Genomic DNA, 56,525 nt, shown 5'->3' with positions numbered 1-56,525 from the left:
CATGCCCTCCGACATCGCAGCCGGCGGTATCGCCCGTCAGATCTCGGTGCGCGCGGGCCTGCCGGTGACCGTGCCCGGAAGCACCCTGAACAAGTTCTGCACGTCCGGCCTGGAGGCGATCGCCTTCGCGTCGTACAAGGTGCTCAACGAAGACCTGGACATCGCCGTGGGCGGCGGTGTCGAGTCCATCAGCATGGTCCAGGTCCCGGGCTTCCAGTTCATGACCCCGGAACCGTGGATCGAGAAGAACCGGCCCGACTACTACACCCACATGATCGACACCGCGGAGGTCGTCTACGACCGGTACGGCGTCAGCCGGGAGATCCAGGACGAGCTCTCCCTGCGAAGCCAGGAGCGGACTGCTCGTGCCCAAACCGAGGGCAAGTTCGACGACGAGATCGTGCCGATGGAGACGTCGAAGAAGATCGTCGACAAGGAGACCGGCGAGGTGTCGTACCAGACGGTGACCCTCACGAAGGACGAGGGAAACCGTCCCGAGACCACGCTCGAGGGCCTTCAGGCACTCAAGCCGGTCGCTCGGGAGAACGGCTGCGTCACCGCCGGCAACGCGAGCCAGCTCTCAGACGGGGCTTCGGCCGCTGTCGTCATGAGCGCCGAGGCGGCCGAGCGCAGGGGGCTGGAGCCCCTGGGCTACTTCCGTGGTTACACCAGCGTCGGTCTCGAGCCCGACGAGATGGGCATCGGCCCGATCTTCGCTGTTCCGAGGTTGCTGGAGCGGTTCGGCCTCAAGGTGAGCGACATCGACCTGTGGGAGCTCAACGAGGCCTTCGCCGTGCAGGTTGCGTACTGCCGCGACCAGCTCGGCATCCCCGATGAGCTGCTGAACGTCAACGGTGGCGCGATCTCCATCGGCCACCCGTACGGGATGACCGGAGCCCGCCAGGTGGGACACGCGCTGATCGAGGGCAAGCGGCGCGGCGCGAAGTACGTCGTCACCACGATGTGCGCCGCTACGGGCATGGGCGCCGCTGGGCTGTTCGAGGTCGCCTGACGCCTGGGGGACCGAGGGGCACCAGTGGTCCGCACGCCGGTCCCGGCGTGCGGACCACTGGCTTCTCAGGCCCAGGCTCTCTCGGCTGCTCGACAGCGCGCCGCGGACGAGCAGCTCAGTCGGTCGGAGCAGCCGTGAGCGCCCGGAGGCGCGGATTGATCTGCAGGGCCGACCGCACGGGCGTGGGTGCGCGGCCGAGCAGGGTCTCCAGCTGGTTGGTGACCACGTCGTACCGCCCGCCGGCGACCAGCCTGGTCAGGGTCTTCAGGTGTTCGGCCACATGGGGCCGCTCGGACAGGACCGCGTCGACGTAGGTCTCGTTCCAGGCCTCCACGTTCCTCGGCGATGTAGGTCACCTCACGGCCGAGGACGGCTCCGAAGTCCTCGGCGAACCCGTGCATGTCCTTCAGGTCGGGACCAGTAAGCTCGTAGGACGCTCCCAGGTGCGGCGCGGGGTCGACGAGGATGCTCGCGCACAGCTCCGCCACGTCGCGACCGGCGATCGGCGCGAGCCGCTGGCTGCCGAACGGCAGGCGCAGCTCGCCGCTGCTCAGCGGACGGAGCGCCAACCCGGTGAGGATCGGGTTCTCGGCGAAGATGGTCGCTCTCACGTTGACGACCGGGAGGTCCGACCAGCTGAGCACCTGCTCGGCGATCCAGTGCGCGCGCTGCTGCGGCGACCAGTCGCTGACGAGTCCACCGAGCCACGCTCGCCGCTCCTCGGCCGGTGCAGTCATCCGCTCGAAGGTCATGTACGACCGCTCGTAGTCGGAGATGCTGACGAAGACCTCGAGATCGCTGTGGTCCCGCGCCGCGGCCGCCATCAAGGACACGGCATCGGTGTAGTACGACGACAGACTAATGCTGAAGTAGACGCGACGGCATCCGGTCACTGCCGCGGCAACGTCGAGCAGGTCGCCGACGAACACGTGGGCCCCTGCCTGGCGGAGAGCGTGGGCGCGGTCGTCGTCACGCCGCACGAAGGCCCGCACGGGGTGGCCCTGTGAGCGCAACATCTCGACGATCGTCCTGCTGACACCCCCGACGTCGTCGGTCGCGCCCGTCACCAGGATGGGTCAATTATCCGTCATCGACGCGGCCTCGTGTCTCCAGGAACAGGCCCGTCGACCTCGGCGAGGAAGTCCAGGAGTGCCGCGTTGACCTCGATTGGACGCTCCTGCTGGGTCCAGTGCCCGCAACCCCGCAGCACCACCGGCCCGCGCAGCTGAGGCGCAAGAGCCCTCAGCCGGTCGGTGGGCGCCTCGCCGCTGATGATCTCGGCCATCGAGCTGCCGCCGTCCGCTGGCCGCAACGAGGTGACCATGTCGCGGTCTCCCACGACGTACAGTGCTGGGGCCTCGATCCGACGTCCGCGGAACGGCGCCATCAGCTCGTTGTTGCGTTCGATGTTTCGATACCAGTTGAAGGCTCCGGTGAAGGCCCGCTCACCGCGCGGGGCGAAGTCGTCGACGTACGCCTGTATGTCCTCCTCCGTCAGCCATGCCGGGAGGGCCGGCGGATCCGGCATGACATCGAGGATGCCGCGGCCTTCGGGAATGACCAATGGCCGCGGTTCCGGGACGTGGGGGTTGTCACCAGAGGCGCCGAACAGGACCCGGCGGAAGGAGGTCGGGATGTCCTTGGCGAACTCAGCGTCGGCGACTCCCGGCTGCTGGAAGTACACCTGGTAGAAGCGCTCGCCGTACTGCTCACGGGTGATCGACGGCCGGATCATCCCACCGGGCAGGATCGGCGGAACGCTCAGCCCGACCACGGCTCGGACCTTGTCGGGGCGCAGCATCGCCGCGGTCCAGGCGACGGGAGCACCCCAGTCGTGACCCACCACGACCGCCCGCTCCTCTCCCAGCTCCTCGATCAACGCGATCACGTCGCCGACGAGGTGCAGCAGGCTGTACGACGCGACCTCCGACGGCTGCTCGCTGCGGGCATAACCGCGCTGATCAGGCGCGACGACGCGGTAACCCGCGGAGGCCAGCGCCCCGAACTGGTGCCGCCACGAGTACCAGCTCTCCGGCCAGCCGTGCAACAGCAGGACCAGCGGCCCCGCCCCCTGCTCGGCGATGTGCAGCCTGACTCCGTTCACGTCGATGAAGCGGTGGGCGAGCCCATCATCCACAGGAATCTCCTCGTGCGCCGACCACGCCGGCCTCTTTCATCAGATCTCAGTCGAGGACGGACAGATCGATGGCGCGCTTCAGCACCTTCCCGGTGGGGCCGAGTGGAAGATCGCCGACGATCCGCACGATACGGGGATATTTGTCCGCCGCGACCCGCTCCTTGACGAAGCTGGAGATCTCCTCGGCCGTCGCCTCGACACCCGGCTTCAGCATGACGACCGCCGCGACCTCCTCGCCGACCCTGTCGTCCGGGATGCCGATCACGGCGGAAAGCTGGACCGCCGGGTGGGCGCTGATCACGGTCTCGATGTCCGAGGGGTAGACGTTGTGGCCGTTGCGGATGATGAGGTCCTTCTTCCGGTCCACGATCTGCACGAAGCCGTCCGCGTCGATCGTGGCCATGTCACCGGTTGCGAACCAGCCGTCGGGGTCGATCACGGCCTCCGTGGCATCGGGTCGGTTGAAGTACCCCGGCATCACGGCGTGCCCGCGGACGTGCAGCTCGCCGACGGCGTCCACGCCCAGGAGCGCGCCGTCGTCACCGACGATGCGCTGCTCGATGCCCCACAACGGCTGACCGACCTTGCCCGGCTTGTGGGCGCCGGGTCCGCAGACGTGGGTGATCGGTGAGGTCTCCGACAGGCCGTAGCCCTCGAAGAGCGGCACCTCGAACTCGCTGACGAGCTCCTCCCGGAGTCCGGCTGCCAGACCGCTCCCACCCGAGGCGAGCCATCGGAGCGACGACACGTCCCGCGGGTTCGCCCGCTGCTCTGCCAGCACTGCCGCGTGCATGCTCGGCACTCCCATGAACAGGGTGATCCTGTGCCGCTCGATGAGGTCGAGGGCCCCGGCGGCATCGAACCGAGGCTGGAGCACCAGCTCGACGCCGGAGTTCACGCCCGCGTTCAGGATGCAGGTCTGACCGAAGGAGTGGAAGAAGGGCAGCGTCGCGAGCGCGACGTCGCTGTTCCTCAAGCCCACCTTCTCGCCGAACAGGCGGCTGTTACACATCAGGTTGTCGTGGGTGAGCGCAGCGCCCTTCGGCGAGCCCGTGGTGCCCGAGGTGTAGATGATCACCGCCAGGTCGGAGGCGTCGGTGCAGGCCAGCTTGTCGTCACCTGTCGCAACCGCCGCGCTCTCGAGCAGGTCGGGCAGACCGGTGTCCGGTCCCCCGGCGGGTCCGGCCGAGTACACGAGTCGCACCCCGCAGACCTCAGCGGCCTTCGCGGCGGCCTCGTGGAACCCGCTCCACGCGACGAGAGCGGTCGGTGTGCAATCGCGGAAGATGTACTCGAGCTCTCCCGCAGTCAGCAGCGGGGACAACGGTACGACGGTCGCGCCGGTCCGAAGGGCGCCGTAATAGACGACGGGGAAGTGCGGCGTGTTCGGCATCACCATGGCCACCCGGTGTCCCGGGCCTACGCCCTCACCGGCGAACAGCCTCGCGGCCTGCTTGACGAGGTTGTCGAGGGCCTCGACCGGCATCGCGAGTTCCCCGAACCGCAGGGCGATGCGCTCGCGTGCCGTCGCGCCCGACAGGATCTGTGCAACGTTGAGCATCAGGACACCACCGACAGGAGAGCGATCACGCGGAAGGTGGTGATCGGATGGGTGATCAGGCCACGGACCTTGAGGCTGCCGGAGGCGATCGCCGCCAGGATGCGGAGGCCGCGCTGGGTGAGGAAGCCGACCGGCAGGAGCCCCGACGCCTTCATCTTCAGCTGGGACAGGTCGAGGATCTGCTCGACGGTCGCGGTCACGGTCACGGCCGGCGTACCGACGACGTCGTTGGCGATCGTGACGTCGTGCGAGCTGCAGCTGATGGTGCAGGTGCTCTCGATGTCACGGCCGGTGATCGTCACCGGACGGGTGAGCTTGCGCGCCAGCTGCACTCGAGCCGGGAATGCCTCGAGGTTCTGCTCCAGGAGTGTCGCGACGACGCCGGCGATGCCGTTGGCGTCGGGACCGTCCTTCAGGTTGACCGGGTAGTCGCCGGTCGCCGGGTGGGGCATCGATTCTCCTAGGGATCGCCCATGAGCGGTTGGTGATGGGGCCGTGCTGGTCATCGGTGTATTGCTCCTTCGCGCTCGCGCAGCGGAGCTCCGGTAGCCCCCCTTGCCGCGGCGATGATCTCGGCGGCGATGGACACCGCCGTCTCCTCCGGGGTTCGGGCGCCCAGGTCCAGACCGATGGGTGAGCGGAGGCGTTCGAGCTGCCACTCCGGGACTCCTTCGCTGCGGAGTGCTTCGAGGCGGTCCGCGTGAGCGCGGCGGCTGCCCATCACGCCGACGTAGCGCGCCGGCGTCTCCAGTGCGACCTTGAGGAGGGGGATGTCGAACTTCGGATCATGGGTGAGCACGCACAGCACGGTGTCCTCGTCGACCTTCTCCGAGCTCAGGTAGCGGTGCGGCCAGTCGACGACGAGGCGGTCGACGCCCGGGAACCGGGCGGGGGTCGCGAACACCGGCCGCGCATCGCAGACCGTGACGTGGTAGCCGAGGAACTTCCCGATGTCCGCGACGGCGGCGGCGAAGTCGATTGCGCCGAAGACGATCATGCGCGGGGGCGGCGCGAACGACTGGAGGAACACCGAGGTCGACGTCAGCGGACCGGGCAGCTGCCCCATGTGAACCATCTCCGTGGCGGTCCGGTCCAGCATGGTCGCCATCCGCGGCAACAGGATGTCGACTGCCTCGGGTCCGACGGTCGAGGAGGTGAGCCCGGATTCGTCCATCGTGAGGTGCTGTCCGACGGCGGGTCCGGCGGTGACCGTGGCGACGACCGTCGGGCGACCGGCCTTGATCGCGTCGAGAGTCTGGTCGAGCACGGCGAGCTGCTGGTCGCCGACCGGCTCGACGAAGACCTCGATGATGCCGCCGCAGGTCAGGCCGGTTGCGAACGCGTCCTCGTCGCTCACGCCGAAGCGAGCCAGGGTCGGGCGACCGCTCTCGATGGCCCGTTGTGCCATCTCGTAGGTCTCGCCTTCCACACATCCACCCGAGATGCTGCCGAGCACCTCCCCCGCTGCCGACACCGCCATGGCGGCGCCGGGCGGCCGGGGAGCGGAGCTCCATGTCCTGACCACGGTCGCGAGCGCGAACCGCTCACCACGGCCGCGCCACCCAATCAACCCGTCGACGATGTCGCGCATCGGTCTCCCCTCCACACTCGCTGGCCCCGGGCGGAGGCTCGCCCGTGACTCAGACGTCCCAGTCGGTCGGCAGGTCGCCCCAAGCGCCGATGAGGACGTTGAGGGCCTTCGCGTTCTCGATCGCGTCCTTCATCGTTCCCTTCACCAACCGCACCTTGCCGCCCATGACGAGGTTCGCCGCGGGCGTCCTCCCCTCCGCGGCCTCGCGGAAGTCTGCGGTGGCGCCACGGAAGCTGGCGAAGATCCTGTCGTCGGGATAGAAGTCCGTCGCCGTCCAGTTCACCACCCGACCGGCAACGATCTCGACGTGCGTGACGAGGTCAGGGCGCTCCGTGACGCTGAAGGCGAGAACGCGGTTGAAGTTGGCCGGGTCCTTGAGTGCCTTGGCCTGCCGTCGCGCGAGGTCGCCCTCGTGCGCGGCCGCTGCTGCAGCGCACCACTCCTCGGAGAAGAACTTCAGCTGGTCGGTCATGTGTGTGGCCTCTCGTGGTTGTCGGGCGTGCAGTTCCGGCGATCCAGCGCGCGTCGGATCGCGCGACCGGTCACCACGCCGATGAGATGTCTGCGGTAGTCGACGGGGGCGTAGCCGTCGCCGATGACGTTGATGCCGTCGGCAGCGTGATCGACAGCGCGCTGGATCGTCTCGGCGTCGATCGTGGATCCTTCGAGCGTCTGCTCCGCCGCGGCCGAACGCAGCGGCGTGGTGGCAACGCCGGTGAAGGCGACGCGCGCGGCTCGGCAGGTTCCGCTGGCATCGATGGTGAGGCTCACCCCGGCGGCGGCGACGGCGTAGCCCGAAGCGGGATGGTCGATCTTGACGTACGCCGTCACCGTGCCGGGCAGCGGCTTGGCGAGCTCGACGTGGGTGAGGAGCTCGTCGTCGGCGATGTCGGCCGTGAACAGGTAGGTGAAGAAGTCGTTGGCCGGTATCTCCCGGGCGCCCCTCTGGCTCTGCACGTGGATCACGGCGTCGGCCGCGAGGGCGACCGCCGGCCAGTCGCCGGCGGGATCGGCGTGAGCCAGCGATCCGCCGAAGGTTCCCCGGTTGCGGACGAGCGGGTCGGCCAGCTCTTCGCCGGCGTCCCTAACCAGCGACCACTGCTCGGTGATCGCCTCGTCACCGAGGAGGCGATCATGGGTCACGAGGGCGCCGATCCTGAACGCCGACGGCGTCTCCTCGATCTCGCCCAGAGCCTTCAGCCGAGAGATGTCCACGACGACCGCCGGACTGGCCAGGCGGAGCTTGAGCAGCGGGATCAGGCTCTGCCCGCCGGCCATGACCTTGGTGTCGTCCGGGTGCTCGGCGAGGAGTGACAACGCGTCGCGTAGCGTGGCCGGAGCCGCGTACGCGAAGGAGGACGGGATCATCTCGAGGCCTCCTGGAGAGCCGTCCACACCTTGGCGGGGGTCAGCGGCATGTCGAGGTTGTCGACGCCGAGGTGACGCACCGCATCCATGACCGCGTTCACGACGGCGGGCTGGGAACCGATCGCACCCGACTCACCGACCCCCTTGACGCCCAGCGGGTTGACCGGCGAGGGGGTGACGGTGTGCCCGGTCTCCAGGCGGGGCATGTGGTGCGCGCGCAGAACGGGGTACTGCATGAAGCTGGTCGACATGGGCTGACCCTCCTCGTCCCAGGCGAGCTCCTCGTAGAGCGCCTGGCCGATCCCCTGGGCGACCCCGCCATGGATCTGGCCGGTGACGATCTGGGGGTTGATCTGGTTGCCACAATCGTCGACGGCGACGTAGCGGTCGATCCTGACGGCGCCGGTGTCGGGGTCGATCTCGACGGCCGCGACGTGCACCCCGAACGGACTGGTGAAGTTGGGCGGATCGAAGACCGCGATCTCCTTCAAGGTCGGTTCCATCCCCTCAGGGAGGTCCACGCCGCGCCACGCCTCGACCGCGACCTCCTCGAAGGTCACCTGCCTCCCTTCCGGTTGCGGCCCGCTGCTGAAGACACCGTCACGGTAGACGACGTCGTCGGTCTCGACGTCGAGCATGTGGGCGGCGAGGCGGGTGGCCTTCGCCAGGATCTTGCGGGCGGCCAGCGCCGCCGACGTCCCCGCGCTGGACATGGACCGCGAGTTGAACGTACCGGTCCCGAAGTGGACGACGTCGGTGTCGCCCTGAAGCACCTCCACGTCGTCGATGTCGAGCCCGAGCTCGGTCGCGACGATCTGCGCGATCGAGGTCTCGTGGCCCTGCCCCGCGGCATCGATACCGACCTGGACGATCACCGACCCGGTCCGGGTCACCGTGATGACCGACTGCTCCCAGGTAGCTCGATCGAAGCCGACGAGCTGGAGCTGGAACGAGTCCCCGAACCCGCAGAACTCGGTGTAGACACTCAGGCCCAGGCCCACGATCCTGCCTTCGGCGCGTGCCGCCGCCTGCTCCGCCACCCGGTCGTCCCAACCGATCATCTCGAGTGCCTTGTCCAGTGCCTTCTCGTAGTCACCCGAGTCGTAGGTCATGCCCGTGGCGTTCGAGTAGGGGAACTGGTGCGGCTGGATGAAGTTTCGCCGGCGCAGCTCGACGCGATCGATGCCGGCCTTGGCAGCAAGCTCGTCGACCGCCCGTTCGATCAGGTAGGCGGCCTCGGGCCGCCCAGCGCCGCGATAGGTCTCGGTCGTGCTGGTGTTGGTGTAGACGCCGTGGATGTCGACGTCGGCGACCGGGATGTCGTAGACCCCGGGGTAGACCATCCCCGAGACGACGGGGATGCCGGCGCCCATGCCGGAGACGTACGCGCCGAGATTGGCGTAGGTCGTGACCTTGAGGGCCTGGATCTTGCCCTCCTTGTCGGCGGCCAGCGACACCTGCTCGATGTGGTCGCGCCCTCCGGAGGTTCCGGTGAAGTGCTCGGCCCTCGTCTCCGCCCATCGGATCGGCCGGCGCAGGCGGCGGCTCGCCGCGCTGACGATGACGTCCTCGGGATACAGGCACAGCTTCGAACCGAAGGCGCCGCCCACTGCGGGAGTGACGACCCGGATCCGGTTCTCCGGGATCCCGATCGCGATCGACAGGTTGCGGCGTACGACGTGCACGTTCTGGGTCCCGAGATAGAGCGTGAGGATCCCGGTCCCGACCTGGTAGTCGGCGATGGAGACGCGCGCCTCCAGCGAGCTCGCGTGCACGCGCTGGTTGACCAGGCGGACGTCGACCGTGTGGTCGGCCGCCGCTGCCATCGAGTCCCAGTCGCCGGTGCCGAGGTGCCAGACGTAGGAGGTGTTGCGCTCGTACTGGTCGTGCACGAGTGGAGCGCCGTCTCTCGTCGCCAACTCCGCGTCGACGACTGCGGGGCGCTCGGCGTACTCGACGTCGACGAAGTAGGCGGCATCGTCGGCTTGGACGCGGGTCTCCGCGACGACCACCGCCACCGCCTCGCCGACGTACTTCACGGTCTCGCGCGCGAGCGGGTAGCGAGCCGGAATGCCGTCCATGATGGGCAGCTCCCAATCGGTCGGGATGGTTCCCATCTCGTCGTCGCCGAAGTCAGCAGCGGTGAAGACGGCGACCACCCCCGGCTGGATCCGGGCGGCGTCCGTGGCGATGGAGACGATGTCGGCGTGGGCGAGCGTCGAGCGCACCACCGACGCGTAGAGCATCCCTGAGAGGGTGATGTCCTCGGAGAACGTGCCCGTGCCGGTGAGGAACCGGAAGTCCTCCCGCCGCGGCACGGAGACACCCACGTACTCCGTGGATGTCGCGGGCTCCTGAGCCACCTGGGCTCCGCTTGTCATCGAGTGCCTCCCGACTCCGAGGCGGAGAGCTCGACCAGGGCGTCCACGATGTTCTGGTAGCCGGTGCAACGGCAGATGTTCCCGACGAGCCCGTGCTGGACCTGTTCGGGCGTCAGGGCCTGGTCGGTGTCGAGCAGCTCCAAGGCCGTCATCACCATGCCCGGGGTGCAGAAGCCGCACTGCAGTCCATGCTTGCTCTGCAGAGCCTCCTGGACGGGATGCAAGTCGTCCGGACCCTGTCCGCGCACCGCCTCGATCGTCGTCACCTCGCGGCCGTCGACCTGGACGGCAAGCACGGTGCACGACTTCACCGCACGGCCGTCGAGGTGGACCGCACAAGCCCCGCACTGGCTCGTGTCGCAACCGATGTGCGTTCCGGTGAGGTTGCGCTCCTCCCGGAGGTGGTGGACCAGCAAGGTCCTCGCATCGACCTCGCAGCTCACCGGCTCCCCGTTGAGCGTGTAGGAGATCGCACTCCGCTGGGCAGCAGCAGGCCGCCCTGTCCTGATGGTGTCGTGTGTCATGACCTAGAGCTTTCGTTGAGCCGAGGTGAGGAATGCTCGCGACGCCGAGACCGCTGACGCGATGCCCGTCGCAGGCCGAGGACGAGGAGCAGCACGGAGACGAGTGGCATCGCCACCATCGCCGTACGGCGAGCCGCGACCTGCCCTGCCACTGAGAGAAGATCCAGCGCTTCGTCCGCTCCGTCACCAGGAGCGCTGTTGCGGACCTCCGGATCGGCCCCCGTGGGCGCAATCCTGTCGGCAGCGAGCTGCTGAGCGAGAGCGTCCGCGAACTGGCCGATGATCCGGTCGCCGACGTCGGCCATCACCCCTCGGCCGAACTGGGCCGGTTTGCCGGTGAGCTTGAGATCGGTCGCAAGATCCACGCGTGTCTGCGTGCCGTCGGGGCTCAGGGTGGCGACCACGGTGACCGACGCGCGTCCGTTCGCCCCGTCCCGGCCCTGCCCCTCCAGCACCATCCGGCGAGCCGCGGGGTCGCGCTCGACGAAGGTCGCCTGTCCGCGATAGGTCAGCGCGATCGGTCCCAGTTTGACCTTGCAGGTGCCGGTGATGTCGTCACCGTCGACGGTGTCGACGGCGGCCCCCGGCATGCAGAGGGCCATGCGGCGGACGTCCTGGAGGACGTCCCACGCCACGTCGATGTCCTCATCGACATGGAACGAATGCTCGAGTTTCAAGTGGCTGCGTCCTTGCTCCGCGTAGCTCCGAATCACGACTGCGAGACGGTCGGCGCCTGTGGGCCGTGTCACAGACGATAGAGAACGCTCGCTCTCATGTCAAGGGTACGCGCGACTCGGCATAGGGTTGCCGCCATGGACAGCGACCCGCCGGCCCGCCGGGGAGCCCTGGCTCCTGCTGGCCTCCTCCTTGCGGCCGGCGCAGGTCGACGGATGGGCGGACCCAAGGCGCTGCTCCACGATCGCAGCGGACAGTCCTGGTTGTTGAGGTCCGTCGCCGCCCTTCGCAAGGGGGGTTGCCAGGAGATCACGGTCGTGCTCGGCGCGCAGGCGGTGGCAGCGGCGGCTCTGCTCGACGACACCGAGGTCGACGTGGTCGTGGCCGAGGACTGGGCGGAGGGGATGGGCGCATCCCTCCGCGCGGGGCTGGCCGCGTTGGCCTCCGGCGAGGCAGTGGTGGCAGTGGTGCATCTCGTCGATCTCCCAGATGTGACCGAAGCGGTCGTCGAACGCCTGCTGGAATCCCACGAGCTGTCCCCCTCGCTGCTCGCACGCGCGACCTATCGCGGCGCGCCGGGTCATCCCGTCCTCATCGGTCGAGATCACTGGAAGTCCGTCATCGCCTCTGCCCACGGCGATGAGGGCGCCCGCGGCTACCTGATCCGCCACTCCGTCATTGCTGTCGAGTGCGGCGACCTCGCCCAGGGCGTCGATCGAGACACCGCGGATTAGCGCGGCAGCGCGCGGTCGCCCGGCCGGGCAGGCGCGTCCGTTCCAGTGCGGGGCACGCGCGTCCTAGTGGACTCCGCCGGCGCTCCCTACGTTGGCAGGACCGATACCCGTCGACCGAGGCGCCGCCCCCAGCAGCCGGCGCGTAGATCGCCTCGGAGCAGGAGCCCCAATGAACCGCATGACCTCCGAGACGAGCGACGTCTCCGGGACGCTGTCCTATGAAGTGCTGGTGGTGGACGGTCAGCCCATCCCGGGTCGACCGGCGCCGGATGGCTCTCCCGCCATGTGGTCGCCGACGTCGGCGACCCTCATCTGCGGCGAGAGGCGCGCCGTCCTCATCGACGGATTGACGACCAAGGAGCACGCAGACGCGCTGGTCGACTGGGTCGACCGCCGGGGACTCGAGCTCCAGACGATCTATGTGACCCACGGCCACGGCGACCACTTCTTCGGCCTCAACCCCCTCGTCGCGCGGCACCCGGAGGTGCAGGTGGTGGCTCTGCCGGAGGTCGTCGACCACATGCGTCAGCAGACGTCACCAGAGATCTACGAGAGCCTCTGGCGGCCGCTCTTCGGCGACCAGATCCCCGAAGAGATCGTGACGGCGTCCCCGCTCGAGGGCGACCGGATCGACCTCGAGGGCCACAGCCTCATCGTGCATCGTGCCGGCCACACCGACAGGTCCGACACCACCTTCGTCCACGTTCCCGATCTCGCGCTGGTCGTCGCCGGTGACATCGTCTACAACGGCGTGTTCCCCTTCACCGTCGAGACCGACCGGGCGTCTCGTGACGAGTGGCGCAAGGCGCTGGACGACGTGGCCGCGTGCAAACCGGCGCGCGTGGTGGCGGGCCACAAGTCCCCGACGGCAGACGACGACCCCCGGCACATCGCAGAGACGCGGAAGTTCCTCGACGACTTCGACGCCGCGTTGGACTCGGGTGCGTCCGCGGAGGAGATGTTCGAGAGTCTTGTTGCCACCCACGGTGATCGGATCAACCGGACCGCGCTGGCGGCCGGCGTCTTCGTGCACGCGAAGAAGCGCGACAAGCAAGCCGCCCTCGCCGCCCAGGACTAGCAGGGTCCACCTGAGACGCCCTCGCGATTCGGAGCAGCGAACAGTGAGCCCAGCATGAAAGCGGTTGTCTACACCGAGAACGGCCCGTCCTCGGTCCTGGACGCGGTCGAGCGTGATGTCCCGGAACCGGGCACCGGGGAGGTCCGGGTCCGGGTCGTCCGCGCAGGGGTCAACCCCACCGACTGGAAGTTCCGCGCCCGCGTCCCCGTCGCCCATGACGAGATCGCGCCCGGTCAGGACGGTGCGGGTGTGGTCGACGCGGTCGGCGAGGGCGTCGACGACCTTGCCGTCGGTGATCGGGTCTGGCTCATGCTGGCTCAGCACGGCCGCCCGTACGGCACCGCGGCGGAGTACACCGTGCAGCCCGCCGATCACGTGTTCCGGCTGCCTGACGGAGCCGACTTCGACCTGGGCGCCTCGCTGGGGGTACCAGCCATCACGGCGCACCGCGCGTTGACCTCCGCCCAGGCCGGACCCACGAGACTGGGGCCCGGCGCGCTCGGGGGCAAGGTGGTGCTGGTCGCGGGCGGCGCCGGTGCGGTAGGCAACGCCGCGATCCAGCTCGCCCGCTGGTCGGGAGCGACCGTGATCGCCACCGTGTCCAACACCGAGAAGGCATTCCTGGCTCGGGCGGCCGGCGCAGATCATGTCGTGAACTACCGCGAGGCCGATGCCGCACAGGCGATCCGCGCTTTCGCGCCGGACGGGGTCGACCTCGTGGTCGAGGTCGCCCCTGCGGAGAACAACGAGCTGGATCTGGCGGTCATCAAGAACCACGGGACCATCGCCGTCTACGCCGACAACGGCGGGCCCACCTTCACGGTGGACATCCTCAAGACCTTCTGGCTCAACGTCCGCTACCAGTTCGTGCTGCTCTACCCACTCGACCCCGGTCTGCTCCAGGCGGCGGCCGAGGACGTCAACACCGCTGTCGCCTCCGGGGCGCTACGAGTCGGCTGGCAGGCGGGTCTACGGCTCCACCACTACCTGCTCGAGGATGCGGCAGCCGCGCATGATGCGGTCGAGCACGGCGCGATCGGCAAGGTCCTCATCGACGTTGCCGAGCCACCTCGTCCCTCCCGCGCAGGCGCGTCGTCCCTCAGCGCCACCCCGACGGCGTACGCCGTCTCACCGGACTCGGGCGAGCACTGGGCGGCCGAAGGCGCGTGGCGGGTCGCGACCGGCGTCCACCGCATCCCGTTGCCACTTCCCTCGGACGTGCTCAAGGCGGTCAACGTCTACGTCCTCGAGACCGACGACGGGCTCACGTTGGTCGACGGCGGGTGGGCGATCCAGGAGGCGCGGGACGTGCTGGAACGGAGCCTGCGTCAGCTCGGCGCCGGCTTCGGCGACATCCGCCGCTTCCTGGTGACCCACGTGCACCGCGACCACTACAGCATGGCCGCCGAGCTCGGCAGAGAGTACGGCGCCGACGTCGCGCTCGGGGCCGCCGAGAAGGCGAGCCTCGACCTGCTCAACGACAACGAGCGACCGCGAGCGGAGACTCCGTTCTTCGCGAGCCTCGTCAGCGCGGGTGCGGCGGAGCTGGCTGAGCGGTGGAACCAGGTGGAGAACGCCGTCCCGAAGCAGGCGGTCTGGCTCTACCCCGACACATGGCTCGAGGGTGACCACACCGTCCCCGTCGGTACACGGATGCTGGACGCGGTCCACACCCCGGGCCACACCGCCGGCCACTACGTCTTCGCCGACAGGTCGGCGGGGCTGCTGTTCGCCGGCGACCACGTGCTGCCGACGATCACCCCGTCGATTGGCTTCACGATGCCGCCGGCGCCAGATCCGCTCGGTGACTTCATGGCTTCGTTGGCCAAGGTCCGGGCGCTGCCCGACCTGACGGTCCTGCCGGCGCACGGACCGGTGGCCCCGTCGACCCACGCCCGGGTAGACGAGCTCCTCGCCCACCACGAGCACCGTCTGGAGCGCAGCCTGACCACGCTCGATGGGGGACCGCTCACCGCCCTCGCTGCCGCGACCCGACTGAGCTGGACCCGCCACGAGCGGTCCTTCGACGAGCTCGACCTCTTCAACCAGGGCATCGCCGCGATGGAGACCAAGGCACACCTCGAGCTCCTCGTCGCCCGCGGGCTGGCGACGCGCTCGACGACGCCCGAGGGCGTCGTCCTGTTCGCCCGCACGACCTCTGAGGTGAACCGTTGACGCTGACGACCGTGACCGACCCCGTCACCACCGCGCTGCCGCCGCTCGTCGTCGGCCGCTACCGTTCCGCGGACGGGCGAGCCGAAGTGGCGCTCCGGAGCAGCGTCTGGCTCGACGGCGCATGGTGGTCCTGCTTGGACCGCACCTTCCAGGCAGGTGCCGGCTTCCTCGTCCCGCACCGCCACGCCCACACAGACGAAGTTCACTTCGTCCGCGAAGGGACCGTCCGCTACCTGCAACGCGGCCGCCTGCGTACGGCGTCGGCAGGCGAGGCCATCGTGTTCCCGGCGGGAACGGTCCACGCCGACCCGTGGGCGACCAAGGACGGGCCTGCGACGGTGACCTCGCTCCTGTCGCCGGCCGGCCCCGAGTGGATCGACTTCGGCGTCCGGATTGGCAAGGCCACGCTGAGCGGGCAGCTCACCCGCAAAGGCCAGCCGCCATTGCCGGTGGTCATGCGGATCGTGCACGAGAGCGGCGCCGACGTTCTCGCCCCCCTGCTGCCTGCCGCGCTGCAGCGACGATGGGCGATCCCGGCGTTGGCTTCGGTCGGACGACTGATCTGGAGCGACGAATGACCGAACACCTGACGACGTGTCCCCTCTGCGAGGTCGCCTGTGGCCTCAGGATCGAGGTCGAGGTTGGCGATGTCGTCAAGGTGCGCGGTGATGCGGACCATCCCGTCACCCGCGGGTTCATCTGTCCCAAGGGCACTGCCCTGCAGGGTCTGCACCACGATCCGGACCGCCTGCACAACCCGCTGGTCCGCCGCGACGGACAGCTGGTCGAGACGACCTGGGAAGACGCGTTGGGCGTGCTCAAGGAGCGGCTCGGGCCGATCATCGCCGAGGGGGGTCCCGATGCGGTGGCCTGGCACCTCGGCACCCCGCTGACCCACGACTTCGGGACCTGGATCTACGGGAACATGTCCTTGCGACTGCTCGGAGCGAAGCAGGTCTACACGTCCGCGACAGTCGACCACATGCCGATGATGACCGCCGCCGGACTCATGTTCGGCGCGCGCAACACCGGCTCGTTCTCGCACGCGGCAGCCGACATCGACAACACACAGCTGCTGGTGCTCATCGGCTGCAACGCCTTGGTCTCGAACGCGACCGGGATCACCGCTCCGCGGGGCCGACTCAAGGCGATCCAGGAACGCGGGGGACGGATCATCGTCGTCGACCCCGCGTGCAACGAGACCGCCGAGATGGCCGATCTCCACCTCGCGGTGCGGCCGGGCGGCGACGCCGCGCTCTTCGCCGCCGTGACCAACGTGATCTTCGAAGAAGACCTCACCCGGCTAGACCGGCTCGGGGAGCACCTTGCCGGGACGCAGGAACTGCGCGCGGCTGTGTCGGTGTTCACTCCTGAGGCCGTCAGTAAGCGCTGCGGCATCGAGCCGGAGGCGATCCGCGAGCTGGCGCGTGAGATCGCCACGGCCCCGTCGGCGGCGATCTACGGGCGTGTCGGCGCGATGACGCAGGAGTTCGGGACCCTCACCGTCTGGTTCATGTACGCCATCGCCGCGATCACCGGCAACCTCGACCGGCCCGGCGGGATGCTCTGGCCCCTGCCGGCAGCCGCCGGACACAACACCCGGGGCACGCCGGGCCGTGGAGAGCCCTTCCCGTCGGGGCGCTGGCACACCCAGGGCGGGCTCCCTGAGGTTCTCGGGGAGTTGCCCCTCGGCGCCCTCGCCGACGAGATCCTGACCGACAAGTCACCGGTCCGCGCGCTGATCACGATGGCGAGCAACGGCGCTCGGTCGGCACCCGACAGCGCGCGCTACGAGCAGGCTCTCGGCAAGGTCGAGCTCATCGTGTCGGTCGACCACTACCTCAACGAGACCACGCGGTACGCCGACGTCATCCTGCCGCCACCCTCGCCGCTCGAGCGCGACCACTACGACGTGTTCTACAACCAGCTCACCAGCGGCAACCACACCAGGTGGAACGATGCCGTGCTGCCACAGGAACCCGGCAGCTACTCCGAGCACGGCATCTTGCTGGAGCTCACCGCGGTGCTCGCCGGGTTCGGCGACACCGACCGGGGCGTGATCGACGACATCCTCCTGTCTGCACTGGTCCACGACCTGGTCGAGGAGCCGGGAAGCGTGCTCGCGCACCTGGATCCGCAGGACGTACTTCGCGAGCTCGGGGACGAGCGAGGACCGGAGCGCGGCCTCGACCTGTGGCTGCGTGCCGGCGCTTACGGCGACCATTTCGGTGCCCGACCCGGTGGACTCACGCTCGCGGAGCTCAAGCGCCATCCCCACGGAATCGATCTCGGTCCGCTCCAGCCCCGTCTCCCCGACGTTCTCCGGACGCCCTCGGGCCGCGTGGAGGTCGCTCCAGAACCTCTGGTCGCCGACCTGGCCCGGGTGCGCGACGGGCTCGACGACGACCCCGGCGACCTCGTGATCGTGGGCCGGCGTCAGACGCGCTCGCTCAACAGCTGGCTCCACAACATCCCTGCGCTGATGCGCGGGAAGGACCGCTGCACGCTGCGCATCCACCCCGGTGACGCAGCATCCCGGGGGCTCGCCGACGGGGCCACCTGCACGGTCACATCGGACGCCGGGAGCGTGGAGGCGGTGGTCGAGATCACCGACACGATCCGCCCCGGTGTCGTGAGCCTCCCCCACGGCTGGGGTCACGACGGCCCCGGTCTGCAGCTCAGTGTTGCCGAGCAACATCCGGGCGCCAACCTCAATGCCCTCACCGGGCCGGCCGGGTTCGACGTTCCCTCGGGCACTGCGGTCTTCAGCGGCGTCCAGGTGCAGGTCCAGGCGGTCGCTCGTTAGGAGCCTTGCTAGCCCACTCAGGCAGCTTCGGAGACCGCACCACGGGCCGAAAATCGACGCCGCCGCGAACCCTTCTGCTTGAGGTCCGCGGCGGCTGATCCGTGCCGGTGCTACATACCGGTGTTCTTCGGGTACGGCCCGTTCTCGATGTAGTCGCGGCGCTTCTCGAGCGGCACCTCGATGTAGTCCGCCATGGCGGCCAGCGCGTCGTCCGACTGCATGGCCTCCATCCAGAACAGGCTCTCCATCTGGAAGCCGCTCTGGATGTCGGTGTCGAAGCCCTTGTAGACCGATGCCTTGGCCTTGGCCACGCCCAGCGGCGGGAACTGCGCCACCTCGCGGGCGATCTCGAGCGCGCGCGCCGGTGCGTCGTCGACGAGCTCGGAGGTGATCCCGAGCGCCTGTGCCTCCTCCGGGGTCACGACCATTCCGCGCAGGATCATGTTGACCGCCTTGCCGAGGCCGATTAGACGGGAGAGCCGCTGGCTGCCGCCGGCACCGGGAATGATGCCGAGCCGGACCTCCGGCTGGCCGTACCGGTAGTCACCCTTCTCGCCGATCCGGATGTCGCACGCCAGCGCCAGCTCCTGGCCACCGCCCATCGTGTCGCCGTTCATGGCCGCGATCGTGAGCTTCGGCAGTGCAGCGAACTGGTCCAGCTGCGCCTTGAACTGACGCACGACCTCAGCGGAGTATCGCGAGGTCGCGGGATCCTTGATCAGCTCGTAGATCTCCTCGACGGAGAAGTGGGTCAGGAAGCCCTGCTCCTCGGGCCGCGTCTGGAAGATGACCGCGCGGTACTGCGGCTGCGCCATCACCGGAAGGATCTGTGCGAACTCCCCGAGAGCGGCCATGTTGAGGTAGTTCAGGGGGTCCGAGGAATAGGTCACGATGAGGACGCCGTCGGCATCCTCGAGGGTGAAGAGCTCCGTGGATTCCGGCAGAGGCATATCTGACGCCTTTCGTCGTTGTGGCTGTCCCAGCAGGCTAGGAAGGCCGGAGCGCCGCTTTCTAGGACGACCGCGCCTCGCGGTAGGACCTCCGCGCCCGAGTTCGGCAAGGGCCGTTTTAGGTATGAACGCACGTAGTTCCCCCCTCCCCGGCGTACGGAGCCGACCCGCACGATCAGCTCATGCCCGACGAATCGCTCGCCGCTCGTCGCAAGCGGGAGGGAGACATGCCGAACCATCGGCGCGTCGCGCGCGTCAGGCTCGACTGCTCCCGCAGGCCGACCTGGACCGCGATCTGCGAGAACGACAGATTCGTCGTGGTGATGAGCTTTCGCGCTTGCTCCCTCTGCGCCCGGCCGAGAAGCTCCTTGAACGCGATCCCCTCGTCCGCAAGCAACCGCTGGAGTGACCGCGGATGAAGGCTCAGCAGGCGTGCGACCTTGGCCAGGTTCGGCCGGTCCGGTCCCAGCTGACCCTCGAGGATCGCCGTGACGAGGTCGGAGACCGGTACGTCCTCGTGACCGAAGTGCGTCTCCAGGAAGTCGACGGCGATGTCGCGCAGCAGGTCGTTGCCCCCGATGACGGGGACAGCCAGGAGCTGGCGCGGCATCCGCAGGACGGCGTGAGGGGCGTCGAAGGCGACCTCGGCGCCGAAGTGCTCCCTGTAGGCGGCTTCGGGGGCGAGACGTGGATGCGGGAGCTGCACCGAGCGCAGCCCGTAAGATCCTCCCCCCTGCACGAGGGTCACCGCGCGATGGACCATCCCGAGCCCGTAGTCGATCGACTGCGGGGAGGCCGTCCCGGTGGTGCTGGCGTAGCGGATGGCGAGAACCCCCGGGTTGTCCAGCGGATCCGGGATCACCTCGTGGGACAACGCCGGGCTGACCACGAACAGGAAACGGTTCGCGCACTCCAAAGCCTCGCCGATGGTGCGCGAGTTCTCCATCGCGATCGCGAGCGGGCCGAGGATGTGCAGATCCTGCTGGGCGGCCATCTGCAGACCGAGGTCGGGTACGTCGAAGCGGCGGGCAGCCTCCTCCAGGACGCGCTCGACCAGCCGAAGGCTGACGTACGTGTCGTGCTGCTCGACCACCGGGCCACCGATGCCGTACGCCGCGAGGAACTCCTCACCCGGCCCGCCGAAGCGCGTGATCAGCGTAGGCAGGCCGCGAAGGATCGAGGCGCGAATAGGCACGTCGTTGTCGCGCAAGGACAAATCCTTGTCATGTGGGGACAAGTAACCACCGTCACATCGAAGCAAACTACAACGCAGCGACGAAGTCGAGACGGCCGAGCACTCCCGCCGTCCCGGTCACCACAGAAAGCAGTGAGCACGCCGTGACAATGACCCAGACGATCTCCGAGCCCCTTGCCGATGTCGCCTTCGAGGAGCGCGCCTTCCACTGGCGATCTGCTGTCACTGACCGCCTCACCCACCTGAAGCTGCAGCCCACCGACCGGACGCGAGGCTACGGCTCCCACCAGGCGCGCGACATCGGTGATCTCCTCATGACCGACTGGCGCTGCCCGGAGATGGAGGGCGAGCACGGCAGCGCCATGGCCGCGCAGGAGGCGGAGTGCCTCCTGCTGTTCATGGTGACCACCGGACGACAGATCGTTCAAACGCAGCAGGACACCGTGATGCTCCGACCGGGTGCGATCCTCCTCATGAGCACGCGGGTCACCGGGAAGATCGTCATACCCGGGGAGCTGACGAAACGAACGGTTCGGATCCCGCTGACAGCGCTCGCACCGTACGACACGGGAACGGGTGTCCCGGACTTCCTGTGCCTGGAAACGGCCGCGAACCCCCTCGCGCGCCTGACGCAAGACTACCTGGCCGGGGTCGACGCACAGCTGGGGCAGATGTCCGCGATCGACGTCGAGGGCGCGCGCAACGCGCTCCTCGCCCTCGTTGCCGGAATGCTCCGAGGCCGGCACGGGTCCGACGTCAGCGAGACGGACTTCCTCCCCTTCCTCCGGCGGCAGCTGGAGAACTGGATCGCCGACCACCTCACCGAGGGGGCGATCCGAGTGGGCGACCTCGCGGCCGCGCACAACGTCGCGCCTCGTACCGTGCACCGCGCGTTTGCCGCGACCGGAGACACGATGGGAGCGATCGTGCGTGCTCATCGCCTCGCTGCGGCGCGGAACGATCTCGTGCACACCACGGCCTCGATCGCGGCGATCGCACACCGCTGGGGATTCTGCGACGCGAGCCATCTCGGCCGCGAATTCCGCCGTGAGTTCTCGATGTCTCCCGGCGACTACCGCGCAGCCCACGGCATCGCATGAAGCGCGTGGCGCTCCGATCCCACGGACGGGCGCGATCGTTCTATGAGACCGGCGTCACGCCAACCAGTGTTGGTCATGTCCCAGACCCCGACAGAAGGCGGCCATGACATGACGCGCGAAAACATCGAGTTCCAGGGCGAGGGTGGCATCACGCTTCGCGGCTGGTTCTACCCGGCCCAGAACGCGACCACCCCGGCCCCGGCCGTCGTGATGACCCACGGGATGACCGCCGTCAAGGAGATGCACCTCGACGACTACGCGGAGGTCTTCGCGGAGGCCGGCCTCAACGTGGTCGTCTACGACCACCGCAACTTCGGCGACAGCGACGGGCAGCCCCGCCAGGAGAACGACCCGGTGCTCCAGCACCGCGACATCCGCAATGCGATCACCTACGCGATCAACCGGCCCGAGGTCGACGGGTCGAAGATCGGCGTGTGGGGGACGAGCTTCGCCGGGGGTCACGCCCTCCTCGTCGCCGCTATCGACAAGCGGGTGAAGGCCGTGGTCGCACAGGTGCCGTTCATCTCGGGCTCGCGCCAGCTGGCCGGCGCGGTCCGGCCCGACTTCGTCGGCCATCTCCGTGAGCAGTTCCACGGCGACCGGCTGAACCGGTTCGCCGGCGGCGAGCCGGCCAGGATTCCGGTCATCACCCCTGACCCGACGGAGCCGGCGATGATGTCGGCCACCGACGCCTACGAATGGTTCTCCAAGACCGCGGCCGACCGTGCACCGAACTGGAAGAACGAGGTGACCGCGCGCAGCCTTGAGTGGGCCTCGGAGTACGAGCCCGGCAGCTACATCAGCCGGATCTCACCGACTCCGCTCCTGATGCTCGTCGCCGACGAGGACACCGTCGCGCCGTTCCAGTACGCCTTGGACGCCTACGAGGAGGCTCGCGAGCCGAAGGAGATCAAGGTCCTGCACGGCGGCCACTTCGACGCCTACGGAGGGCCCGGGTTCGAGGAGTGCGCGTCGGCCGCGCGCGACCACTTCCTTAGGCACCTCTCGGCCTGAGCCATCCACGATGACGACCTTCACCGGCCGCCCCGACGCGGCCCCGCTCACCTGGGAGCCGGGCGTCGTGATGCGCCCGGCGTTCACCCCCGCGGAACTCCTCGAGACCGGACTGGGCAAGTACGTCGCATGGCTCGCCGACCGCGGCCGGCGCTTCGACACCTACCTCGACATGTGGGCCTGGTCCGTGGCGGAGCTCGAGGACTTCTGGGCCACGCTCTGGGAGTACTTCGACGTCGCCGGCTCGCCAGGTAACCGCGTCCTGTCCGACCGGACGATGCCAGGCACCAACTGGTTCCCCACCGCCCGCGTGAACTACGCGGAGAACGTCCTGCGATCCGGTGCGGATCCCGAGGAGATCGCCATCACCGGTCGTTCGCAGACCCGTGGGCCGGTCGAGCTGACATTCGGTGAGCTCGCGGAGCAGGTCCGGCGTGCGAGGGCGGCCTTCCAGTCACTCGGCGTACGCAAGGGCGACCGGGTCGTCGGTTACCTCCCGAACATCCCCGAGGCCGTCGTCGCGATGCTCGCGACGTCGTCCCTCGGGGCGACCTGGGCCTGCTGCCCTCCGGAGTTCGGCGCCCGCAGTGTCATCGACAGGCTGTCCCAGCTCGAGCCCAAGCTCCTTCTCGCCGTCTCCGGCTACACGTACGGCACCAAGAAGGTGGACCGGACCTCCGAGCTGGAGACGATCCGCGCCGCCCTGCCGACCGTCCAGAACGTCGTCGGCCTCTCGTACGGCGTCCACGAGGTCGACGACGCTCACGACTGGGGCGACCTTCTCGCGGCGCAGAGCGCGGACGTGCCCCTGGAGTTCGAGCCGGTCTCGTTCGACCACCCGCTGTGGACGTTGTTCTCCTCCGGCACGACCGGACTGCCCAAGGCCGTGGTGCACAGCCACGGCGGCATCACGCTCGAGCACCTGAAGCTCCACGGTCTCCAGCTCGACACGCGGGCCGGGGACCGGGTGATGCTGATGACCACCACGGGTTGGACGGTCTGGAACTGCCTGGTCAGCTCGCTCATGGTGGGCGCCAGCATCGTGGTCACCGACGGCAATCCGCTCCATCCCGACCTCGAGGATCCGTGGCGCACCGTCGCCGAGGAGGGCGTGAGCCTCTTCGGCACCAGCCCCGGCTACCTGATGGCCTGCCGGAAGGAGTCGATGCGTCCGGGCTACGCGCTCGACCTGAGCGCCCTGCGCACCATGGCGGTGACAGGGGCGGTCCTCCCACCCGAGGCCTACGACTGGTTGTACGACGTCCTCCCTGCGGACGTCTACGTGAACTCCATGAGCGGCGGGACCGACATCTGCTCGAACTTCGTGTCGGGGAACCCGTGGCTGCCGGTCTACCGGGGCGAGATCTCGGGCCCCGCCCTCGGCGCCGACGTGACCGCCTTCGACGACGCCGGGGAGGAGGTGACCGACGAGGTCGGCGAGCTGGTCGTCCGGTCGCCGATGCCGTCCATGCCTGTCGCATTCTGGAACGACGAAGGCATGGAGCGCTACCGGGCGTCGTACTTCGACACCTACCCGGGGATCTGGAGGCACGGCGACTGGGTCACCGTGAGCGAGCGACGCAGCTTCTCGATCCAGGGACGCTCCGACGCCACCCTGAACCGCGGCGGCGTCCGGCTCGGAACCGCGGAGTTCTACAACCTCGTCGAGGGGCTTCCCGAGGTCCAGGACAGCCTCGTCGTCCACCTCGAGGACCACGCCGGCGGGCCGGGCGAGTTGATGCTCTTCATCCAGCTGGCGCCCGGTCTCAAGATGACCGCAGACACCGTCAGCGCTCTGAGGGGCGTCATCCGCAACGAGCTCTCGCCACGGCACGTCCCCGATCTCATCGCTGAGGTCCCGGCCGTTCCACGGACGCTGACCGGCAAGAAGCTCGAGACACCGATCAAGAAAATCCTGGCCGGTGCCGAGCCCGAGCGCGTTGTGTCTCGGGGCGCGATCACACACTACGAAGCCATCGAGGCCTACGTCCGCGCGGCTTCGAAGACTGACTGACCCACCACCAACAAGGAGAACCGCAATGCCCTACTGGGAGATCTTCACCCCCGAGAACGCCTTCACCGACAAGGACAAGGAGCGGATCTCGGAGGCCATCACTCAGATGTACGTCGACTGGGTGGACCTGCCGCGCTTCTATGTCGTTGTCCGGTTCCACGACATGCCGCACAACACCATGTACGTCGGAGGGCAGGCCAAGAACAACTTCGTCAGGGTCGTCATCGACCACATCGCGCGGCGGATGGACGACCCCGAGTTCCGCAAGCTCTGCATGGCCGCGATCGAGGAGCTCCTCGCGCCCTTCGTCAAGGACCGTGGCCACGACTGGGAGGTTCACATCGACGAGACGCCCATGGATCTGTGGCGCACGCAGGGAATCACCCCGCCGGCGCCCTTCTCGGAGATGGAGAAGCTCTGGGCCAAGGAGAACCGGGCCGTCCCCTACCACTACGACACCCAGCTCCCGCTCGAGGAGCCCGCACCCGCCGCCCTCTGACTGAGGACCCGGGGCACGGTGTACGAGAACCGTGCCCCGGGACCTCTCCATTCCCTTCCCACCGTCGGTCCCGAAGCACCCGAGACAGAGAGTGAGCCCCATGCCCGAAGCAGTGATCGTCGCCCACGCCCGCACGCCGATCGGCCGAGCGATGAAGGGCTCGCTGAAGGACGTCAGAGCGGAGGACCTCGCGGCCCAGGCGGTCGAGTCCGTCCTGTCCGCCGTGCCGGATCTGGAGCGCGAGGAGATCGGCGACCTCATCCTCGGCTGCGGACTGCCCGGCGGCGAGCAGGGCTGGAACATGGGCCGGCGGGTCGCCGTCCAGCTGGGGATGGACAACGTCCCCGGAGCGACGATCACGCGGTACTGCTCCTCCTCGCTCCAGACGACCCGGATGGCGTTCCACGCGATCAAGGCGGGCGAGGGCACAGCGTACATCTCGGCCGGCGTCGAGTCGGTCTCGAGCTTCGTCCGCGGCAGCTCCGACCACTTCCCGGGCACGGAGCACCCGCTGTTCGACGACGCACGCCAGCGCTCGTCATCCCGCAAGGTGAGCAACGACGCGTGGAGCGATCCCCGCGAGGACGGGCTCGTCCCGGATGTCTACGTCGACATGGGGGAGACCGCTGAGAACGTCGCCTCGCTCACGGGCATCAGCCGCGAGCGACAGGACGAGTGGGCGGTCCGGTCCCAGCACCGGGCCGAGGCGGCCACAAAGCGGGGCCACTTCGAGTCCGAGATCACCCCGGTGACGCTCCCTGACGGGACCGTGGTGTCGGCCGACGACTGCCCCCGGTTCGGTACGACCTACGAAGCGGTCGCCGGGCTCAAACCGGTGTTCCGCGAGTCGGGCACGGTCACCGCAGGCAACTCCTGCCCGCTGAACGACGGTGCGGCCGCCCTCGTGATCATGTCCGACGTCCGGGCGCGCGAGCTGGGACTGACCCCCCTCGCGCGGATCCTGGCCACCGGCGTGACGGGGCTCTCTCCGGAGATCATGGGCCTGGGTCCGATCGAGGCGACCAAGCAGGCGCTCGCCCACGCGCGGATGAGCCTCGGCGACATCGACCTGGCCGAGATCAACGAGGCGTTCGCAGTGCAGGTGCTCGGGTCGGCCGACGCTCTGAAGCTCGACGAGGACAAGCTGAACGTCAACGGCGGCGCGATCGCGCTGGGCCATCCCTTCGGCATGACCGGGGCCCGCATCACCGGCACGCTTATCAACAACCTCCAGGCTCATGACAAGACCATCGGTCTGGAGACCATGTGCGTGGGCGGCGGCCAGGGGATGGCCATGCTGATCGAGCGGCTCGCCTGATCGCCGGCTCACGTGACGACCGCTCCACCGCTGGACCGCTCCGCGGCAGCGGGGCGCCGCTACCGCTTCGGCCGGCCGACTTTTCGGATCGTGCTCCAGGACCTGCGGATCCCGGCGGACCATCCCGGCCCGGGGGACAAGGTCCCCTGGTTCGACCTGCCGACGACAGATGGCGGACGGTTCCGTAGCGCCGACATCGCCGCCCGCGGTCGCCCGCTGGTCCTCGTCTTCGGTTCGCTCACCTGCCCGATCACAGAGGCCGCGGGTCCTGGCCTGGTCGATCTCCACCGGAGGTACGGCGACGCCGTGGACTTCGTCGCGGTGAACGTCCGAGAGGCACATCCCGGGGCCGACGTCCAACAACCGCAGTACGCCGAGTCGAAGATGCGTCACGCCCGCGCGCTCAGGCAGCACCACGGCTTCGAGTTCCAGGTCGCGGTCGACCAGCTCGACGGCATCGTGCACCGCGCCTTCGGCACCCGGCCCAGCTCGGCGTACGTCATCGACGCGACCGGGACCATCGTGTTCCGCGCGCATTGGTCGAACCGACTCGGGGCGCTCGAGGACGCAGTGCGGGCCGTCCACTCGGGACGAACCCCGTCGCGAGGCGCCGTGGGCCAGACGGTCCGGGCGCTCATGGGCATGGCAGGGTTTGCCGATGTCGCGCTGCAGAACGCGGGCCGCGGGGCGATGCGTGACTTCTGGCTGGCCGCGCCACCGGTCGCCGGCTACCTCACCCTGTCGAGGGTGTGGATGAGGCTGACGAACAGGTCCTCGGCAAACGTCCGTCTCGACTCGAGGTGGAGGCATACTCTGAGGGAGTGAGCGCGCCGGCACCTGCCCCGGAGCTCCGCGCGAGTCTTCCCGCGGAGCTGACCGAGTTCCTGGGCCGTCGGCTGGAGCGTGCCGAGGTGAGGGCGCGCATGTCGGGGTCCCGGCTGGTCACGCTGACCGGTCTCGGCGGTGTGGGCAAGACGCGACTCGCCCTGCGCGTGGCCAACGATCTCCGTCGGAGCATGCGAGACGGGGTCTGGTTCATCCCCCTCGCGGAGCTGTCGGACGCCGAGCTGATCCCCGAGGTCGTTGCATCGGCGCTGGGCATCCACGACCGGTCGAGTGAGTTCGGGCTCGTCCGGCTCACGGACCACCTGAGCACTCGCGAGATCCTGCTCGTCCTGGACAACTGCGAGCACCTCATCGACGGTTGCGCGACGGTCGTCGACGCACTGCTGCGGACGTGTCCGCGCCTCCGCATCCTGGCCACGAGCAGGGAGTCGCTGCGGATCGCGGGTGAGGTGGTGCATCCGGTCGCGCCGCTCTCGGTCCCCGACTCGGCCACCGAGCTGGTCGCCGTCCACGACTACGAGGCCGTGCGCCTCTTCGTCCAGCGGGTCCGCCAGGTGGTCCCGGGTTTCGAGGTGACCGCCGAGAACCGGTCGGCGGTCCTGGAGATCTGCCGGCATCTCGAGGGGATCCCGCTTGCTCTGGAGCTCGCGGCGATCAGGATGCGGGCGATGTCGCCGGACGAGCTGCTGGAACGGCTCCGCGAGCACTGGGAGCTGCTCGACCTCGGCAACAGGAACGCTCCTGAGCGGCACCGCACCATGGCGGCCTGCATCGAGTGGAGCTACCAACAGTGCTCGCCTGCCGAGCGCGGCATGTGGGACCGACTGTCGATCTTCGCCGGAGGGGCCGAGATCGATGCCATCCATTCCGTCGAGTCCGAGGCCGACCCCGCTGCGACTCCGCAGCGAACGGCCGACCTCGCGCAGGCACTGGTGGACAAGTCGATCCTCAGCATCGAGCTGACCGACGGACGCACCCAGTTCCGGATGCACGAGGTGCTGCGGCAGCACGGCATCGGACAGCTGGTGTCGGCAGGCGCGGTCTCCACGACCCGGCGCGCGGTGCTCTCCTTCTACACCAACCTCCTCGACCGCATCGACGAGGACTGGATGAGCCCCCGACAGATCGACTGGATGCGGCGACTCCGGCGCGAGGAGGCGAACTTCCGGGTCGCGCTCGAGTTCGCCTGCACCAAGCCCGGGGCTGCTCCGACGGGCCTGGAGCTCGCCGCCCGGCTGCGCAAGTACGCCATGGCCTACGGCGCCTTCACGGAGGTCCGTCACTGGTTGAAGCGACTGCTCTCCCTCGTACCCGAGGCGGACGCGGAACGACTACGGGGCCTGCGCGCTGCCTGCGTGCTGGCCGCCCTGCAGGGCGACAGGGCGGTGAGCGCGGCGTTCATGGCCGAGGCGGACGAGCTCGCCGACCGCCTCGGCCCACCGGCCACCTGGCTCGCCGACCAGGCGGCGGGATGGCATCACATGTTCTCAGGAGACCTGGAGGAGTGCATTGCTGCTCTCGCGCGAGCGCTCGCAGTCCTCGAACAGGGGGGGAACCTGCGCGACATCGCCGAGACGCACACGCTGATGGGTATGGCATACGGCTTCGCCGGGGACCTGCCCAGGGCGGCCGCATCCCACCAGGCGAGCCTGGACATCTGCGAGTCCGCCGGCGAGTCGTGGTGCCGGTCGTTCTCGCTGTGGAACCTCGGCCTGGTCGTCTGGGCCGGCGGTGATCTCGTCCGGGCCGTCGCCCTGGAGAGGGAGAGCCTCGAGCTCAAGCGGCGCATGGACGACCGGCTCGGCCTGGCACTGTGCCTCGAGGCCTGCGCCTGGATGCATGCCGAGGAGAGCCCTGCGAGAGCGGCCACCCTGCTGGGCGCAGCCGACCGGCTGTGGGACTTCATGGCCACCTCGCTCGAGGTTCTGCCTGGGCTCACGCCGATGCGGCAGAGGTGTGAGGAGGCCCTTCGGGACTCGCTCGGGCACGAGGCTTTCAGCGCTGCGCAGACCACCGGCGCCGGGATGGACTCCTTCACCGCGATCGCGTTCGCCTTGGACGAGAGGCCCGCGCCAAGCAGGTCGGTCAGGCGAGCTGCACCCAGCGGCCCGGCCCGGCTCACCAAGCGGGAGCAGCAGGTCGCCGAGCTGGTGGCGACCGGCCTGACGAACGAGGCGATCGCCAACAAGCTGGTGATCTCCCGGCGGACTGTGGAGAGTCACGTCGAGCACATTCTCACGAAGCTCGGCTTCACCTCTCGGACCCAGCTCGCGGTCTGGGTCGCAGACTCGTCCCAGGCATAGCGACGTTGGCGCTACGCCCGGCGCAAGGAGTCCTCGATCCGATCGAGTATCCGGGCGAGATCGGCGCCTCGGTCACGATGCGGCATGTCGCGCAGCGGACCGGTGCTGTGAAGCATCGAGAACCCGTGCACGCCCGTCCAGCAGATCAGCTCAGCTCCGCCGCGCTTGTCGCGGTCGACGAAGCCGCTCTCGACGCATCCGTCGAGCGCGTCGCTCAGGTGCTGGTACGGCGCGGTGCAGTCGGCGAAGGTGACCTCGTCGAAGGCCACGGCGAACAGCCCCGGCTCTGCGAGCGCGAACTCGTCGTATGCTTGGCCGAGTGCCCGTGACCGGCGCCTCGCGCGGTCGGCCGGGTCGGCACCTCGCACTCTTCTCAGCCTCCGGAGCATAGAAGCTTCGAGCTCGGCGATGCCCACCCGCGCGACCGCCCGCAGGACGTCGTCGCGGTCAGCGAAGTGCCGGCAGGCAGCGGTCGGGGAGACTCCCGCGCGAGGCGCGAGCTCGCGGATGCCGACGGCGACGGAGCCTCCCTTCCGGGCAAGCTCCACCGCGGCGTCGAGGAGCGCGTCGCGCAGGTCGCCGTGGTGGTAGGAGCTCATGGCTACAACGATGCTGCCAGTTCCACTCCGTGGCGGATCGCCCGCTTCGCGTCAAGCTCGGCGGCGACCCGGGCCCCTCCGATGAGGTGCGGCTCGAGCCCCTTCTCGACCAGAGCGTCGTAGACACCCCGGCTCGGCTCCTGGCCGGCACAGACCACGATGGTGTCGACAGCGAGCGTCGACGGCTCACCAGCGATCTCCACGTGCAGGCCGTCGTCGTCCACCTTGAGGTAGCGGACGTCGGCGATCATCTGCACTCCTCTACTGGCGAGCTCAGCCCGGTGGATCCATCCGGTGGTGAGCCCGAGCCCTGCGCCCACCTTGGCCTTCTTCCGCTGCAGCAGGTAGACCTTGCGCGCAGCCGGCTCGGGGGTGGGCTCAGCCAGGCCTCCATCACCGTCGTAGTCGGGGTGGATGCCCCAGCGGCGGTTGAACGAGGCGACGTCCTGGCTGGTCGTCGGCCCCTGCTGGGTGATGAACTCAGCGACGTCGAACCCGATGCCGCCCGCTCCGATGATCGCGACGGTGCGGCCCGGCACACACCGCCCCTGGAGCACGTCGAGGTAGCTGACCACCGTGGGATGGTCTGCGCCCTCGAGGCCAAGAGCCCGCGGCGTGATGCCCGTTGCGACCACCACTTCGTCGTACGCCGCGGCCGCGATGTCGTCGGCCGCCACCCGCTGTCCCAACTTGACGTCCACGCCGTGCGCGTCCAGCTCGGTCCTGAAGTAGCGCAACGTCTCCGCGAACTCCTCCTTGCCCGGGATCCGTCGCGCCAGGTCGAACTGGCCGCCCAAGGTGCCAGCGGCGTCGAACAGCTCGACCTGGTGCCCGCGCTGGGCGGCCGCGAGCGCGAATCCCATGCCCGCAGGTCCAGCGCCGATAACGCCGATCCGTTTCCGCCGGCGTACCGGGGAGAGCTGGAGCAGTGTCTCGTGGCACGCGCGCGGGTTCACCAGACACGAGGTGATCTGCCCGCCCAAGGTGTGGTCGATGCAGGCCTGGTTGCAGCCGATGCACGAGTTGATGCGGTCGGCTCGACCGTCCCGCGCCTTGGCGAGGAAGTCCGGGTCGGCGAGGAACGGCCGAGCCATGGAGATCAGGTCACCGACGCTGTCGGCCAGCAGCTGCTCGGCGACGTCCGGGGTGTTGATCCGGTTGCTGGCCACCACGGGGATCCCGACGCTCTGCTTCAACCGCGCCGTCACCCCGGCGAAGGCAGCGCGCGGCACGGAGGTCGCGATTGTCGGCACTCTCGACTCATGCCAGCCGATACCGGTGTTGATCATCGTCGCGCCGGCGGCCTCGAGCTCCTTGGCGAGCCGCAGGTTGTCCTCGGTCGTCGACCCGCCCTCGACGAGGTCGAGCAGCGACAACCGGAAGCTCACGATGAAGTCGTCGCCCACACGCTCACGAGTCCGCCTCATGATCTCGACGGCGAAGCGCTGCCGCCGCTCAACGTCGCCGCCCCACTCGTCGGTGCGGTGGTTGGTGCGAGCGGCGAGGAAGGTGTTGATCAGGTATCCCTCCGAGCCCATGATCTCGACGCCGTCGTAACCGGCGACGCGCCCCAGTTCCGCGGCGGTGACGAAGTCCTCGATCGTCTGCTCGACCTCGGCGGAGGTGAGCGCTCGCGGGACGTGTCGATTGATCGGCGCCTGAACCGCGCTCGGGGCCACGAGGTCCGGATGGTCGGCGTACCGGCCGAAGTGCAGAATCTGCAGCACGATCCTGCCGCCCTCGTCGTGCACGGCTCGGGTCACGAGCCGGTGGTCGGCGACATCCTCCAGCGAGGTCATCGTGGCACCCTCAGGGGCGTGCCGTCCGTCGGCGTTCGGGGCGATGCCTCCGGTCACGATCAACCCGACGCCGCCCCGCGCGCGCTCCGCGTAGAAGGCCGCCATGCGCTCGAACCCGCCTGGGGCTTCCTCGAGGCCGAGGTGCATCGAGCCCATCACCACTCGGTTGGGCAAGGCAGTGAACCCGAGGTCGAGCGGCGCGAACAGTCGGGGGTAGTGCGACACGGGTTCTCCTCCGAGGCTCTCAGCCGGCCGCGCCGGCCATTTTGCAACTAGTTGCGCAAACGTACCTAAGCCAGAGTGCTAAATGCAATTAGTTGCACCGAACGGGAACATCTCGGCGAATGCCCGCTTGGCCCTCGACCCACCCTGCACACGCAGCCGGGGCGCGGCCGCCGCGAGCTCGAGACCTCCCCTGGCCACGTCGACGAGCACTGCCGCGCTCCCCACGAATGTCAGGTCCGCGTGGCCGCTCTCCGCCGGGACGAGCTCGCCGGCCCGGACCTTGAGCCACAGCTCTTCGCCATCGAGGTCGAACCGAACGAGGAGGTCCCGGCCCGCTGCGGCCAGAGGGTCGAAGAGCGCGCCGAGGACGGCGTGGACCGCCATCCGCGGCTGCACCCGACCCTCGACCGGGTCGCCGAGGAACGGAAGCCCGAACCTTCCCACGGCCCTGAGCACCGGTGCGACACGGAGGCCGTCGTCCGTCAGCGCGTAAACCGTCCGAGCCGCCGGGGCGGGCAGCTCACGCTGCTCGACGAGTCCGTCGTGCTCCAGTTGGCGCAGTCGCTCGGCCAGCAGGTTTGGCGCGATGCCCGGCAAGGTCCTGCGCAGGTCGGTGAATCGGGAGTCCCCGACCCAGAGCTCTCGCAGGATCAGCAGGGTCCAGCGGTCACCGATCCGGTCGAGCGCCGCGGCGATCGCGCAGTACTGCTGGTAGCTCCTGTTGGACATGTCACAACCGTAGGGTGGTTGATTATCCACATCAAGTGATTGAGTTTTTATACCGGCGGGCTTACCGTCTTCCCATGTCCCCACCCGCCCGCGACGTGCGCCCTTGGGCGGTGCTCGCGATCGCGGGCTCGGCGTCGTTCATGGTGCTGCTGGACACCCAGGTGCTCTTCGTCGCGTTCGACGACATCCGCCGGAGCTTCCCCTCGGCCTCGCTCGCGACGATGTCCTGGACGCTGTCGGCGTACACGATTGCGCTGGCCGCGACCCTCGTGCCGGCCGGTCGGATGGCGGATCGCTTCGGTCGCCGGCGGACCTTCCTCGTCGGGCTGGTCGCCTTCACGGCGGCGTCGGCGCTGTGCGCCTTCGCTCCCAGCGCGGGGCTGCTCGTCGCCTTTCGAGTCCTTCAGGCGCTGGGCGCCGCGGCACTGATGCCGTCGTCGCTGGCGTTGGTGCTCTCGGCGTTCCCGCCGGCGCGGGTGCCGGTCGCCGTGGCCTCCTGGGGGGCATTCGGTGCACTCGCTGCGGCCATCGGCCCCACCGCAGGCGCCTTGCTGATGCAGACCTGGGACTGGCGCGCGGTCTTCCTCGCCAACGTCCCCGTGGGGATGGTGGCGTTCGCGCTCTCACTGCGCGTGCTGCCGGAGTCACGCGAGACGACGCGTGACGGCTTCCCGGATCTGCTGGGGATCCTCCTGCTCGGCAGCGCGCTCACGCTCCTGGCCCTCGGCATCGTCCAGAGCGAACGATGGGGGTGGGGCTCTGTCCCCACGGTCGCCGTCCTCGTCAGCGGCGTCGGGGTGCTCCTCTGGTTCGTCTGTCGCACTCTCCAGGTACCGCGGCCGGCTCTTGACCTGTCGCTCTTCGCGCGCCCGGCGTTCCGCTGGGCGAATATCGCCACCGCCGCCTTCACGATCGGGTTCACCGCCGGGTTCTTCGCGTTGATCCAGTTCTTGACCGGCGTCTGGAACTACGACGTCGTCCGCGCCGGCCTCGCGATGATGCCGGCGCCTCTCGTCGTCCTGGTGCTGGGCCCGCAGATGGGTCGGGTGGCCGCGCGCTTCGGGCAGCGCGCCCTTCTGGTGCCAGGTGGGCTGGTCTACGGGACGGCGGGCGGCTACCTGCTGGTCTCGCTCGACGCGGAGCCCGCCTGGGCCACCCATCTCCTACCGGCCTCCCTCCTGTCCGGACTGGGCATCTCACTCGTGGCTCCCCACCTGACCAGCGCCGCAGTCAACGGCTTGCCGGCCGACCAGTTCGGGGCGGGGGCGGCGGTCAACCAGTCGATCCGCCAGTTCGGCGCCACCTTCGGGATCGCCCTGACCGTCGCTCTCCTCGGCAGCTCGACCCGGTTCGACTCGGTCGAGCACTTCCAGCGAGTGTGGCTGATGCTGCTGGTCTGCGGCGTCCTGACGTCCGCCGCCGCCTTCGCGCTGCCACGTGCGGCGAGATCCTCCACACCGGCGTCGGTCCCAGTCGTCGCCGTAGCCGAGACCTGACTGTTCGCAGGACCGACCCAATCTATACACCGAGGAGAGACATGCCCGACACCATCCTTGACCGAATCACCTACGAGGTCGGCGACCGCGTCGCTCGCATCGAGTTGGTGCACAGCGGCGCCTACAACGGCCTCGACGAGCCGATGGGCGCAGCACTGCGCACGGCAGCGGACCGCGCCGCCAAGGACGCCGCCAGCGGCGATGCGCGGGTCGTGGTCGTCAGTGCTCAGGGCCGAGTGTTCAGCGTGGGTGGGGACCTCGGCTACTTCGCCGACGCCGACGACCGAGGGGCGCAGATCAAGGCCACCGCCGACGGCCTGCACGCCGGCCTCGCCACCCTCCGCGCACTCGACGTTCCGGTCGTCTCAGTCATCCACGGCACTGCCGCCGGCGGCGGCCTCGGCATAGCCCTAGTCGGGGACATCGTCATCGCCGCCGATGAGGCGAAGCTGGTGATGGCTTACACCACCTCGGGGCTCACGCCGGACTGTGGCCTGACCTGGGTGGTCCCGAACCGGCTGACGTGGGTGCGTGCGATGGACCTCGCGCTCACCAACCGGGTCATCACCGGCGCCGAGGCAGCGCAGTGGGGTCTCGTGAGCCGCGCCGTCCCGGCGACCGAGCTCGACGCGGCGGTCGACTCCGTGGTCTCGCTCCTGCGCGACGGCTCCGCCAGTGCGTTCGCCAAGACGAAGCAACTGATGGCGCAGTCCCAGGACCGCGCCTTCGAGGACCAGCTGGACCACGAGGCGTCGACCATCGCCCAGGCCATCGTCACGCCCGACGGCCTCGAGGGCGTCGGCGCCTTCCTCGCCAAGCGCAAGCCCGTCTACGGCTGACCTGCGCCCGCGGCCGAGCCTGGATCCGAAGGGTCCCGGCTCGGCCTCAATCGTTGCATCGAGGTTCAGACCGGCTTCAGTCCAGCGATCTTCCAGTCGTCACCGGTGCGCTTCAAGGTGACTTCGACGCGGCTGCCGGACACCGACGAACGGTTGCCCTTCGCGGTGGTGTTCTGCGTCAGGAACAGGAGTACCACGGCCTCGTCCCGGTCGCCGGAGACGACGCCTGCGGCGCTGACCGTGGCCTTCGTGCTGATGCCGCGCCGCTTGGCGGTGGGCTCGACCACCTCGGTGAGGATCTTCTCGTAGTCGTCGGCGAACGAGCCTGTCGTCTGTGCCCGCGCGCGGTCGAGGTCCTCGTCGAGGGTCGTCTTGTCGTAGCTCAGCAGGACCGGGACCCGGGTCTTGGCGGCGTCGAGCGCGTCGGCGCGAGCGTCGGCCGTCGACGCGGCGAGGTGGGCCTGCACGCCGGCGAAGACGCCGAGGATCACGGCAACCAGCACTGCACCGGGAGCGAGCATTCGGGACCTGGTCATGCCACGAACTCCAAACCTGAGACCAGCCAGCGGTCATCGTCCCGCTGAAGGTCCACGCGCAGCCGGTAGTTCCGCGGCTCCGCCTCCGCGGTCTGCTTGTTCTTGACCGTGCCGACCGCGGCGACGATCACCGTCGCGCGCCCGCCCTCGAGCTTCACCACGCCGGTCGAGACGACCTTCCCGGTCGCCGCCACCTTGTTCTTGGAGAGCGTCCTCCGCAACCGGTCGGCCTGCGCCTCGAGCTCGGACCGAAAGCCCGCGGTGGCCCCGTCGAGCAGCTTCGCCACGTCGTCCTCGGACGTGGAGCCGCTGATGTCGATCAGGCCCTCGACCTCTGCAGCGGCGGCTGCGGCAGCGTCCTTCTCGTCGGTTGCGCGCGCGTGCTCGTCCTGCCAGGCGAGCGCGCGCTCACCGCCGACGGCCAGCGCGGCGACGACGACCAGCGCCACCGCGCCCGCCCGCCAGGGGACGCGCGCCCGGAGGGCGGCGACCTGCTTCCTCATCGCACCGACAGCGGTGCGAGCACCAGGATCTTCCACAGGTCCTCACCCCTCTCGTTCTCGAGGTCGAGCTCGTCGGTCCGGTCGGTCCGGCCGACGGCGAGGTCGTAGGCGACCGTGCCTCCCGTGTCCGGCCAGATCCCGCGGCGGAAGGTCAGGCCGCACGATTCTGGCAGCGGGCCACGCTGCGCGGAGTTGGGACATGGCAGGTTGCGGGCACCGCGGGCGGCGATCGGGTCGTTCGCCGGAATCCTGCAGTGGGCCAGGGGATTCACGTGCCGATGGGTCGTGTCGCTCGGGCTGCGGCGCTGGCCGGGCGGCAGGTAGCCGGACTGGCAGCTCGGGGGGTCGTCGAACGAGGCGCGGAGGTCGAAGCGAGCGTCGCCGAACTCGGCTCGGGCGTTCGCCACACCTTGAAGACGGGCAATCGTCGCTGGATAGACCACGAGCAGCTGGCGAAGACCCGGCAGGTACGCGTTGAGAACCGCGGCGTTGGTGGTCGCGTTGGCGAGGAACATCGGCAACGCCGGCTGTAGGTCGCCCACCGTGCGGGTCAGCGCGTCGAGGCCGCCGGGTCCGGTCCTGAGCAGGGCCCGCAAATCGGCGGTGTTCTGCGCGGCAAGGGTCGCGGTCAGGTCGTTCAACGCCCTTGCGTAGCCCTGCGTGCTTGTCCCGAGATCCTCCTGTGTCGAGAGCACCGGCTGGAGGGCGGCAATCAGTGATGTCGTCGCCTCGATGTTTGCCTGCGCGTCGGTGAGGAGTTGTCCGGATGAATCAATGATTCCACCGAGGTCGTCAGACCTCCCGCCGAGCCCGTCCCCCACCTGGCGCAGCACCCGGCGCGTAGGCGCACGCGGCACCGATGCCAACAATCGGTTGAGGGAGTCCAGAACCGGAGTGATCTGAGGCATCTCGATCGCCCGTTCGCGCGGAATCTCCGCTCCGTGCTCCAGGTAGGGGCCGTCGGCATCATCGGTCACCAGGTCGACGTACTGCTCACCGATTGCCGAGGTGCTGTGCAGCTCGGCCGTCGCGCCCAACGGGATCTTGGCACCATCCTCGATGCGGAGGGTGGCTACGGCGCCACCGTCGCTGACCTCGAGTTCGACGACTCTGCCGACCTTGACGCCGTGGAACGTGACCTGGGCCCTCGGGTAGAGCCCACTCGCGTCAGCGAAGTCGACGTGCACGTCGTAGACGCCGATGCCGACCATCGACGGGACCTTCGCGTAGACGAAGAAGGTGAGACCGAGCGCGACAACGGAGATGACGCCGAAGATCCGCAGCTGCCACCTGATCAGGGGTGTGAGCACCATCAGCAGAGTCCTAGCGCTGAGAGGAGGCAACCGCTCGGGTCAGCGTTGTCGCGGTCGCGATCGGGGCCCGGCAGGAGCAGGTCGTCGAGGTCGTCCCCGAGGCCGCCTCCCGGGTCGTCATCGTCCTCGGTCAGGGTCAGTGGATCCTCGATCGGGTCGCCGGCTTGCAGGGCAGGCGGCAGTCCGCCGAGCCATGTGTCCGCCAGGGTCGAGTCACGCAGGTCGAGGGTGGTGAACTGGTTAAAGTAGTCACCCCTGATCGCGTCGCGGGTGGTCATCGCCGGCCACGGGATGGTGAGGCCCATCTTCAGCGCCTCGGGCAGTGACTCGCTGACCCGGCCGAGGTTGGTGAGGATCGGACCCAACGCGTCGAGGTTGGCGAGCAGTGCCGGCTCGCTGGCCTGCACCACCCGAACCGCGCGGTTGCTCGTGCGACTCGTGTCTGTGACAGCGTTGACCAGCCGCTCGCGTTCCTCCTCGAGTACCCGAAGGCCGGGATTGATCCGGTCGATCGCGTCGAACAGCAGATCCTGATCATTGCGCAGGCCGGCGCTCAGCGAGTCCAGCGCCTCGAGCGCGGAGACGATCTCGTCGCGGTTGCTGTCAAGCACCGCCAGGAGTTCCTTCGCGTGCCGGATCAGCCCCCTGGTGTCGGGCACGCGACCCTTGAACGCCGTCGACAGCTCCCCCGTGATCGTGCTGATCTGCGAGAGTCCTCCGTTGTTGAGCAAGAGCGCCACGGCGCCGAGCACCTGTTCGGTTGCCGGGTAGGTCCCCGTCTGCTCGACCGGCACGACATCACCGTCGGCGAGCTTTGATTCGCTCGGCTTCGGCGGTACGACGACCTCGACATACTGAGCACCGAGAAGGGTCTTCTGGCCGATGGAGAACACTGCGTCCTTCGACAGGGGCGTGTCGTGCAGCAAGCGGAGCTCGACCACTGCTTCCCAATCCGCCGTGTCGATCGAGGCCACGGTTCCGATGACGACGTTGTCCTTCAGCACCGTGGAGTTCGGGACGAGGTTCTCGATTTGGTCGAAGCGGACGGTGACGGTGTAGCCGTCGTCACCGACCGCGGTTTGTCCCGGCAACGTGTGGTCGTTGGGCTGGATCGCACACCCGGAGCTGGTCAGTGCGCCGACGACGCACCCGGCTGCCAGCCGGCTCAGGACTCGGTCGCGCCGGACGCTCATCGCACCTCCCCCGGCGTCAGACCCAGGAGATCGAACAGCGGGCCCAGCGCGTCACGGCACTGCTGACTAGTCCCGCCGGTGCCGAGTAGCGCGCCACAGAGCAGCTGGGCGGCGGTGTCGTAGCCGCTGCCGCTGGCTCGCACCACGATCGCCTGGTCCTCGATCGTGTTGTGCAGACCGATGAGCGCGTGCGGCGCCAGGTGGAAGACCCCCGCGAGCTCGTTGGACCGGTCGGCAAGCGCGGCCATCAGCAGGTTGAGGTCGCGGATCGTCCCGGTGATGCGGCCTCGGTGCTCCTTCAGGTAGCGCTCGGTCAAGCTGAGCACGTCGGCGAGGTCCCGCACCGCACCTCGGATCGTCCTTCGGTTGGCTGCCAGCACCGTGCTGACCGCGTCGAGCTCCTCGGTGAAGCCTCGGACCGCACCGTCGTGGAGCGCGAGGTTGCGAGTGAAGCTGTCGAGGTTCTCGATGGTGCTGAACAGGTCGGAGCGACCATCAGAGAGCGCTGACGCAGCGTCGCGCAGGTCGATGATTGTGGTGCGGAGACGACCCGAATTGCCGTCCCGCAAGCTCTGCTCAAGCGCGACGATCGTCGTGGCGAGGGTGCCGCCCTTGTCCCCCTTCTCCGGGCCGAGCGTGGTCGCGAGGTCGGTCAGCTGCTGCTTCACGTCGTCGAAGGTCACCGGTACGGCGGTGCGCTCTTCGTCGATCGTCGCGCCGTCCTCGAGCCGGTCACCGCCCGTCCAGACCGGCGCGAGCTGGACGAACCGCCCGCTCACCAGGCTGGGCGAGACGATGGCGGCGCGAGCGCCGGCCGGGACCGGCTGATCCGCGGCGACCTCCAGCGTCACCACGACGCCGTCGCCGTCGTTCTCGATCTTCGTGACTCTCCCGACGCTGACACCCAGCACCTTCACGTCGTCATCGACATTGAGACCCTCAGTGCTGGGGAAGTGGGCGCGGATCGTGACCTGGTCGTCGCCGAGCCACGTCCAAGCGCCGGCGACGAGCACCACGGCGACCAGCAGCCCGACGAGTCCGCGACGTGACATCCGCACCCGCAGCAGCCCGCTCATTGCGTCACCCCCGAAAAGATCGGGGCCAGGGTGGTTGGAGCCGTGAGGTTCTGCATGTAGATGTCGAACCAGGGGCCGCTGGCCAGCGCCTCGCCGACGGCGGTGGTGTAGCCGCGCAGCCCGGTGATCGTGGCCTGCAGGTTCGCCTTGTTGTCGTTGAGCACGTCGACCAACCGGTCAAGCTCGTCCAGCGCCGGGCCGATCACGTCGTCGGTGTCTCGGATGAACAGTCGCAGCTGGGACGACAGCGCCCGGGCGCTGTGCAGGAGCCCGACGACGACGTCTTGGCGATCCTCCACCTCCGAGAGCAGCGATCGTCCGGCGCCCAGGAGCGACGCGATCTGATCGTCGCGGCTGGCAAGCACCGCGGTGACCCGGTCGGCACGGTCGACGAGCGACAGCAGCTCGTCGTCGTTGGCCGAGACCGCGGACGACAGCGCGGTGAGCCCGTCGAGCGCCGGGCCGAGGTCGGGGCTGCTCGCGCGCAGCATGGAGGATGTCTCCTCGAGCGCAGCGGTGAGCTGGTCCTTGTCGATGGCCGCGCTCGTCTCGGTGAGCTGATTGAGCGTGCTGGTCAGGTTGTACGGCGACGACGTGCGATCGACCGGGATCGTCCCGCCCGCTTCGAGGTTACTCGATCCGCGCGGGTCCAGCTCCACCGCTGCCCGGCCCAGTAGTGTCACGGTGATGATCCGGGCCTCGGTGCGATCGCCGATCTCGATGTCGCCGTCGGTGATAACCAGGTCGGCGACCACGAGCCCGCCATCAAGGCGGACCTCGCGAACCTTGCCCATCTGGGCCCCTGAGACCAACACTGCGTCCCCCTCCTTGAGCCCGCCGGCTTCGGCGAACTGGACGTGGATGACGTCGTTGTTTCCGATCAGCGGCAGCCTGTTGATGTTGAGAGCGGCAAGCACGGTCAGCACCAGCGCCACGGTGCCCACGATGCCGCGGATCGCGAGCCGCTCGGGATTGTCCTTTCTCATCGTCGGCATCTCCTCGCGTCGGAATGGATCCACGGCCCCGTTCCCAGGTCGGTCTGGACGCGTATGCCGCAGATGAAGGTGTTGTAGAAGTTGCCGTAGGAGGCCGTGCTCTGCATCGCCGGGTAGTGGCGGGCCAGCGCCGCGAGAACCTGCTCGAGGGTGGCGGACTTCCGGTTGAGTCCACGGGCGGCCACGAGGAGTGCCGCAAGGTCGTCCCGTGCATCGCCGCGCGCGCCGGTGAGCAACGCCGTGGTCTCCCGGGCGAATCGGTCGATCTCGGCTGCCGCGTCCAGCAGCTGGGTGTCCTGCTTGTCGAGGCCGACCAGGAGCGCGTCGAGCCCGTCGATCAGCTCGCCCAGGGAGCCGGAGTTCTCGTCGACGGTGCCTAGGACGCTGTTGAGGTTGCGGATCACCTGCCCGATCAGCTCCTCGCGACTCCCGATCGTCGTCGTGACGGACGCGACGTGGTCCACCAGGGCGGCTACCGCAGACTGCTGCCCCTGTAGCACCTGGACCACCTGACCGGCCAGCTCATTGATCGCCGACGGGCCCAGGCCGGCGAACAGCGGGCGGAAGCCGTTGAGGAGGCTGTCGAGGTCGAGCGCTGAGGCGGTCTGTGAAACAGGGATCGTCCCGCCGGCATCGAGGACCTGCGCGCGGTCGCGTCCCTGGGTGAGCAGGACGATCCGGTCACCAGTCAGGTTGCGGTACTGGATCGTGGCGTGTGTGGCGGTCGTCAGCTCTTGGTCGTCTCGGACGTTGAACGTCACCCGCACGGTGTTGTCGTCCTGGACGTCCATCTCCTCGACCTTGCCGACGTCGACGCCCGCAATGCGTACGTCGTCGCCGGGGGACAGACCGGAGACGCCGTCGAAGACGGCGGCGTAGGTCTCGCGGTCATCGGGCCGGTACTCGCCCGTGACGGCCGCGACCCACACGGTGACGACGGCGGCGAGCGCCAGGAACGCGCTCAGTTTGACCAGGTCCGCGCGCTGGCGTCGGCGTTCAACGCTCAACTTCATGGCAGGATGACTCCTCCGGCGAGCAGACCGAGCAGCGTGTCGAGTGCTGATTGGCTCGGCGTGGGTTGCCGCCCGACGTGGGGGTTCGCACCGGTTCGCATCGACGGTGGCGGCAGCGCCGCCTCGGCCGGGGTGATGTGCGGCAGTCCGAAGCAGACAGGCCCGCGATCCTCGCCGAGCAGGGGCAGGTTCTGACCGTAGGTGTAGGGGTCGCGGCGGGGTATCAGCCGGCTGTGTGTGGTGAGACCAGGGTTCGTCCCGCCGATCGCCGCCTCCATGGGGCCGTTGACGGCCACCAGACCGAGGACGACGCAGGGAAGCTCGGGCGAGTAGCGCTCCAGCGTCCTGGTGACCGGCTCGAGCAGGGTGAGCGTGGTGACGATTCCGTCCTCCGCGCTGCGGAGCAGGACGTCCGCCTCGTCGCTGAAGGTGGTGAGGCTGCGCTCGATCGCCCTCAGGGACACCTGCTGACGGACGAGCGCGTCGGAGATCTCGCCGGTCTGAGTCAGCGTGCCGATCAGGTCAGGCCGGGCGGCTCCGTAAACGGCGAGGACGTCGTCGGCGACCCTCAGGTCCGAGCTCAGCGTCGGCAGCGCCGGGTTGAGCGAGACCAGGTACTGGTCGGTTTGGCTGATGAGCTCCCCGACCAGCAGCCCGCGTTGGTCGACTGCGCCCGCCACAGCGGTCAGCGCAGCGTTGACCTCGGCCGGACGGGCGACATCGAGCACCTCGGTGAGGTTCTCGAAGGCCTCGTCGACTTCGACCGTGACCCGTGTCGCCGGGATCAACGCTCCCGCCTCGATCGGTTCCGCCGTACTGCCAGGGGGTGTCGTGAGCTGGACGTACTTGGCGCCGAACGCCGTGGGAGGCACGATCTGCGCGGTCACGTCCGCCGGCACCCGGTGGACCTTGTCGTGATCTATCTCGAGCTCGATCATGACGGTCTCGCCGTCGAAGTCGATCTCCCCGACGTCGCCGATCTCCACCCCGCGAAGCTTGATCGGCGCGCCCTTGGCCAACGTGAGGCCAGCCCGGTCCGACTCGACGGTGATCACGACGTTGTCCTCGAACGCGCCCCGGTACTGCGCGATCGTGCCGGCGATGAGCAGCCCGATGAGGCCGATGAAGAGGAACCCGTAGACGACCTGGCGGTCGATCCGGTGCGATGAGGGCGTCATCTGGTCACCCCGCGATGTGGACCGACGGGCCGCCCCAGATGGCGACGGCGAAGATCAGGTCGATGAACATCATGCAGATCAGAGACGAGCGGACCGCCCTCCCGACCGCCTCGCCCACGCCCGCAGGTCCTCCCGAAGTGCGAAAACCGTGATAGCAGCAGATCGAGACGATCACCAATGCCATCAAGATGACCTTGACGATGGCCAGGAAGAGGTCGCCCGGGATGAGGAAGGTGTCGAAGTAGTGCTGATAGGTGCCGGGCGCCTGGTCGTAGCCGACGACGACGACGACGTAGGTCGCCAGCCAGCACAGCATCAGGGCGACCGCGAAGAGCGGCACGACCGCGATCAGCCCGGCGATGATCCTGGTAGTGACCAGGTAGGGCACTGGTGGGACCGCCATGACTTCGAGGGCGTCGATCTCCTCGCTGACCCGCATCGCCCCGATCTGGGCAGTGAAGCCGGCGCCGACCGTGGCAGTCAGTGCGATGCCAGACACCAGCGGTGCGATCTCCCGGGTGTTGAAGTACGCCGAGAAGAAGCCGGACAGGGTTGAGACGCCGATGTTGTCGAATGAGGTGTAGGCCTGCAGGCCGACCTCGATGCCGGAGGCGGCGGTCAGGAAGCCGATCACCAGCACGGTGCCGCCGATGAGGGCGAGCGCACCCGAGCCGAGCGCGGCCTCGGCGAGGAGCCGCATGATCTCCCTGGGGTAGTGCTTCAGGGCCCGAGGAACATGGGAGTAGGCGTTGCCGTGGAAGCTCAGCTGGCCGCCGAGCTCGCGCAGGGCGGTGGTGGGCTTCGCCAGGTGGCGTAGCATCTCTGAGCCGTGGCCGTTCATCGTCAGCGCCATGTCAGGCTCCCAACTTCAGCTGGAAGAACAGCGCAGTGATCACGCTGTTGGCTCCGAACAGCAACATGAACGCAAAGACCACGGTCTGGTTCACGGCTTCCCCGACTCCCTTGGGGCCGCCCTTGGCGTTGAGGCCCAGGTAGCAGGCGGTCAGACCGGCGAGCAGACCGAAGACCGCAGCCTTCACCTCGGAGGCCAGGAAGTCGGAAAGACCCACCAGGAGCGTCAGCTCGGAGAGGTAGAGCCCTGGCGTGGCCCCCTGGAGCACCACAGAGAAGAAGTAACCACCGATCAGACCAACCACGGTCACCATGCCGTTGAGGGCGACCGCGACGAGGGTCGATGCCACGACCCGCGGCACCACCAGCCGCTCGATGGGATCGATGCCGAGGGTGACCAGGGCATCGATCTCCTCGCGGATCTTGCGGGAGCCGAGGTCCGCGCAAATCGCGGTCGCACCCGCCCCGGCAACGACCAGGACGCTCACGAGCGGGCCGATCTCGCGTACGACCGCCACCGCCGCGCCCGCGCCGGCGAGGTCGACCGCGCCGATCTGAATCAGGACCTGGTTGATCTGGAAGACGATGACCACGCAGAACGGGACCGACACCAGCAAAGCGGGCCCGAACGACACCGTCGTGATGAACCACGCCTGCGTGACGAACTCCCTGAATCGGAACCGACGCGTGAACATCTGCGCGAAGACCTTGCCGACGAAGGCGTAGAAGTCGCCGAACGTCGCGAACGTCTTGAACGGCGTCGACGAGCGCAGCGCTTCCCGTGCGATCCGGCGTGCCTCCGGGCTCATCCCGTCAGGACCGGGACGCCCTGTCCCCGGCTCGGCAAGCAGGGCTTGGGCCAGCTCGACGTTCCGTCGTCCGGCCGTCGGCTCCGGTCCGCCTTGTCGTGCGCGGCTCCTGACCGCGGTTCCAGCGGACGCTCGAGTCGGCGGCACGTCGGTTCCCCCTGGTGAGTTCATCGGCCCTGTCTCGGTTCGTGCCGCCCTCTCCCTCGGCCGTTCCACGGTAGGAATGTGTGATCGGCATCTCATAGAACGATCGCGCCTCGGGTTGGAACGCGCGCGCCACGGGCATCCGGACTCGGCGGTGTCGCCCGGAGGTGATTCTGCAACTCTTTGCAGAACCCTGGCGCTGGTACTACGTTGCGGCCATGCCGAAGCCTGCAGATCGCTACGACCTTGCCGAGCGGGGAGGCATCACGTGCTCCCAGGAAGGGGCCGTTCTCACCGTCACCCTGAACCGGCCTGACGTCCTCAACGCGATGCGACCGAGCACGTGGACGACGTTGGGCGCGATCGGTGCATGCATCGGTGACGAGGTACGTGCCGTCGTCGTCCGTGGCGCCGGCGAGTCGTTCAGCGCCGGCGTGGACCGTCGCCTCCTCGCGGGCGAACAGGTCGGCGAGGACGCCCCGCTCACCGGGCTCGCCGACCTCTCCTTCGAGGACTTCGACCGGACGGTCGCGGGGTACCAGGGCGGCTTCGCGTGGCTGAGGGACTCCCGCTTCATCAGCATCGCGGCAGTCCAGGGCTACGCGATCGGTGCCGCTTTCCAGCTCGCGCTGGCCTGCGACATCCGGATCGCGACGGACGACGTGAAGTTCAGCCTGCGCGAGCCCGCTCTCGGCCTGGTCCCCGACCTCACCGGGACCACGAACCTCGTCAGGGCGGTCGGCTACTCCCGCGCGCTGGAGTGGACGGCGTCCGGCAGGTTCGTGGAGGCGGACGAGGCGATGGCCAGCGGACTGGTGAGCCGCGTCGTCGCCCGAGAGGACCTGGACAGCGCCCTCGAGCAGATGGTGCAGGGTGTGACCGCACATCCGCACGACGCCGTCGCCGCCACGAAGTCGCTGCTGCTGGGAGCAGTCGAGCGCGGCTTCGACGCGCAGCGAACACACGAGCGAGCGGAGCAGTTCCGGCGCTTTGCAGCACTCGCCGCCGCGAAGTAGCACGTTTCCCCCAGCAACTACTCTTGCGCCGACGGAGGCCCGCGAACGCGCGCCGGAACGGGACCGTCCCGGCTTCGCGTTCCCGGCTCCGTCCGGGCACTCCGACGATCAGACGCGGCGCATCAGGTTCAGCAGCAGGTCGGCCACCTTGCCGTACGGCGGGTAGAGCATCTGTCCGCCCGTGCGTCCGAAGATGGCCCGCTGGTACATAACCGGCCTCAGGTGCGACATCGCGTCGAACCCCTCGCGACCGTGGTAGGCGCCGTACCCGGAGCCTCCCCGTCCGCCGAACGGAAGGTCGTTCTGCAGGTAGCCGATCATCATGTCGTTGACGACGGCGCTGCCGCTGGCGATTCGGCTGAGCCACCGCTTCTGATGCCGCTTCACGGCGCTCAGGACGTAGAGCGCCAGGGGCGTCGACCTGGCGTTGACGAAGTCCGCGGCCGTCTCGTCGCCGTCGTAGCCGATGATCGGCAGGACCGGGCCGAAAATCTCATCCTTCATGACGGTCGCGTCCTCCGGCGGGTTGATGATCATGGTCAGCGGAAGCTGACGGCGCTCCCTGCCGAGCTCGGGATCCTCGACCGAGATCACCTCGGCGCCCAGCGACCGGGCCTCCGTGACGTAGGCGGTGATCCGGTCGTAGTGCCGCTGGTTGAGGATCGCCGTGTACTCGGGGTTCCCGGCTGCCTTCGGGTAGAGCTTGCGCGCTTCCTCCACCACTGCGATGGCGAACTCCTTCTCGCGTCCCTGCGGCACCAGCACGTAGTCGGGGGAGATGCACACCTGGCCGCCGTTGTAGAGCTTCCCCCACGCCACCGTGGCCGCGGCTCGTCCGATGGGGTAATCCGCGTCGACGATCACCGGGCTCTTGCCACCGAGCTCGAGAGTCACCGGCGTCAGGTTGTCGGCAGCGGCCTTGGCGACGATCTTGCCGACCTGGGTCGAGCCGGTGAACAGCAGGTGGTCGAAGGGCAGCTTCGTGAAGGCCGAGGCGACCTCGCCGCCGCCGTCGGTGACGTAGAAGACGTCGCGGCTGAAGTTCTCCTCGATGAGTCGTTTGAGCACAGCCGAGGTGTGCGGCGTGAACTCACTGACCTTCAGCATGACCCGGTTTCCCGCCGCCAGCGCGGTGGCCGCTGGGATCAGGGCCAGGTGGAGCGGGAAGTTCCACGGCGAGACGACGCCGACGACTCCGAGCGGCGCCGGCTCGACGCGGTTCTTGGCCGGCTTGAACCAGATCGAGGCCGAACGCCGACGCGGCGCCATCCACGACCGGAGGTTCCGACGCATATAGCGGATGATGCTGATGGTCCCCACGATCTCGGACATCTCGGTCTCGAACGCCGCCCTGGTGCCGAAGTCCGCGTTGGCGGCCTCGATGAAGACCAGCCGGTTCTGCTCGACGAGCCGCTGCAGCTTGAGGAGGGTGGCCCTTCGCTCGTGCAGCGACGGCACGGCGCTGCCGGCGAACCCGTCACGTTGCCGCGCGAAGACCACTGCGAGCTCCGCTACGTCGGCTCCCGGTTGCACTCCGCCCTCCGGCGGCGTCTTGACCGAGCGCTTTCGCTTTCCAGTGACGGTCTCTGTGACGTCCTTGTCGATGATGGTCATCGGGGGTTCCCTTCTGCGGTCAGTTCTTGGAAAGACAGGTCCGGGAGAGCGGCTTCAGGCCGCGCTCGCCCAGGTGGTCCCGGCGTGGTAGCCGAACGGGTAGAACGCAACGGCGCCCGGAGCGGTGCGGATGAGAAGGTCGTAAAGAGGTCCGATCCTGTTCCGTTCGATGTTCCAGATGCGGCGGTCGCGGGTGACCTCGCGTACGGCGCGTCGGGCGGCCCGATCGGGATCGACACCTCTGATTACGGCCTCGGCAGCCGCCACCGCCGCCGAAGCACCCGTGGTCATCCCGTCTGAGAAGGTCGCCGAGACACCTTGGTGAGCGATGAGCTGCAGTTCCAGCGTGCCAGGTGGAGATGCGGGCGCCTTCCAGGGGGCGCCCGGGACCATGCCCGCGAACAGCGTCTCATCGGCGTCGTCGACGTCCATGCCGAGAGCGTCGGCGACTTCGTACAGCTCCTCGGTGATCTCGGTGAGCTCCTGCTGCTTGTCGTAGCCGGCGCGCTTGGACACCTGGCCGACGATGATCCCGTAGAAGGTCGAGTTGGGCGACAGCGGATCTCCGTACGGGTTGAAGAGGCCGACGTCGACCTGGTTGCGCCGGCGCACGGTGGCGACCAGCGAGGCGTTGGTCTCCACCGTCTTGAATCCGCCCGACCTGACCTTCAGCGGCGCCTGGACCGCGCTCGTGGCCCAGTCGACCTCCGGCGCCCGGCCGCTGAGGAGACCCGAGTTGTGGCTGGCGTTGACGATGAGCGGCCGCCTGCCCGGGGCGAGCGTGAACGCCTCGTCGACGGAGGTGATCGCCTCGGCCAGCTCGATGACTCCGTTGCGGGCCATCAGCTCGTGGATCGCACCCTGCATCCGGCTGTTCCGGGCGCCGTAGAACAGCGGGCGAGAGAAGCCCGTCCTCCCGCCCTGGAACGACGCGATGCGACCGAACTCGTAGGCGCCGGTCGGTCCCTTCGTCGCCATCGTCACCTGGTTCCTCGTGCCGATGCCCCGGCCGTCGACGATGTCGCCGTAAAGGGCGTCGACGTAGGCGTTCTGCGGCACGTCGAGCGCGTAACAGATGTAGTCGGTCCCGTGGCCCCTGAGCGTCGCCCCGTCCTTCATTCGGCGCGACTCCTGCGTGCGCGGCCCAGCGAGGACGACCTTGCCGTGGAACTGCTCGCTCCGCGCCAGCCGGGCGGCCATGACACTGGCGGTGAAGCCGGCGCCGACGATCACCACGGAGTCGTAGTACGGCCGCGATCCGGTCCCGACCGTGCGGTCGAGAAGCTTGCCGATGTGCGCGTGTCGCTTGGCATCGCGCTCTGTCGCGTAATGGACCTTGTCGTCGCGCCTGATCAGCTCCGAGATCGTTGCGCTGTCGACCGGCCCGACTTCGTGGATAGTGGTCACGGTTGTCGCCCTTTCGTGTTGGGGAAGTCTCTGTGGGTGGTCACCGGCGGGCGCCGACGAAGTCGACGACCTGCCGGCCGAGTGCGGACAGCTGGTCGGCGCATCGGGCATCGGAGACGCTCCCGGGCCCGTCGAACGTCGTCTGCGACGAGTTGATCGCAACGCCAAGCGGCGTCGGCCACCCGCGAAGCGCGTGCACGGTGGAGCGCAATGAAACCAGCGTGGTGGTGGTCGCCTGCCAGCCGTAGGCGCACACGATGCACCCCACCGCCCGGCCGTCCAGGTAAGGACGCTCATCCGCGCGGAGATCCTCGATGTAGTCGAGCGCGTTCTTCACGAGGCCGGAGATGCCGCCGTGGTAGGCAGGCGTCGCGATGATCACGCCATCGGCCTCCGCGAGGGCGTCCACCAAGGCGATGGCGGCAGGGGTACGTCGTGAGCGGTCCACGCTGTACATCGGCAGATCGAGGGCTTGCGCACTGAACAGCTTGGTCCGTGCTCCGTAGGCGGCTGCGGCGTCCAGCGCGAAACGCAGGGCACGCTCGCTTGAAGAGGCTTCACTCAAGGTGCCGCCGAGCCCCACGATGAGCGGACGCGGATCGTGAGCGGCAACTTGGCGCGTCATGACAGCTACTGACATATCAACTCGACTCCCTTGATGTGGTGCTGCGCCCGGGTTCTCACCGTTCATCCCTGGTGTGACGCGGGTCATATCGAGAAGTTAGGTGAGCGGCTGGGGGCCGGAAAGATGGTGGCGGCACATAGCGATGTGCGGAGAGCACATTGCGCGCGCCGGGGCAACGGTCAGCGTTCAAGGAGGGTTGCTCCGATCACGTCGACGAGCGCAAGGGCGGCGAGCAGTTCCGCCGGCCGCTTGGTGAGCGGTAGTCCACGGAGCGCCTCCGCCTTCTTCACGCGCTGCAACGCGGTGTTCCGGTGGATGTGCAGGCCGCTCGCCACCGCGGCGTAGCTGTAACCGGACACCACGAATGCCTGCGCGGTGTGGCGCAGCATCTCGACGTCGTCGCCGGGACGGTTGAGCCCCCTGAGCTCGTTTCGGACGAGTGCGCGCGCCGCATCGAGGTCTGCGCTGAGCGCGTCGATTAGGGCGACGTCGGCCCATCTCGTGAGAGTCGGAGCCTGTCTGCGCGAGAGACCGACCACCCGTCGGACACGCTCGGCACCGATTCGGCTGTTCCGGAACCCGCTCAATCCGGGCAGGACCGGACCGAGCGCGACATGGGCTGCTGGCGCCGCGGCGCCGGCCGCCGCGGCGAGCGCGGCGACGACCAGCCGACTACGAGACATGTCGAACCAGCCGGCGAGCGCGAAACCGTCGATGGGGAGGAGGACGGGCCTCGGGGCGTTGAGCGCCTCCTGCAGGGCGGAGACGGCACGCTGTGGCGCGGTCGCATCACCCTCACTCCAGCAGACGAACGCCAGCTGAGGTCCGGTCAGGCGGTGACCGAGCGACTGCTCCGCCCGCGCGACGTCGACGCTGTCGTTGTCGAGCAGCGCGCGCACCAGGTCACGGCGCTGCGATGCGGTTCGGCTGTCGATGCGTTGGCGCTGCTCCAGGTAGGCGGCAAGGATCCCGGAGGAGACGACATCGACCACCGCGAACGCGAACCGCTCGCTCTCCCGTACGGCGTTGACCAGCTCCGCAGGATCCTGCTCCAGAGCCATGATCGCGTCCGTCAGGATCCGAGCGAAGCACGCATGGCCGAGCCGGAAGGAGCGCAGGAGGTCCGCAAGGGGCAACCCTCGCTCGGCGTTGAGGCATGCGTACTCGACCGCGACCACCGGTGGTTCGCCCCGATCCGCCGGCAGAGCGTGCTCCATCATGGCCAGCACGAGCTCGACCATGCCCAGGCACGTTCCCCTGGCCAGGTGCGCGAGCGGTTCGTCGTGTCGCAGGTCGGGCAGCCCCGCGCCGATGAACTCGAACATCTCGTCGGCGAACTCTTGTTGCTTCTCCGCGGCGAAGGTCGCGGCCAGTGCCCGGACGGACGGCAGCGTGATGACGGGGCTGGGCTGCTCGTCGTCGGCACTCATCCGAGCGGCCGGCCTTCCTTGAGGCCACGCCGGCGCGGGCGTGGCGGAGTCGGGCCGGGCATGTCATGAACGCCTGCCCTCGTGGCGAGAGACATGGACCAACGGTGAAGTGTGTGACATCCGCCTCATAGAACGGTCGCGCCTATGGCAGGTACGTGCGTGCCGGGTCTCGGAGCAGGTCGCTCGCTAAGACTCCGGCGTGGGCAGATCGAGCCCCTCCAGCACCGGGATCGCCTCGTCGAGCCAGGTGATCCAGTGCTCCTCCAGGCCGATGCCGGCGCGAAGGATCAGGTGCTGCATACGCGCGACGTCGGAGAGCTCCGGCTGCCCGAAGTCGCGCTCAGCGATGTCGAGATACTCGTCGCGTCGCCGCAGGTGTGCTTCGCGGTGTGCGCGCAACTGCTCGACCAGAGGCCCGGCGCCCACGACGCTGGCGGCGCGCAGGCGAACCAGCAGCGCGTCACGGTACGGCCGCGGCCGCTCTTCCGTTCCCACCCACGACACGAGCTCCGAGCGTCCCTCAGGGGTCACTTCGAAGTGCTTGCGATTGCCACGGGAGGGGGGCTGCGGGATCGAGCGGACCAGCCCCTCCACCTCGAGCTTCCCGAGCTCTCTGTACACCTGTTGGTGCGTGGCCTGCCAGAAGTAGCCGATCGAGCGGTCGAACCGACGCGTCAGCGCGAGTCCCGACGACGGCTTCTCGATCAAAGCTGTCAGGATCGCGTGGCGGAGCGACATCCGGCCTCCTCGTGCTGCCGACGGACAGCCCCAGAATCTACGCGCTGACCTGAGGCGGCATCACGCCGGCGGCGCTCCGACGACAAGATTCACGACGTCTGCCAGCGCGGCGCGGTGCGCGCTCGGCGTTCCCCAGGCGAGCTGGTCCGCTTTCGCCCGCTTGAGATAGAGGTGCGCCGGGTACTCCCACGTCATGGCGATCCCACCGCAGAGCTGCACCGCCTCCTCGGCGGCGTGAACAGCCACGTCGCTGCAGTACGACGCAGCGACTCGCGCGGCGATCTCGACGTCCTCGCTGGCGGCGAGCGCTGCGGCAGCGTAACGCGCGGCGGCCGAGGCGGCCTCGACCTCGGCGTACAGGTCGGCGAGGCGGTGCTTGATCGCCTGGAAGCCTCCGACCACGCGGCCGAACTGCCGGCGGACCTTCAGATAGGCCACCGTTTGCTCCAGGCACCACCGGGCAACACCCGCCTGCTCGGACGCCAGCAGCCCCGCACCCGCGAGCAGTCCGCTCCGGATCGCCGCCTCCCCGTCGGCGAGTGCCAGCCGACCGACCGCACCATCGAGAGTCACGTCGGCGAGCTGGCGCGCCATGTCGAGGGACACGACCGGCTCGATCGCGGCGGCGGCGCTCTCGACGAGGTGCACCGCGACGCCAGCCGGCGTGCGCACGGGCACCACCATCAGGTCCGCCTCGATGACGCCCGCCACGCTTCGCACCGCGCCGGACAGGAGTCCGTCGGTCTCGGTGATCGAGGGCAGAGAGGCGTCCGGCCCGGTCGAGAGTGGTACGACGAGCGCAGCCGTTCGGTCTCCCGCAGCGATTGACCCGAGCGCTTCACGGGCGACGTCGACATCCGCGCAGGAGAGCAGTACGGAGGTGGCGACCACGGAGCTGGTCAGGAACGGGGTCGGCGCGCACGCCCGACCCAGCTCGTCCAGGACCGCCGCCGCCTCCACCGCCGACGCGCCGCCACCGCCGAAGGCCTCTGGCACGAGCAGACCGGCCAGGCCGAGGTCCGCCGCCAACGCCGGCCACAGCGCCTCGGCGAGCGAACGGTCGCCGTCGTACATCGCCGTGACGGCTGCGGTCGGGCACCTGTCGGCCAGCAGCGCGCGCACGGTCTTGCGCAGCGCAGTCTCGACGTCGCTGGGGAGCAGGTCGAGGTCGGGCGCAGAGCTCATCGTGCGAGCTCCTTCCAGGGCCGGTCCTTGTCGGCGCGATGCTCGGCGGGCAGACCGAGCACCCGCTCGGCGACGATGTTGCGGATGATCTCCGAGGTGCCTCCCTCGATGGAGTTGCCCTTCGCGCGGAGGTACCGGAAACCCGCGTCCCGGCCGGTGAACTCGACGTGCGTGGGTCGCACCATCGTCCAGTCCGAGTAGCGCAGGCCGTCCTCACCGAGCAGCTCCACCTCGAGGCCGGAGAGCTCCTGCGCGTTCCGCGCGAAGAGCAGCTTCAGGACCGACCCCTCGGGAGGACCGGGCTGCCCGTCCGCGAGCTTCTGCACGAGCCGGACCCCCGTGATCCGGGCGACCTCGGCCTCGACCCAGAGCCTGAGCAGGCGCTCCTGCAGCTGGGGCGTCCGGCGGTCGGGGTGCTCGCGCCAGGTGCGGGCGACCCGGCCGATCATCCCGGTCTCGCGCTCTCCGCCCTTCCCGATCGAGACCCTCTCGTTGTTGAGCGTGGTGTTGGCGACCCGCCAGCCCTCGCCCTCGGACCCGAGGCGTTGCGTGTCCGGGATCCGCACGTCGGTGAGGAAGACCTCGTTGAACTCCGCCTCGCCGGTGATCTGGCGCAGCGGCCGGACGTCGACGCCGGGATCGGTCATGTCGCAGAGGAAGTAGGTCAGGCCGGCGTGCTTCACGGCGTCGGGGTCCGTGCGTGCGACGAGAATCGCGAAGCGGGCGTTCTGAGCCTGGGAGGTCCACACCTTCTGGCCGTTCACGACCCAGCCGTCGCCGTCGCGCACGGCACGCGTGGAGACGTTCGCGAGGTCGGAGCCGGCGCCGGGCTCGCTGAAGAGCTGGCACCAGCGCTCCTCGCCCGTCCACAGCGGCCCGAGGAAGCGTCTCTTCTGCTCCTCCGTGCCGTAGGCGAGGATGGTGGGCGCCGCCATCCCGAGGCCGATGCCGTTGGCCGCCGGATCGTTGTCGGGCGCTCCGACCCCCGCGAAGAGCCGGTCGACCTCCGGCTGCAGTGCCTGGTCCGCCCCGAGTCCGCCGTGCCCGACCGGGAAGCCGACCCAGGCAAGCCCGGCGTCGTACCGGGCACGGAGGAAGTCCGTGCGGTCCGTGGTCCCGGGATCGTTGGCCGCCAGGAACTCGGCGACCCTGCGACGCAGCTCGTCGATCGTCATCACACCCTCCTCTTGCGAGGCGGGCTCAGCACGGTCGCCAGGGTCGACCGCACCGACTCCAGCGATCGGTCGTCGTGATCGGACAGCGCAAGGACGAAGCCGCCCTGCAGCAGCACGAGGACGGTGGTGGCCAGCTCGGCGGCGGGCAGGTCGCTGCGGATGTCACCATTCTCCTGCCCGGCGGAGAGCATCGCGGCGAGTCCCGCCTTCCACCGCGCAAAGCCGGCATTCAGCTCTATCCGGAACGCGTCGGAGGAGGCGGCGAGCTCGGTGGAGAACTTGCCGGCGAGACACGCACGCTCGAACCCCGACCGGACGAAGTTCGAAACCAGCTCGTCGAAGTAGCCCTCGACCTTCTCGGGCGTGGTCAGGTCGTCGCGATCGGCCCACGTCCCCATTAGGTCGAGCTGGAACGCCATGTACTGCTCGAGAACGGCTCGCGCGAACGCCTCCTTCGAGCCGAAATGGTGGTAGAAGGACCCCTTCGGGACCTCCGACGTCTCCAGGATCGCGTCGACCGTGGTCCCGTGGAAGCCGACGGCGTAGAACGCCCGCATCCCTTCCCGCAGGAGTCGATCGCGGTGCGGCAGAGGCCGGTCCGGGGCTGTCTTGGTCCTGGGGCTCACCATCGGGCCACTCGTTCCTTCCTCTCGTCCGCGAAGTGCGGACGTGCCCAAGGCTAGCCGCGCGCACTCGCCCGCAGCCGCCACCGGGATCGGTGTTGACGATTTAGTCTAGACGATTTAGTCTATCGCCTCCAGCGGGTACTCCCGGGTCCCCGACAGTCTCCGAAGGAGTACGGCAATGAGTCACGTGAAGCTTGAGTGGGTCGACGACGTCGCGGTCGTGACCACCGCGAACCCTCCCGCCGAGCTGTTCGACCACGGACAGATCGAGGGCCTGGTGAGCGCGGTCGAGCAGGCCACCGAGAAGCGGGCTCGCGCAATGGTGATCCAGTCCAACTCGCCGCTCTTTTCCGGCGGTGCCGATGTGGGCCTGTTCCTCGACAAGGACCGCGCAGGCGCGCGGGAGTTCCTGTCGGAGGCGATGGAGGCGATCTGGGCGATCGAGGACGCGCCGTTCCCCGTCGTCGCGGCCGTGAACGGCCTGTGCTACGCGGCAGGACTCGAGCTCGCTCTCGCCTGCGACTTCATCTACGCCTCCGACGACGCGGTCTTCTCCCAGGTCGAGGCACTGATCGGAGTGACCACGTTCCTCGGCGGTGCCTACCGGCTCGCCGAGCGCTGTGGACCGGGGATCGCTCGCGAGATCGTCTACACCGCGGGCAACTACAGCGCCGAGCAGTTCGCGCAGTGGCACATCGTGAACCGGGTGGTGCCGCTCGCCGACCTGCACGAGGAGGCGCACGCGGTCGCGCGAAGGATCGCCCGCGGACCGGCCGTGGCCCACGGCGTGACCAAGCGGATGATCCGGCACGCACTGACGAACGACTCGCGGTCCGCCGACAGCTTCGTCCTCGACGAGGCGACCGTGGTGTTCGAGACACGGGACATGCAGAACGCCGTCACTGCCCTGCTCGAGCAGGGCGCGCGCAAGTTCCGTGCGAACCATCACGAGATCGTCTTCGAGGGCCGCTGAGGCACCCCGACTCTCCCCCGATCAGCTTTCAACACGTCAAACAGAGGTAGGAACCTAGGATGCAAGAGCTCTTTTCGGTGCGCGGCAAGAAGGCCATCGTGACCGGTGGCACCCGCGGGATCGGCTACATGATCGCCGAAGGACTGCTGGCCGCGGGTGCGGAGGTCTTCATCTCCTCGCGCAAGGCCGATGCCTGCGAGGCGGCGGCGCGCGAACTCGGAAAGCTCGGCACCGTGCATGCCTTCGCGCGCGACCTCAGCAAGGAGGACGAGTGCCGAGGCCTCGTCGACGACGTGGCCGCACACGCCGACGCGGTCGACATCCTCGTCAACAATGCCGGAGCGAGCTGGGGCGCTCCCATCGAGGACTACCCCGACAGCGGTTGGAACCGGGTCATGGACCTCAACGTCAAGGGCCTGTTCAACATGACGCGCTTCGCACGCCCCCTGCTCGAGAAGGCCGCGACCGAAGGCGACCCCTCGCGCGTGATCAACATCGGGTCGATCGACGGCATCCTCGTGCCGGCGTTCGACAACTACGCCTACTCGGCCTCGAAGGCCGCGGTGCACCACCTCACGACGCACCTGGCCGCGGACCTCGCGCCGACCATCCTGGTCAACGCGATCGCACCCGGCCCCTTCCCCTCCAAGATGATGGAGGCATCCCTGCGCGAGCGTGGTGACGAGTTCCGCGCCATGACCCGGGTCGACCGCATCGGTGAGCCGCACGACATCGCCGGAGCGGTGATCTACCTGTCCTCCCGCGCCTCCACATTCGTGACCGGCGCCGTCATCCCGGTCGATGGTGGCATCAGCACGACGGGGCCTGCCCACTGACTCAGGTCCGTTCGATGATCGTGGCGTTGGCCAGGCCGCCGGCCTCGCACATCACCTGGAGCCCGTGGCGGGCCTCGCGCAGCTCGAGCACGTTGAGCAGGGTCGTGGCCAGTCGCGCACCGGACCCGCCGAGAGGGTGGCCGATCGCGAATGCCAGGCGGAGTCGGCCAGGCCTTCGACCGTGGTCGGGTCTGATGGTCTCGTCGACGGCGAGGGCGTTGACGTGGGTCACCTCGCTGGCGAGGATTCTGTCCTTCCAGGCCCGCGCGGCACGTTCGTGTGAGTATGACAACCCCATTTGGCCCCACTGTGATGCTCTG

Annotated in this window: 51 protein-coding genes and 1 pseudogene (1 of these 52 running past the window's edge); 18 read left to right on the top strand and 34 right to left on the bottom strand. The window is 68.8% G+C overall.

The annotated features are described in order from the left end of the window. Positions 1-1,012: the 3' portion of an acetyl-CoA C-acyltransferase gene (locus E7Z54_RS00415; protein WP_136430847.1), read on the top strand. Its footprint begins 170 nt before the window's first position; the window shows 1,012 of its 1,182 coding nt (coding positions 171-1,182); its start codon lies off the left edge, out of view; the stop codon is at positions 1,010-1,012. A gap of 65 nt (positions 1,013-1,077) precedes the next feature. Here the strand turns inward: E7Z54_RS00415 and E7Z54_RS00410 are convergent, their stop codons facing one another. Genes E7Z54_RS00410 through E7Z54_RS00365 form a run of 10 tightly spaced genes read right to left on the bottom strand, consistent with a single transcriptional unit; the run spans position 1,078 to position 11,251 of the window. Continuing rightward, positions 1,078-2,079, bottom strand: coding sequence for an NAD(P)H-binding protein (locus E7Z54_RS00410; RefSeq protein ID WP_276606185.1), 1,002 nt, complete (start codon positions 2,077-2,079; stop codon positions 1,078-1,080). A 20-nt stretch (positions 2,080-2,099) separates the two neighbouring features. Beyond that, on the bottom strand, positions 2,100-3,149 hold the full coding sequence (locus E7Z54_RS00405; RefSeq protein WP_136430846.1) for an alpha/beta fold hydrolase: 1,050 nt from the start codon (positions 3,147-3,149) through the stop codon (positions 2,100-2,102). A gap of 46 nt (positions 3,150-3,195) precedes the next feature. Continuing rightward, positions 3,196-4,710 carry an AMP-binding protein gene (locus E7Z54_RS00400; RefSeq protein ID WP_136430845.1) on the bottom strand — a complete coding sequence of 505 codons (1,515 nt, stop codon included), beginning with the start codon at positions 4,708-4,710 and terminating at the stop codon, positions 3,196-3,198. Then, positions 4,710-5,162 (bottom strand): hypothetical protein, encoded by a 453-nt coding sequence (locus tag E7Z54_RS00395; protein WP_136430844.1) that lies wholly within the window; start codon positions 5,160-5,162, stop codon positions 4,710-4,712. Before E7Z54_RS00395 ends, E7Z54_RS00400 begins: the two co-directional genes overlap by 1 nt. Positions 5,163-5,212: 50 nt before the next feature. Next, complete coding sequence (locus E7Z54_RS00390; RefSeq protein WP_136430843.1) at positions 5,213-6,301, bottom strand: XdhC family protein; 1,089 nt, start codon at positions 6,299-6,301, stop codon at positions 5,213-5,215. 49 nt (positions 6,302-6,350) lie between these two features. Continuing rightward, entirely contained in the window at positions 6,351-6,773 is a 423-nt protein-coding gene (locus tag E7Z54_RS00385; RefSeq protein ID WP_136430842.1) for a hypothetical protein, read from the bottom strand. After that, the gene (locus E7Z54_RS00380) at positions 6,770-7,669 is read right to left on the bottom strand and encodes an FAD binding domain-containing protein (RefSeq protein ID WP_136430841.1); all 900 of its coding nucleotides are present in this window, start codon (positions 7,667-7,669) and stop codon (positions 6,770-6,772) included. The genes E7Z54_RS00385 and E7Z54_RS00380 overlap by 4 nt, the downstream gene beginning before the upstream one ends. Further along, positions 7,666-10,050 carry a xanthine dehydrogenase family protein molybdopterin-binding subunit gene (locus E7Z54_RS00375; protein ID WP_136430840.1) on the bottom strand — a complete coding sequence of 795 codons (2,385 nt, stop codon included), beginning with the start codon at positions 10,048-10,050 and terminating at the stop codon, positions 7,666-7,668. The genes E7Z54_RS00380 and E7Z54_RS00375 overlap by 4 nt, the downstream gene beginning before the upstream one ends. Continuing rightward, positions 10,047-10,574 carry a (2Fe-2S)-binding protein gene (locus tag E7Z54_RS00370; protein WP_136430839.1) on the bottom strand — a complete coding sequence of 176 codons (528 nt, stop codon included), beginning with the start codon at positions 10,572-10,574 and terminating at the stop codon, positions 10,047-10,049. Before E7Z54_RS00370 ends, E7Z54_RS00375 begins: the two co-directional genes overlap by 4 nt. Then, positions 10,571-11,251 carry an SRPBCC family protein gene (locus tag E7Z54_RS00365; RefSeq protein WP_136430838.1) on the bottom strand — a complete coding sequence of 227 codons (681 nt, stop codon included), beginning with the start codon at positions 11,249-11,251 and terminating at the stop codon, positions 10,571-10,573. Before E7Z54_RS00365 ends, E7Z54_RS00370 begins: the two co-directional genes overlap by 4 nt. Positions 11,252-11,386: 135 nt before the next feature. Here E7Z54_RS00365 and E7Z54_RS00360 point away from each other — a divergent pair, with 135 nt between their 5' ends. The 5 genes from E7Z54_RS00360 (at position 11,387) to E7Z54_RS00340 (ending at position 18,042) form a co-directional block, all read left to right on the top strand. Next, entirely contained in the window at positions 11,387-11,983 is a 597-nt protein-coding gene (locus E7Z54_RS00360) for a nucleotidyltransferase family protein (protein ID WP_136430837.1), read from the top strand. A gap of 169 nt (positions 11,984-12,152) precedes the next feature. Further along, positions 12,153-13,061 (top strand): MBL fold metallo-hydrolase, encoded by a 909-nt coding sequence (locus E7Z54_RS00355; protein ID WP_136430836.1) that lies wholly within the window; start codon positions 12,153-12,155, stop codon positions 13,059-13,061. A 54-nt stretch (positions 13,062-13,115) separates the two neighbouring features. Further along, positions 13,116-15,236, top strand: coding sequence for an MBL fold metallo-hydrolase (locus E7Z54_RS23895; RefSeq protein ID WP_240769429.1), 2,121 nt, complete (start codon positions 13,116-13,118; stop codon positions 15,234-15,236). Between the two features lie 11 nt (positions 15,237-15,247). After that, entirely contained in the window at positions 15,248-15,814 is a 567-nt protein-coding gene (locus E7Z54_RS00345) for a cupin domain-containing protein (RefSeq protein ID WP_168798091.1), read from the top strand. Then, entirely contained in the window at positions 15,811-18,042 is a 2,232-nt protein-coding gene (locus E7Z54_RS00340; RefSeq protein ID WP_136430834.1) for a molybdopterin-dependent oxidoreductase, read from the top strand. Before E7Z54_RS00345 ends, E7Z54_RS00340 begins: the two co-directional genes overlap by 4 nt. A gap of 110 nt (positions 18,043-18,152) precedes the next feature. Here the strand turns inward: E7Z54_RS00340 and E7Z54_RS00335 are convergent, their stop codons facing one another. Further along, the gene (locus E7Z54_RS00335; RefSeq protein WP_136430833.1) at positions 18,153-18,992 is read right to left on the bottom strand and encodes an enoyl-CoA hydratase/isomerase family protein; all 840 of its coding nucleotides are present in this window, start codon (positions 18,990-18,992) and stop codon (positions 18,153-18,155) included. Between the two features lie 175 nt (positions 18,993-19,167). Then, positions 19,168-20,202 (bottom strand): AraC family transcriptional regulator, encoded by a 1,035-nt coding sequence (locus tag E7Z54_RS00330; protein WP_136430832.1) that lies wholly within the window; start codon positions 20,200-20,202, stop codon positions 19,168-19,170. A 134-nt stretch (positions 20,203-20,336) separates the two neighbouring features. Between E7Z54_RS00330 and E7Z54_RS00325 the strand changes: the two genes are divergently transcribed. From E7Z54_RS00325 to E7Z54_RS00295, 7 genes are all read left to right on the top strand, one after another. Then, positions 20,337-21,287, top strand: coding sequence for an AraC family transcriptional regulator (locus tag E7Z54_RS00325; RefSeq protein ID WP_136430831.1), 951 nt, complete (start codon positions 20,337-20,339; stop codon positions 21,285-21,287). 108 nt (positions 21,288-21,395) lie between these two features. Further along, positions 21,396-22,301 (top strand): alpha/beta hydrolase, encoded by a 906-nt coding sequence (locus tag E7Z54_RS00320; protein WP_136430830.1) that lies wholly within the window; start codon positions 21,396-21,398, stop codon positions 22,299-22,301. Positions 22,302-22,311: 10 nt separating this feature from the next. Further along, a complete protein-coding gene (locus E7Z54_RS00315) occupies positions 22,312-24,315 on the top strand; it encodes an acetoacetate--CoA ligase (protein WP_136430829.1) in 2,004 nt (667 codons plus the stop codon). A 25-nt stretch (positions 24,316-24,340) separates the two neighbouring features. After that, positions 24,341-24,814 (top strand): tautomerase family protein, encoded by a 474-nt coding sequence (locus E7Z54_RS00310; RefSeq protein ID WP_136430828.1) that lies wholly within the window; start codon positions 24,341-24,343, stop codon positions 24,812-24,814. Positions 24,815-24,914: 100 nt separating this feature from the next. Next, a complete protein-coding gene (locus E7Z54_RS00305; RefSeq protein WP_136430827.1) occupies positions 24,915-26,132 on the top strand; it encodes an acetyl-CoA C-acetyltransferase in 1,218 nt (405 codons plus the stop codon). Positions 26,133-26,144: 12 nt separating this feature from the next. After that, a complete protein-coding gene (locus E7Z54_RS00300; RefSeq protein WP_206055926.1) occupies positions 26,145-26,957 on the top strand; it encodes a redoxin domain-containing protein in 813 nt (270 codons plus the stop codon). After that, the gene (locus tag E7Z54_RS00295) at positions 26,954-29,281 is read left to right on the top strand and encodes an ATP-binding protein (protein WP_136430826.1); all 2,328 of its coding nucleotides are present in this window, start codon (positions 26,954-26,956) and stop codon (positions 29,279-29,281) included. Before E7Z54_RS00300 ends, E7Z54_RS00295 begins: the two co-directional genes overlap by 4 nt. Positions 29,282-29,292: 11 nt before the next feature. On the opposite strand, the gene E7Z54_RS00290 is transcribed toward E7Z54_RS00295, so the two are convergent. The 3 genes from E7Z54_RS00290 to E7Z54_RS00280 all read right to left on the bottom strand — a co-directional run bounded on the left by E7Z54_RS00290 (position 29,293) and on the right by E7Z54_RS00280 (position 32,633). Beyond that, positions 29,293-29,880, bottom strand: coding sequence for a TetR/AcrR family transcriptional regulator (locus E7Z54_RS00290; RefSeq protein WP_136430825.1), 588 nt, complete (start codon positions 29,878-29,880; stop codon positions 29,293-29,295). A gap of 2 nt (positions 29,881-29,882) precedes the next feature. Next, positions 29,883-31,904 (bottom strand): FAD-dependent oxidoreductase, encoded by a 2,022-nt coding sequence (locus tag E7Z54_RS00285; protein WP_136430824.1) that lies wholly within the window; start codon positions 31,902-31,904, stop codon positions 29,883-29,885. A 78-nt stretch (positions 31,905-31,982) separates the two neighbouring features. Beyond that, the gene (locus tag E7Z54_RS00280) at positions 31,983-32,633 is read right to left on the bottom strand and encodes a winged helix-turn-helix transcriptional regulator (RefSeq protein ID WP_136430823.1); all 651 of its coding nucleotides are present in this window, start codon (positions 32,631-32,633) and stop codon (positions 31,983-31,985) included. 74 nt (positions 32,634-32,707) lie between these two features. Here E7Z54_RS00280 and E7Z54_RS00275 point away from each other — a divergent pair, with 74 nt between their 5' ends. Then, positions 32,708-34,129, top strand: a complete 1,422-nt coding sequence (locus tag E7Z54_RS00275; RefSeq protein WP_136430822.1) for an MFS transporter — start codon at positions 32,708-32,710, stop codon at positions 34,127-34,129. Between the two features lie 41 nt (positions 34,130-34,170). After that, positions 34,171-34,968 (top strand): enoyl-CoA hydratase/isomerase family protein, encoded by a 798-nt coding sequence (locus E7Z54_RS00270; RefSeq protein WP_136430821.1) that lies wholly within the window; start codon positions 34,171-34,173, stop codon positions 34,966-34,968. 65 nt (positions 34,969-35,033) lie between these two features. Here E7Z54_RS00270 and E7Z54_RS00265 read toward each other — a convergent pair whose 3' ends face one another. The 10 genes and pseudogenes from E7Z54_RS00265 to E7Z54_RS00220 form a co-directional block, all read right to left on the bottom strand. Then, positions 35,034-35,504 (bottom strand): h domain protein, encoded by a 471-nt coding sequence (locus tag E7Z54_RS00265; protein WP_136430820.1) that lies wholly within the window; start codon positions 35,502-35,504, stop codon positions 35,034-35,036. Further along, complete coding sequence (locus E7Z54_RS00260; protein WP_136430819.1) at positions 35,501-36,007, bottom strand: nuclear transport factor 2 family protein; 507 nt, start codon at positions 36,005-36,007, stop codon at positions 35,501-35,503. Before E7Z54_RS00260 ends, E7Z54_RS00265 begins: the two co-directional genes overlap by 4 nt. Next, positions 36,004-37,320 carry an MCE family protein gene (locus E7Z54_RS00255; RefSeq protein WP_136430818.1) on the bottom strand — a complete coding sequence of 439 codons (1,317 nt, stop codon included), beginning with the start codon at positions 37,318-37,320 and terminating at the stop codon, positions 36,004-36,006. Before E7Z54_RS00255 ends, E7Z54_RS00260 begins: the two co-directional genes overlap by 4 nt. Continuing rightward, on the bottom strand, positions 37,320-38,513 hold the full coding sequence (locus E7Z54_RS00250; RefSeq protein ID WP_136430817.1) for an MCE family protein: 1,194 nt from the start codon (positions 38,511-38,513) through the stop codon (positions 37,320-37,322). The genes E7Z54_RS00255 and E7Z54_RS00250 overlap by 1 nt, the downstream gene beginning before the upstream one ends. Continuing rightward, on the bottom strand, positions 38,510-39,589 hold the full coding sequence (locus E7Z54_RS00245; protein WP_136430816.1) for an MCE family protein: 1,080 nt from the start codon (positions 39,587-39,589) through the stop codon (positions 38,510-38,512). The genes E7Z54_RS00250 and E7Z54_RS00245 overlap by 4 nt, the downstream gene beginning before the upstream one ends. Continuing rightward, positions 39,586-40,575 (bottom strand): MCE family protein, encoded by a 990-nt coding sequence (locus E7Z54_RS00240; RefSeq protein WP_168798090.1) that lies wholly within the window; start codon positions 40,573-40,575, stop codon positions 39,586-39,588. Before E7Z54_RS00240 ends, E7Z54_RS00245 begins: the two co-directional genes overlap by 4 nt. Then, a complete protein-coding gene (locus E7Z54_RS00235; protein ID WP_136430814.1) occupies positions 40,572-41,597 on the bottom strand; it encodes an MCE family protein in 1,026 nt (341 codons plus the stop codon). The genes E7Z54_RS00240 and E7Z54_RS00235 overlap by 4 nt, the downstream gene beginning before the upstream one ends. 170 nt (positions 41,598-41,767) lie before the next feature. Next, positions 41,768-42,775, bottom strand: a pseudogene (locus E7Z54_RS00230) (MCE family protein); the annotation flags it as partial. 4 nt (positions 42,776-42,779) lie between these two features. Further along, on the bottom strand, positions 42,780-43,628 hold the full coding sequence (locus tag E7Z54_RS00225; RefSeq protein WP_240769428.1) for an MlaE family ABC transporter permease: 849 nt from the start codon (positions 43,626-43,628) through the stop codon (positions 42,780-42,782). 1 nt (position 43,629) lies between these two features. Continuing rightward, positions 43,630-44,436 (bottom strand): MlaE family ABC transporter permease, encoded by an 807-nt coding sequence (locus E7Z54_RS00220; protein ID WP_136430812.1) that lies wholly within the window; start codon positions 44,434-44,436, stop codon positions 43,630-43,632. A 362-nt stretch (positions 44,437-44,798) separates the two neighbouring features. On the opposite strand from E7Z54_RS00220, the gene E7Z54_RS00215 reads away from it, so the two are divergent. Continuing rightward, positions 44,799-45,596: an enoyl-CoA hydratase/isomerase family protein gene (locus E7Z54_RS00215; protein ID WP_136430811.1), complete on the top strand. Its 798-nt coding sequence runs from the start codon at positions 44,799-44,801 to the stop codon at positions 45,594-45,596. A 108-nt stretch (positions 45,597-45,704) separates the two neighbouring features. Here the strand turns inward: E7Z54_RS00215 and E7Z54_RS00210 are convergent, their stop codons facing one another. From E7Z54_RS00210 to E7Z54_RS00175, 8 genes are all read right to left on the bottom strand, one after another. Continuing rightward, positions 45,705-47,210, bottom strand: coding sequence for a coniferyl aldehyde dehydrogenase (locus E7Z54_RS00210; RefSeq protein WP_136430810.1), 1,506 nt, complete (start codon positions 47,208-47,210; stop codon positions 45,705-45,707). A 54-nt stretch (positions 47,211-47,264) separates the two neighbouring features. Further along, positions 47,265-48,617: a hypothetical protein gene (locus E7Z54_RS00205; RefSeq protein WP_136430809.1), complete on the bottom strand. Its 1,353-nt coding sequence runs from the start codon at positions 48,615-48,617 to the stop codon at positions 47,265-47,267. 40 nt (positions 48,618-48,657) lie between these two features. Further along, positions 48,658-49,329: an NADPH-dependent FMN reductase gene (locus E7Z54_RS00200; RefSeq protein WP_206055925.1), complete on the bottom strand. Its 672-nt coding sequence runs from the start codon at positions 49,327-49,329 to the stop codon at positions 48,658-48,660. Positions 49,330-49,421: 92 nt separating this feature from the next. Then, complete coding sequence (locus tag E7Z54_RS00195; protein WP_206055924.1) at positions 49,422-50,672, bottom strand: PucR family transcriptional regulator; 1,251 nt, start codon at positions 50,670-50,672, stop codon at positions 49,422-49,424. Between the two features lie 186 nt (positions 50,673-50,858). Next, positions 50,859-51,410 (bottom strand): PadR family transcriptional regulator, encoded by a 552-nt coding sequence (locus E7Z54_RS00190; RefSeq protein WP_136430807.1) that lies wholly within the window; start codon positions 51,408-51,410, stop codon positions 50,859-50,861. A gap of 60 nt (positions 51,411-51,470) precedes the next feature. Then, positions 51,471-52,595 (bottom strand): acyl-CoA dehydrogenase family protein, encoded by a 1,125-nt coding sequence (locus E7Z54_RS00185; protein WP_136430806.1) that lies wholly within the window; start codon positions 52,593-52,595, stop codon positions 51,471-51,473. Continuing rightward, positions 52,592-53,770 (bottom strand): acyl-CoA dehydrogenase family protein, encoded by a 1,179-nt coding sequence (locus E7Z54_RS00180; RefSeq protein WP_136430805.1) that lies wholly within the window; start codon positions 53,768-53,770, stop codon positions 52,592-52,594. Before E7Z54_RS00180 ends, E7Z54_RS00185 begins: the two co-directional genes overlap by 4 nt. Then, positions 53,770-54,399 (bottom strand): TetR/AcrR family transcriptional regulator, encoded by a 630-nt coding sequence (locus E7Z54_RS00175; RefSeq protein WP_206055923.1) that lies wholly within the window; start codon positions 54,397-54,399, stop codon positions 53,770-53,772. The genes E7Z54_RS00180 and E7Z54_RS00175 overlap by 1 nt, the downstream gene beginning before the upstream one ends. A gap of 175 nt (positions 54,400-54,574) precedes the next feature. On the opposite strand from E7Z54_RS00175, the gene E7Z54_RS00170 reads away from it, so the two are divergent. Both E7Z54_RS00170 and E7Z54_RS00165 read left to right on the top strand, forming a co-directional pair. Further along, positions 54,575-55,369 (top strand): enoyl-CoA hydratase/isomerase family protein, encoded by a 795-nt coding sequence (locus tag E7Z54_RS00170; protein ID WP_136430804.1) that lies wholly within the window; start codon positions 54,575-54,577, stop codon positions 55,367-55,369. A 59-nt stretch (positions 55,370-55,428) separates the two neighbouring features. Further along, complete coding sequence (locus E7Z54_RS00165; RefSeq protein ID WP_136430803.1) at positions 55,429-56,205, top strand: SDR family oxidoreductase; 777 nt, start codon at positions 55,429-55,431, stop codon at positions 56,203-56,205. Position 56,206: 1 nt separating this feature from the next. Here E7Z54_RS00165 and E7Z54_RS00160 read toward each other — a convergent pair whose 3' ends face one another. Continuing rightward, positions 56,207-56,437, bottom strand: a complete 231-nt coding sequence (locus E7Z54_RS00160; protein WP_240769427.1) for a hypothetical protein — start codon at positions 56,435-56,437, stop codon at positions 56,207-56,209. Positions 56,438-56,525 lie beyond the last annotated feature (88 nt).

Origin of the sequence: Nocardioides sp. (assembly GCF_004803405.1) — a bacterium.
Classification (GTDB): Bacteria; Actinomycetota; Actinomycetes; order Propionibacteriales; family Nocardioidaceae; genus Nocardioides; species Nocardioides vastitatis.
Note: the sequence above shows the minus strand (reverse complement) of the source record. Positions and strands in the feature narration are given on the sequence as shown.

Bases quoted from the DNA above. Each gene is read 5' to 3' on its own strand.
- E7Z54_RS00400 (WP_136430845.1), bottom strand. From the start codon at position 4,710: ATGCTCAACGTTGCACAGATCCTGTCGGGCGCGACGGCACGCGAGCGC.
- E7Z54_RS00395 (WP_136430844.1), bottom strand. From the start codon at position 5,162: ATGCCCCACCCGGCGACCGGCGACTACCCGGTCAACCTGAAGGACGGT.
- E7Z54_RS00390 (WP_136430843.1), bottom strand. From the start codon at position 6,301: ATGCGCGACATCGTCGACGGGTTGATTGGGTGGCGCGGCCGTGGTGAG.
- E7Z54_RS00385 (WP_136430842.1), bottom strand. From the start codon at position 6,773: ATGACCGACCAGCTGAAGTTCTTCTCCGAGGAGTGGTGCGCTGCAGCA.
- E7Z54_RS00380 (WP_136430841.1), bottom strand. From the start codon at position 7,669: ATGATCCCGTCCTCCTTCGCGTACGCGGCTCCGGCCACGCTACGCGAC.
- E7Z54_RS00375 (WP_136430840.1), bottom strand. From the start codon at position 10,050: ATGACAAGCGGAGCCCAGGTGGCTCAGGAGCCCGCGACATCCACGGAG.
- E7Z54_RS00370 (WP_136430839.1), bottom strand. From the start codon at position 10,574: ATGACACACGACACCATCAGGACAGGGCGGCCTGCTGCTGCCCAGCGG.
- E7Z54_RS00360 (WP_136430837.1), top strand. From the start codon at position 11,387: ATGGACAGCGACCCGCCGGCCCGCCGGGGAGCCCTGGCTCCTGCTGGC.
- E7Z54_RS00355 (WP_136430836.1), top strand. From the start codon at position 12,153: ATGAACCGCATGACCTCCGAGACGAGCGACGTCTCCGGGACGCTGTCC.
- E7Z54_RS23895 (WP_240769429.1), top strand. From the start codon at position 13,116: ATGAAAGCGGTTGTCTACACCGAGAACGGCCCGTCCTCGGTCCTGGAC.
- E7Z54_RS00340 (WP_136430834.1), top strand. From the start codon at position 15,811: ATGACCGAACACCTGACGACGTGTCCCCTCTGCGAGGTCGCCTGTGGC.
- E7Z54_RS00335 (WP_136430833.1), bottom strand. From the start codon at position 18,992: ATGCCTCTGCCGGAATCCACGGAGCTCTTCACCCTCGAGGATGCCGAC.
- E7Z54_RS00325 (WP_136430831.1), top strand. From the start codon at position 20,337: ATGACCCAGACGATCTCCGAGCCCCTTGCCGATGTCGCCTTCGAGGAG.
- E7Z54_RS00320 (WP_136430830.1), top strand. From the start codon at position 21,396: ATGACGCGCGAAAACATCGAGTTCCAGGGCGAGGGTGGCATCACGCTT.
- E7Z54_RS00315 (WP_136430829.1), top strand. From the start codon at position 22,312: ATGACGACCTTCACCGGCCGCCCCGACGCGGCCCCGCTCACCTGGGAG.
- E7Z54_RS00310 (WP_136430828.1), top strand. From the start codon at position 24,341: ATGCCCTACTGGGAGATCTTCACCCCCGAGAACGCCTTCACCGACAAG.
- E7Z54_RS00305 (WP_136430827.1), top strand. From the start codon at position 24,915: ATGCCCGAAGCAGTGATCGTCGCCCACGCCCGCACGCCGATCGGCCGA.
- E7Z54_RS00290 (WP_136430825.1), bottom strand. From the start codon at position 29,880: ATGAGCTCCTACCACCACGGCGACCTGCGCGACGCGCTCCTCGACGCC.
- E7Z54_RS00280 (WP_136430823.1), bottom strand. From the start codon at position 32,633: ATGTCCAACAGGAGCTACCAGCAGTACTGCGCGATCGCCGCGGCGCTC.
- E7Z54_RS00275 (WP_136430822.1), top strand. From the start codon at position 32,708: ATGTCCCCACCCGCCCGCGACGTGCGCCCTTGGGCGGTGCTCGCGATC.
- E7Z54_RS00270 (WP_136430821.1), top strand. From the start codon at position 34,171: ATGCCCGACACCATCCTTGACCGAATCACCTACGAGGTCGGCGACCGC.
- E7Z54_RS00265 (WP_136430820.1), bottom strand. From the start codon at position 35,504: ATGACCAGGTCCCGAATGCTCGCTCCCGGTGCAGTGCTGGTTGCCGTG.
- E7Z54_RS00260 (WP_136430819.1), bottom strand. From the start codon at position 36,007: ATGAGGAAGCAGGTCGCCGCCCTCCGGGCGCGCGTCCCCTGGCGGGCG.
- E7Z54_RS00255 (WP_136430818.1), bottom strand. From the start codon at position 37,320: ATGGTGCTCACACCCCTGATCAGGTGGCAGCTGCGGATCTTCGGCGTC.
- E7Z54_RS00250 (WP_136430817.1), bottom strand. From the start codon at position 38,513: ATGAGCGTCCGGCGCGACCGAGTCCTGAGCCGGCTGGCAGCCGGGTGC.
- E7Z54_RS00245 (WP_136430816.1), bottom strand. From the start codon at position 39,589: ATGAGCGGGCTGCTGCGGGTGCGGATGTCACGTCGCGGACTCGTCGGG.
- E7Z54_RS00240 (WP_168798090.1), bottom strand. From the start codon at position 40,575: ATGAGAAAGGACAATCCCGAGCGGCTCGCGATCCGCGGCATCGTGGGC.
- E7Z54_RS00235 (WP_136430814.1), bottom strand. From the start codon at position 41,597: ATGAAGTTGAGCGTTGAACGCCGACGCCAGCGCGCGGACCTGGTCAAA.
- E7Z54_RS00225 (WP_240769428.1), bottom strand. From the start codon at position 43,628: ATGGCGCTGACGATGAACGGCCACGGCTCAGAGATGCTACGCCACCTG.
- E7Z54_RS00220 (WP_136430812.1), bottom strand. From the start codon at position 44,436: ATGAGCCCGGAGGCACGCCGGATCGCACGGGAAGCGCTGCGCTCGTCG.
- E7Z54_RS00215 (WP_136430811.1), top strand. From the start codon at position 44,799: ATGCCGAAGCCTGCAGATCGCTACGACCTTGCCGAGCGGGGAGGCATC.
- E7Z54_RS00210 (WP_136430810.1), bottom strand. From the start codon at position 47,210: ATGACCATCATCGACAAGGACGTCACAGAGACCGTCACTGGAAAGCGA.
- E7Z54_RS00200 (WP_206055925.1), bottom strand. From the start codon at position 49,329: ATGACCCGCGTCACACCAGGGATGAACGGTGAGAACCCGGGCGCAGCA.
- E7Z54_RS00195 (WP_206055924.1), bottom strand. From the start codon at position 50,672: ATGAGTGCCGACGACGAGCAGCCCAGCCCCGTCATCACGCTGCCGTCC.
- E7Z54_RS00190 (WP_136430807.1), bottom strand. From the start codon at position 51,410: ATGTCGCTCCGCCACGCGATCCTGACAGCTTTGATCGAGAAGCCGTCG.
- E7Z54_RS00185 (WP_136430806.1), bottom strand. From the start codon at position 52,595: ATGAGCTCTGCGCCCGACCTCGACCTGCTCCCCAGCGACGTCGAGACT.
- E7Z54_RS00180 (WP_136430805.1), bottom strand. From the start codon at position 53,770: ATGACGATCGACGAGCTGCGTCGCAGGGTCGCCGAGTTCCTGGCGGCC.
- E7Z54_RS00175 (WP_206055923.1), bottom strand. From the start codon at position 54,399: ATGGTGAGCCCCAGGACCAAGACAGCCCCGGACCGGCCTCTGCCGCAC.
- E7Z54_RS00170 (WP_136430804.1), top strand. From the start codon at position 54,575: ATGAGTCACGTGAAGCTTGAGTGGGTCGACGACGTCGCGGTCGTGACC.
- E7Z54_RS00165 (WP_136430803.1), top strand. From the start codon at position 55,429: ATGCAAGAGCTCTTTTCGGTGCGCGGCAAGAAGGCCATCGTGACCGGT.